50 protein-coding genes (1 of these 50 cut by a window edge) are annotated in these 57,671 nt (G+C 44.1%); 19 read left to right on the forward strand and 31 right to left on the reverse strand.

Features of this window, described 5'->3' with window-relative positions; translation table 11 throughout:
- Window positions 1–45: 45 nt before the first annotated feature.
- From IP485_RS08735 to ispH, 9 genes are all read right to left on the reverse strand, one after another.
- Window positions 46–399: a hypothetical protein gene (locus tag IP485_RS08735; protein WP_413787026.1), complete on the reverse strand. Its 354-nt coding sequence runs from the start codon at window positions 397–399 to the stop codon at window positions 46–48.
- 137 nt (window positions 400–536) lie between these two features.
- Entirely contained in the window at window positions 537–1,229 is a 693-nt protein-coding gene (gene rpe / locus IP485_RS08740; protein WP_198326899.1) for a ribulose-phosphate 3-epimerase, read from the reverse strand.
- Between the two features lie 113 nt (window positions 1,230–1,342).
- The gene (locus IP485_RS13915) at window positions 1,343–1,591 is read right to left on the reverse strand and encodes a TIGR03643 family protein (RefSeq protein WP_320154199.1); all 249 of its coding nucleotides are present in this window, start codon (window positions 1,589–1,591) and stop codon (window positions 1,343–1,345) included.
- A 270-nt stretch (window positions 1,592–1,861) separates the two neighbouring features.
- Window positions 1,862–2,752 carry an S-formylglutathione hydrolase gene (gene fghA / locus IP485_RS08750; RefSeq protein WP_198326900.1) on the reverse strand — a complete coding sequence of 297 codons (891 nt, stop codon included), beginning with the start codon at window positions 2,750–2,752 and terminating at the stop codon, window positions 1,862–1,864.
- Between the two features lie 109 nt (window positions 2,753–2,861).
- On the reverse strand, window positions 2,862–4,340 hold the full coding sequence (locus IP485_RS08755; RefSeq protein ID WP_198326901.1) for a C13 family peptidase: 1,479 nt from the start codon (window positions 4,338–4,340) through the stop codon (window positions 2,862–2,864).
- Window positions 4,341–4,651: 311 nt separating this feature from the next.
- The gene (gene htpG, locus IP485_RS08760; RefSeq protein WP_198326902.1) at window positions 4,652–6,619 is read right to left on the reverse strand and encodes a molecular chaperone HtpG; all 1,968 of its coding nucleotides are present in this window, start codon (window positions 6,617–6,619) and stop codon (window positions 4,652–4,654) included.
- A 614-nt stretch (window positions 6,620–7,233) separates the two neighbouring features.
- The gene (locus tag IP485_RS08765; protein WP_198326903.1) at window positions 7,234–8,049 is read right to left on the reverse strand and encodes a thioesterase family protein; all 816 of its coding nucleotides are present in this window, start codon (window positions 8,047–8,049) and stop codon (window positions 7,234–7,236) included.
- A gap of 27 nt (window positions 8,050–8,076) precedes the next feature.
- Window positions 8,077–8,322: a hypothetical protein gene (locus IP485_RS08770; RefSeq protein ID WP_194364732.1), complete on the reverse strand. Its 246-nt coding sequence runs from the start codon at window positions 8,320–8,322 to the stop codon at window positions 8,077–8,079.
- A gap of 25 nt (window positions 8,323–8,347) precedes the next feature.
- Complete coding sequence (gene ispH / locus IP485_RS08775; RefSeq protein ID WP_198326904.1) at window positions 8,348–9,304, reverse strand: 4-hydroxy-3-methylbut-2-enyl diphosphate reductase; 957 nt, start codon at window positions 9,302–9,304, stop codon at window positions 8,348–8,350.
- Window positions 9,305–9,700: 396 nt separating this feature from the next.
- On the opposite strand from ispH, the gene gmk reads away from it, so the two are divergent.
- The 8 genes from gmk to IP485_RS08815 all read left to right on the forward strand — a co-directional run bounded on the left by gmk (window position 9,701) and on the right by IP485_RS08815 (window position 20,490).
- Entirely contained in the window at window positions 9,701–10,327 is a 627-nt protein-coding gene (gene gmk / locus IP485_RS08780) for a guanylate kinase (RefSeq protein ID WP_198326905.1), read from the forward strand.
- Between the two features lie 163 nt (window positions 10,328–10,490).
- A complete protein-coding gene (gene rpoZ / locus IP485_RS08785; RefSeq protein WP_057761396.1) occupies window positions 10,491–10,751 on the forward strand; it encodes a DNA-directed RNA polymerase subunit omega in 261 nt (86 codons plus the stop codon).
- Between the two features lie 350 nt (window positions 10,752–11,101).
- Window positions 11,102–13,300 carry a RelA/SpoT family protein gene (locus tag IP485_RS08790; protein WP_198326906.1) on the forward strand — a complete coding sequence of 733 codons (2,199 nt, stop codon included), beginning with the start codon at window positions 11,102–11,104 and terminating at the stop codon, window positions 13,298–13,300.
- Window positions 13,301–13,452: 152 nt separating this feature from the next.
- Window positions 13,453–13,833: a RidA family protein gene (locus IP485_RS08795; protein WP_010201437.1), complete on the forward strand. Its 381-nt coding sequence runs from the start codon at window positions 13,453–13,455 to the stop codon at window positions 13,831–13,833.
- A 122-nt stretch (window positions 13,834–13,955) separates the two neighbouring features.
- Window positions 13,956–16,244, forward strand: a complete 2,289-nt coding sequence (locus IP485_RS08800; protein ID WP_198326907.1) for a primosomal protein N' — start codon at window positions 13,956–13,958, stop codon at window positions 16,242–16,244.
- 271 nt (window positions 16,245–16,515) lie between these two features.
- On the forward strand, window positions 16,516–17,637 hold the full coding sequence (locus tag IP485_RS08805) for a cation diffusion facilitator family transporter (RefSeq protein ID WP_413787027.1): 1,122 nt from the start codon (window positions 16,516–16,518) through the stop codon (window positions 17,635–17,637).
- A gap of 163 nt (window positions 17,638–17,800) precedes the next feature.
- Window positions 17,801–18,514: a hypothetical protein gene (locus IP485_RS08810; protein WP_198326909.1), complete on the forward strand. Its 714-nt coding sequence runs from the start codon at window positions 17,801–17,803 to the stop codon at window positions 18,512–18,514.
- Between the two features lie 89 nt (window positions 18,515–18,603).
- Window positions 18,604–20,490 carry a monovalent cation:proton antiporter-2 (CPA2) family protein gene (locus IP485_RS08815; protein WP_198326910.1) on the forward strand — a complete coding sequence of 629 codons (1,887 nt, stop codon included), beginning with the start codon at window positions 18,604–18,606 and terminating at the stop codon, window positions 20,488–20,490.
- A gap of 23 nt (window positions 20,491–20,513) precedes the next feature.
- Here IP485_RS08815 and IP485_RS08820 read toward each other — a convergent pair whose 3' ends face one another.
- Entirely contained in the window at window positions 20,514–21,443 is a 930-nt protein-coding gene (locus IP485_RS08820; protein WP_198326911.1) for a DUF2628 domain-containing protein, read from the reverse strand.
- 196 nt (window positions 21,444–21,639) lie between these two features.
- Between IP485_RS08820 and trmB the strand changes: the two genes are divergently transcribed.
- The 3 genes from trmB (at window position 21,640) to IP485_RS08835 (ending at window position 25,791) form a co-directional block, all read left to right on the forward strand.
- A complete protein-coding gene (gene trmB / locus IP485_RS08825) occupies window positions 21,640–22,479 on the forward strand; it encodes a tRNA (guanosine(46)-N7)-methyltransferase TrmB (RefSeq protein WP_198326912.1) in 840 nt (279 codons plus the stop codon).
- A gap of 1,044 nt (window positions 22,480–23,523) precedes the next feature.
- Window positions 23,524–24,582 (forward strand): recombinase RecA, encoded by a 1,059-nt coding sequence (gene recA / locus IP485_RS08830; RefSeq protein ID WP_198326913.1) that lies wholly within the window; start codon window positions 23,524–23,526, stop codon window positions 24,580–24,582.
- 36 nt (window positions 24,583–24,618) lie between these two features.
- The gene (locus IP485_RS08835) at window positions 24,619–25,791 is read left to right on the forward strand and encodes a regulatory protein RecX (protein WP_198326914.1); all 1,173 of its coding nucleotides are present in this window, start codon (window positions 24,619–24,621) and stop codon (window positions 25,789–25,791) included.
- Between the two features lie 16 nt (window positions 25,792–25,807).
- Here the strand turns inward: IP485_RS08835 and IP485_RS08840 are convergent, their stop codons facing one another.
- The 7 genes from IP485_RS08840 to IP485_RS08870 all read right to left on the reverse strand — a co-directional run bounded on the left by IP485_RS08840 (window position 25,808) and on the right by IP485_RS08870 (window position 33,421).
- Window positions 25,808–27,265, reverse strand: coding sequence for an anion permease (locus IP485_RS08840; RefSeq protein WP_198326915.1), 1,458 nt, complete (start codon window positions 27,263–27,265; stop codon window positions 25,808–25,810).
- A gap of 313 nt (window positions 27,266–27,578) precedes the next feature.
- Window positions 27,579–28,292, reverse strand: coding sequence for a YidB family protein (locus IP485_RS08845; RefSeq protein ID WP_198326916.1), 714 nt, complete (start codon window positions 28,290–28,292; stop codon window positions 27,579–27,581).
- 221 nt (window positions 28,293–28,513) lie between these two features.
- On the reverse strand, window positions 28,514–28,963 hold the full coding sequence (locus IP485_RS08850; protein ID WP_198326917.1) for a hypothetical protein: 450 nt from the start codon (window positions 28,961–28,963) through the stop codon (window positions 28,514–28,516).
- Between the two features lie 28 nt (window positions 28,964–28,991).
- The gene (locus IP485_RS08855) at window positions 28,992–29,267 is read right to left on the reverse strand and encodes a succinate dehydrogenase assembly factor 2 (protein WP_194364706.1); all 276 of its coding nucleotides are present in this window, start codon (window positions 29,265–29,267) and stop codon (window positions 28,992–28,994) included.
- A 164-nt stretch (window positions 29,268–29,431) separates the two neighbouring features.
- Window positions 29,432–30,328 carry a dihydropteroate synthase gene (gene folP / locus IP485_RS08860; protein WP_198326918.1) on the reverse strand — a complete coding sequence of 299 codons (897 nt, stop codon included), beginning with the start codon at window positions 30,326–30,328 and terminating at the stop codon, window positions 29,432–29,434.
- A gap of 164 nt (window positions 30,329–30,492) precedes the next feature.
- Complete coding sequence (gene ftsH, locus IP485_RS08865; RefSeq protein ID WP_320154196.1) at window positions 30,493–32,388, reverse strand: ATP-dependent zinc metalloprotease FtsH; 1,896 nt, start codon at window positions 32,386–32,388, stop codon at window positions 30,493–30,495.
- A 400-nt stretch (window positions 32,389–32,788) separates the two neighbouring features.
- Window positions 32,789–33,421: an RlmE family RNA methyltransferase gene (locus IP485_RS08870; protein ID WP_198326919.1), complete on the reverse strand. Its 633-nt coding sequence runs from the start codon at window positions 33,419–33,421 to the stop codon at window positions 32,789–32,791.
- Window positions 33,422–33,752: 331 nt separating this feature from the next.
- Between IP485_RS08870 and IP485_RS08875 the strand changes: the two genes are divergently transcribed.
- Window positions 33,753–34,064, forward strand: coding sequence for a YhbY family RNA-binding protein (locus tag IP485_RS08875; RefSeq protein ID WP_194364699.1), 312 nt, complete (start codon window positions 33,753–33,755; stop codon window positions 34,062–34,064).
- Between the two features lie 221 nt (window positions 34,065–34,285).
- Window positions 34,286–35,014 (forward strand): hypothetical protein, encoded by a 729-nt coding sequence (locus IP485_RS08880; protein WP_198326920.1) that lies wholly within the window; start codon window positions 34,286–34,288, stop codon window positions 35,012–35,014.
- A gap of 139 nt (window positions 35,015–35,153) precedes the next feature.
- Here the strand turns inward: IP485_RS08880 and IP485_RS08885 are convergent, their stop codons facing one another.
- Window positions 35,154–35,882 (reverse strand): CHAP domain-containing protein, encoded by a 729-nt coding sequence (locus IP485_RS08885; protein ID WP_194364695.1) that lies wholly within the window; start codon window positions 35,880–35,882, stop codon window positions 35,154–35,156.
- 249 nt (window positions 35,883–36,131) lie between these two features.
- Between IP485_RS08885 and IP485_RS08890 the strand changes: the two genes are divergently transcribed.
- Complete coding sequence (locus tag IP485_RS08890; RefSeq protein WP_198326921.1) at window positions 36,132–36,638, forward strand: hypothetical protein; 507 nt, start codon at window positions 36,132–36,134, stop codon at window positions 36,636–36,638.
- 298 nt (window positions 36,639–36,936) lie between these two features.
- Here the strand turns inward: IP485_RS08890 and lpxC are convergent, their stop codons facing one another.
- From lpxC to IP485_RS08950, 12 genes are all read right to left on the reverse strand, one after another.
- The gene (gene lpxC / locus IP485_RS08895; RefSeq protein ID WP_198326922.1) at window positions 36,937–37,854 is read right to left on the reverse strand and encodes a UDP-3-O-acyl-N-acetylglucosamine deacetylase; all 918 of its coding nucleotides are present in this window, start codon (window positions 37,852–37,854) and stop codon (window positions 36,937–36,939) included.
- 325 nt (window positions 37,855–38,179) lie between these two features.
- Window positions 38,180–39,379, reverse strand: a complete 1,200-nt coding sequence (gene ftsZ / locus IP485_RS08900) for a cell division protein FtsZ (RefSeq protein ID WP_194364690.1) — start codon at window positions 39,377–39,379, stop codon at window positions 38,180–38,182.
- Between the two features lie 268 nt (window positions 39,380–39,647).
- On the reverse strand, window positions 39,648–40,940 hold the full coding sequence (gene ftsA / locus IP485_RS08905; RefSeq protein ID WP_198326923.1) for a cell division protein FtsA: 1,293 nt from the start codon (window positions 40,938–40,940) through the stop codon (window positions 39,648–39,650).
- Between the two features lie 103 nt (window positions 40,941–41,043).
- Complete coding sequence (locus IP485_RS08910) at window positions 41,044–41,835, reverse strand: cell division protein FtsQ/DivIB (RefSeq protein WP_198326924.1); 792 nt, start codon at window positions 41,833–41,835, stop codon at window positions 41,044–41,046.
- Window positions 41,836–42,193: 358 nt separating this feature from the next.
- The gene (locus IP485_RS08915; RefSeq protein ID WP_197176618.1) at window positions 42,194–43,120 is read right to left on the reverse strand and encodes a D-alanine--D-alanine ligase; all 927 of its coding nucleotides are present in this window, start codon (window positions 43,118–43,120) and stop codon (window positions 42,194–42,196) included.
- 116 nt (window positions 43,121–43,236) lie between these two features.
- The gene (gene murC / locus IP485_RS08920) at window positions 43,237–44,676 is read right to left on the reverse strand and encodes a UDP-N-acetylmuramate--L-alanine ligase (protein ID WP_197176346.1); all 1,440 of its coding nucleotides are present in this window, start codon (window positions 44,674–44,676) and stop codon (window positions 43,237–43,239) included.
- Window positions 44,677–44,760: 84 nt separating this feature from the next.
- A complete protein-coding gene (gene murG / locus IP485_RS08925) occupies window positions 44,761–45,846 on the reverse strand; it encodes an undecaprenyldiphospho-muramoylpentapeptide beta-N-acetylglucosaminyltransferase (protein ID WP_198326925.1) in 1,086 nt (361 codons plus the stop codon).
- Window positions 45,847–46,137: 291 nt separating this feature from the next.
- The gene (gene gshB / locus IP485_RS08930) at window positions 46,138–47,100 is read right to left on the reverse strand and encodes a glutathione synthase (RefSeq protein WP_198326926.1); all 963 of its coding nucleotides are present in this window, start codon (window positions 47,098–47,100) and stop codon (window positions 46,138–46,140) included.
- Window positions 47,101–47,169: 69 nt separating this feature from the next.
- Window positions 47,170–47,874 carry an orotate phosphoribosyltransferase gene (gene pyrE, locus IP485_RS08935; protein ID WP_198326927.1) on the reverse strand — a complete coding sequence of 235 codons (705 nt, stop codon included), beginning with the start codon at window positions 47,872–47,874 and terminating at the stop codon, window positions 47,170–47,172.
- Window positions 47,875–47,951: 77 nt separating this feature from the next.
- A complete protein-coding gene (locus IP485_RS08940) occupies window positions 47,952–48,974 on the reverse strand; it encodes a hypothetical protein (protein WP_198326928.1) in 1,023 nt (340 codons plus the stop codon).
- Window positions 48,975–49,076: 102 nt separating this feature from the next.
- The gene (locus tag IP485_RS08945; RefSeq protein WP_198326929.1) at window positions 49,077–49,940 is read right to left on the reverse strand and encodes an SDR family oxidoreductase; all 864 of its coding nucleotides are present in this window, start codon (window positions 49,938–49,940) and stop codon (window positions 49,077–49,079) included.
- A 66-nt stretch (window positions 49,941–50,006) separates the two neighbouring features.
- Window positions 50,007–52,196, reverse strand: a complete 2,190-nt coding sequence (locus tag IP485_RS08950; RefSeq protein WP_227686490.1) for a DUF4105 domain-containing protein — start codon at window positions 52,194–52,196, stop codon at window positions 50,007–50,009.
- Window positions 52,197–52,369: 173 nt separating this feature from the next.
- On the opposite strand from IP485_RS08950, the gene ampD reads away from it, so the two are divergent.
- The 4 genes from ampD to IP485_RS08970 all read left to right on the forward strand — a co-directional run bounded on the left by ampD (window position 52,370) and on the right by IP485_RS08970 (window position 56,000).
- Window positions 52,370–52,990: a 1,6-anhydro-N-acetylmuramyl-L-alanine amidase AmpD gene (gene ampD / locus IP485_RS08955; RefSeq protein WP_227686491.1), complete on the forward strand. Its 621-nt coding sequence runs from the start codon at window positions 52,370–52,372 to the stop codon at window positions 52,988–52,990.
- 36 nt (window positions 52,991–53,026) lie between these two features.
- A complete protein-coding gene (locus tag IP485_RS08960; RefSeq protein WP_198326930.1) occupies window positions 53,027–53,545 on the forward strand; it encodes a hypothetical protein in 519 nt (172 codons plus the stop codon).
- 168 nt (window positions 53,546–53,713) lie between these two features.
- Window positions 53,714–55,264 carry a murein biosynthesis integral membrane protein MurJ gene (murJ, locus tag IP485_RS08965; RefSeq protein WP_198326931.1) on the forward strand — a complete coding sequence of 517 codons (1,551 nt, stop codon included), beginning with the start codon at window positions 53,714–53,716 and terminating at the stop codon, window positions 55,262–55,264.
- Window positions 55,265–55,388: 124 nt separating this feature from the next.
- A complete protein-coding gene (locus IP485_RS08970; RefSeq protein ID WP_198326932.1) occupies window positions 55,389–56,000 on the forward strand; it encodes a hypothetical protein in 612 nt (203 codons plus the stop codon).
- Window positions 56,001–56,071: 71 nt separating this feature from the next.
- Here IP485_RS08970 and IP485_RS08975 read toward each other — a convergent pair whose 3' ends face one another.
- The gene (locus tag IP485_RS08975) at window positions 56,072–56,698 is read right to left on the reverse strand and encodes a GNAT family N-acetyltransferase (protein ID WP_198326933.1); all 627 of its coding nucleotides are present in this window, start codon (window positions 56,696–56,698) and stop codon (window positions 56,072–56,074) included.
- A 203-nt stretch (window positions 56,699–56,901) separates the two neighbouring features.
- Between IP485_RS08975 and ribF the strand changes: the two genes are divergently transcribed.
- Window positions 56,902–57,671, forward strand: partial view of a riboflavin biosynthesis protein RibF gene (gene ribF / locus IP485_RS08980; protein WP_198326934.1) — the 5' portion only. The gene runs 313 nt beyond the window's last position; 770 of the gene's 1,083 nt are visible here — the first part of the coding sequence; the start codon lies at window positions 56,902–56,904; its stop codon lies beyond the right edge, outside the window.

The raw sequence follows: 57,671 nt of genomic DNA on the forward strand, positions 1-57,671 counted from the left end.
CAACGCTATATGTATGAAGGAACACTCTATTTGCAGCAAAAGCATTTAACTATAAGTGCCCATCAACCATAGCATCGATATACAAGACGTTAAATAGCCCAAGCTGATGGCATTCCAACTCTCGATATGCAAGCCTTTAACTTTATTGAGTATGCGAGAACCCACCCAAAAAAACAGGGGAATACCTAACATAAAGGCAGGCACGATAACCGCAGCATGCCGCAGTACCATGCCCACATCATCACCCACCATTAGGCGAAAGCCATAACCTGCCAAACTAAGTACAAGTGCAAACACCGCTAGGCCAATGGTGATACCCTTTGGTACCAAACTGCGATGTTTTTCTTCACCGTTGGCTGATGACTGCTGCTCGTGACCTATCACAGGGTCAGACGGCATTGATGATTTGACTGATTTTTGCGTGTCCATATTCTACCTACCTTTACGTAACTTGCTGTTAGGCATCATTATAAGTTATACAGCACATCTTAATACTACTCTTATATAGCTAATACCGTTCATCAACCATACACTGCTCACTCGCTACCATTAGCTAATGATAACTCTGCACGCATGGCATCAATGGCCGCTTTATAATCTGGTTGGTTAAATATCGCAGAACCAGCAACGAACATATCAGCACCCGCTTCAGCAATGGCGCGGATGTTGCTCGCTTTGATACCACCATCCACTTCTAATCTAATGTCGCGGCCACTGGTAATGATGCGCTGACGGACTTGGCGAACTTTATCTAAAGTACCCTCTATGAATGACTGGCCACCGTAGCCTGGGTTGACACTCATGAGTAGAATTTGATCCACTTTATCCATGACGTAGTCTAGATAATGTAACGGCGTCGCTGGGTTCAGTACTAGACCGCATTCTGCACCACCATCTTTGATCAGTTGCAGTGAGCGATCGATATGAGCGCTGGCCTCTGGATGAAAGGTAATGATACTCGCACCCGCTTCCAAAAACTGCTCAATCATACTATCAACAGGTGAGACCATCAAATGTACATCGATTGGCGCGTCAACCCCATAATCACGCAGCGCCTTACAAATCATGCTACCAAACGTCAAATTGGGTACGTAATGGTTGTCCATCACATCAAAATGAATCACATCGGCACCCGACTCTAATACCTTCTCCACTTCTTCGCCCAACCGTGCGAAATCAGCTGAAAGGATTGATGGTGCAATAAGATAAGGCTTAGCAGAACTGATCATAATTGAGCTACCTAATTCATGTTTATATAAAATATTGATAAATTAAAAAGAAAATTTTAACTGGATTACTTACTGAGTACTCGAAAGCTTTCAAGTACTTAATACTCAACCAATCAACGCTGCTTGTACTGAGTCTTACAATAGGCGCGGCCTACCTCAAATGAGCGTTTTGCTTCGTGCTTGGTCGCACGATTGCTGACTCGCTGACGCCATAAGCGAAAAGACGATGGCTTGAGCTCCTGACGCATGAGTTTAATAACACCCGTCTCATCGAGACCGTAGCTATGCTCTATCGCACCAAATGGCGTTCTGTCTTCCCATGCCATCTCTATCACACGCGATATTTGTGTCTCATCAAGCACTCTATCACCCGCGTCGTCGAACGTTTTTGCAATAAACTCGTCTGACTTAGGCTGAGGGATTTGGTCGCTGCTGCTAGCAGAATTATTACGCTGCTTGTCTTTTAGCGCTGCATCCATATCGGCTTGCATAGTCGCTTTTGTAGAACTAGTATCTGCTGACTTATTCTTTGAATTAGAAGCGGTCAAATCTTGATAACTTGCCATAAAAATCACCTTTTGAGCATGAAATGGGATAGCGAAAACACGTATTACGGTTGTCTACTTAGCAATCTAGCTCAGTTGAGCCATGTGCCAATGATGTTCGATATGATCGTTAATCACTGTTTGAATAAAGTAATAGCTGTGATCATGACCCGCCTGATAACGTAATGTTAGGGGCTGATTGGCTTTTGTACAAGCCTCTTGTAGTTTGGATGTCTGCAGCTGACCTTCTGCTAAGAAGTTATCAGCGCCGCCTTGATCCACCAATATACTTGAGTACTGCTGGCCGACTTTCTCAATCATCTTTGAGGCGTCTGCTTGCGCCCATAGTGACTCATCATCACCGAAATACTCGGTATAAGCGGCTTGACCCCATGCCGACTCACTGGCCGCACACACAGGCGATAACGCGGATACGCTAACAAACTTACTAGGGAACTTAAATCCAAGTAATAACGCACCATGACCACCCATCGAGTGCCCTGTGACACCGATGCTGTGGATAGGAAACTCCGAGCGCAATAAGTCATATAGCTCATCAACGATGTAGCTTTGCATATTAAAGTTGTCTGACCAAGGCGCTTGGGTCGCATCGACGTAGTAGCTGGCACCTTGACCAACAAAATAGCGATCGTCGTTTGGCAGATCGTTGTCTTCACTGCTGCGAGGCGAGGTATCAGGTGCGATCAATATCATGCCAAGCTCGCTACATTTTTGCTGGAAATGCGCCTTGTGAGTGACGTTGTCAGCGTTACAGGTCAAACCCGAAAGATACAATATCGCAGGACAGCGTCGCCCAGCCAATGCTTCATCCGGCAGATAAATACTGAATGTCATTGATGTCTTGGTCGATGTCGACTCATGGCTATAATAATGCTGCTCACCGTTAAAGCAGCGATTCACGCTTTTTTGTGTGAGCTGCTTATTGGTGAGCAAGCTATGACTATAAGATGTATGCATGATGTCCTCTTTATCCAAAATAAAATCAGCGGTTATTGTCAGCTTTTACTGATAGTGTTTATTGATAGCTTTGTTACCTAAAGCACTGCTCGTAAGACCTACATACATCCTATGGAGCAACTACCTCTATACTGCTCATTGATACATCAGCCCTATTGCTAGATGACGCATTGGTCGTAGAGATGCTATTACTTGTGATACTGGCAACCGATGGACGGGCTTTGTCAAACAATACTTGCTCAAATGCAGGTAACGCTGTCTCCATTAGACTGCCTACTGCCATTTGCGGCTCTGATGGCTCAAAGCCCATATACAGCTCACGCTCTTGTACTCGATATGATGCATCCTTAAATGCGGCCTCAAAGCTGGTGTTTTCACGTAGGCTTTCGGCAAAAAATGCTTGACCAAAATACGTCATCTCAGCGCTGTTGGTACAGCCAAATGAGGCCTTGTCGGCAGCAGATGCGGTAATCACCACGGTGGTCGGTGATGCCAGATCATCAATGAACGAGCCTGAATAGCAGGCAGAAACAACGATGACACGCCAGCGAATCCCCGAAGCATCAAGTGCTTCACGCAACCATGACGCCTCGATATTGTCCATCGCAAGCGGTGGATTCTCTAGCTGTACGATGTCTTCATTGCCGTGCGAAGACAGTGTCAAAAACAATACGTCTTCATCAGCGTTCATCTGCTGACCAATCTTCTTTAGGCCGCGCAGAATGCTGGTCTTGGTCGCAATCGGCTCATCTAGCCAGCTATAGGTATTGTTAATCAATGACAGTGAATGCCCACTGGTGCCAAAGCGCACATCGAACAGCTCACGTACTTTATTAATCTCAGAACGAAAGACGTTTTGATCAGAAAACCCGGCTACTCCCATGAAGTACCAGTCGGTCTTGCCATCGATACTTGGGTCTATACTGTTCAGTGCTTGCTGCAATAGACGCGGCTGCTCGTATAGTGCAGCTTCCTCTAAGACAGGCTCTACTGGAATTTGCTTAAATATCGGTTGGTCAGCGACATTGCGTTGCCAGATAGTCAATAGCGCCACAGCACCAACCAATATAATAACGCGCTCCCACCATGGTATCCGTAGGCGGCGCGAAAAAATCCATAATAGCGCCAGCGTTTGCCACAAGAACAATACCAAAAACAGTACCGGCAAAAACGAGTAACTCCATTCCGGTAACCATCCATAGCTACCAAAGAACTGCACCAAGCTCTGTAGTAGCGCTGATAATGTATCAGCTACTAGCCACAGCACAACAGGTACAAACACCAATGTTTGATTGCTGGCTCGCCGAGCCAAAATGATACCGCTCAATAAAATAATCATCGGCCAAATCAGATAACTGACCAGACCCTGCTCATTAAACATACTGCCCGTTTCAGCAGCCAACCAAGAAAACAAGACATTGCTACCGAGAGCCAATAGCGCAAATACGGCAAACTGTATAAAAGTAGGTTTGATCCAAGAAAAGGCACGTGTGGAGCCAACCAGCATCCATAAGGTTGCAATAATATTGGCAGCGAAATTTAGCGAAAAGCGCTGAAGTGACACGGTTTTTAACGACGTAAGTGACAAAGACTTAGACCTCTAGCCAGTCGAGAAAAATAAAATAACCCAATGATAACTGTCCTAATATAACCACCGTTTGCAGCAATCGACTTGTAATATTGTGCACGGCTTTATAGACATCTATTTATATTGAATTCACGATGGAATATTTATAGAAGACGACTAGCTACCCTTAATATTTTAGCGCGCTAATCTATCGCGATTGTAACGGATTGTCGGTTAAGAGGATAAGGCTGATTTGTAAAATTCGCTCAAAAATTCGAATAAAAAAAGGAGGTCTTGCGTACAAGACCTCCTCTTACATCAATTACCAAACATTATCTCATCAATAGCTCATTGACGCGTTTTAGGTAAGCGGCTGGATCTTCTAATTGACCGCCGTCTGCCAATAATGCTTGATCAAAGATTACTTGTGCCAAATCATCAAATTGCTCGCTAGTCTCAAGCTTTTTGATGAGCGGATGATCAGGATTCACCTCTAACGTTGGCTTACTCGCTGGTACATCCTGACCCATTTGCTGTAGCATCTGAATCATTTGCGGTGACAACTCACCTTCACCAACGACCAAGCAAGCTGGACTATCTACCAAGCGCGTCGATACTTTGACATCTTTAGCACGCTCGCCAAGTGCAGCTTTTAGCTTATCGACTATCGGCTTTAGCGTTTCTTGTGCTTTCTCTGCTTCCGCTTTTTCTGTTTCATCCTGCAAGTCGCCTAAATCTACAGCGCCTTTTGCGATGTTTTGTAGTGGCGTCTCATCAAATGAAGTTAAGAAGTTCATCGCCCACTCATCAACACGACCAGTCATCAAAATAACTTCGATGCCTTTTTTCTTGAATAGCTCAAGTTGCGGGCTATTTTTTGCTGCTGCTAGATTATCAGCAGTGAGATAATAGATGGCTTTTTGGCCTTCCTTCATACGGGCTTTGTAGTCTTCAAAGCTGGTAACCAGTCCGTCTTGTGTGCTGGTTGCATAGCGTAATAGCTTGGCAATACGCTCTTTGTTGCCCGCATCTTCGCCCACACCTTCTTTGATAACGTCACCAAACTCTGCATAGAACTGAGCAAATTTTTCTTGCTTGTCAGCATCTTCACTGTTGGCAAGACTAGCCAGCAACGTCAAGATACGGCGTGCGTTACCATCACGGATAGATTTTACATCACGTGATTCTTGTAATAGCTCACGGCTGACGTTTAGTGGCAAGTCAGCTGAGTCAATCACCCCTTTCACAAAACGCAGATACATCGGTAGCAACTGCTCCGCTTCGTCCATGATAAAGACGCGCTTCACATACAGCTTTAGACCGTGCTGCTGGTCGCGAGTGTATAAGTCTACTGGTGCTTTTTTAGGGATATATAGCAGCTGCGTGTACTGTACACGTCCCTCAACACGGTTATGCGTCCAAGTCAGCGGCGCATCCATGTCATAGGAGATGTTTTTATAAAAATCGACATACTCATCATCTTCAATCTCAGAGCCTGAGCGTGTCCACAAAGCACTGGCTTTATTGATGGTTTCCCACTCATCAGTCAGCACCATTTCGCCGCCTGTTGGCGCTTGTTCATCAGTGCTGTCGTCTTCGGCTATGTCTTCTGGCCAGATTTCTTTACGCATCTGAATTGGCAGACTGATATGATCTGAGTACTTATTGACCAATTGCTTGATTTTAGCGCGATCTAGATAGCTGTCTTCGCCTTCAGAATACTCTTCTTTTAGATGCAAAGTGATGGCCGTGCCGCGCGTGGCTTTGGTGATAGGCTCAACGGTAAAGCTGCCTGTGCCATCCGATACCCAGCGTACGCCTGTATCCGCAGGTTCACCTGCTTTGCGTGATTCGACACTGATGGTGTCAGCCACGATAAAGCCTGAGTAAAAACCAACCCCAAACTGACCAATTAATTGGCCTTCTTGCTTTTGTGATTCAGACAATTTGTCCAAAAATGCTTTGGTGCCAGACTTAGCAATCGTTCCTAAGTTTTCGATGGCATCCGCTTCATTCATACCAATACCATTATCGGTAAAGGTAATGGTCTTAGCGTCTTCATCGACGGCGATGCGAATTTTTAGCTCACCATCATCTTCATAAAGACTGTCATCATTGGTGCCTTCAAAACGCAATTTATCACAGGCATCGGAGGCGTTAGATACTAGCTCACGGACAAAAATATCAGCATTAGAATATAGCGAATGCGTGACTAAATGCAGTAACTGCGCCACTTCCGCTTCAAACGTATGTTTTTTTAGTTCTGGATTCAGACCTTCAGCTTGAGTTGCTTCACTCATAAAAACTCCTTTAAATTCTATGAAAGACCTATTATCAGATAACGATACATTTGCCAAGACAGCCCTCGTAATATGAGAAAACTTGCCGGATGCAATATCGTTAAACTGTCTATACTAATAGGGGCAGCAAAGAAAATTTCAAGCGTAAAAGGGTTAATCAATAAAAAACACCGCCCTAGTTCGCTAAGGCGGTGTTTTTTGTGAGCCATATACTCACATAATCATTTAAAAAGGCATATAGTCAAGTCTATATAAATCCGCTACATCGTCATCCTCGCTAAGCATACTAATGTATAACTTGCACTCGGTTTCCTTGTATCGAAATTATATTAAACTTTATCCTGAGTAAGCTTCTATCAATAAATCCCAAATGGCCGTCAGCTTACTTGAAAAATGGCTCTCGGTTTTCATAGTAACTTTTGATTTCATAGTATTCTCCAATACATCAGCAAACTTCTAAATCAATCTACTTTATCTTATTGATTACTATTAAACCCCATTACCAATCATTCGCATAATTAATTGATTTAACCATATTGTTTTGTTTTGCAAAACTATATGTTGTGCTCTGATTCGTAGACTGCTTAACACTTATTGGTTAGTACAATTAATGGTTAGCGCGGCATCGGGCGAATGGTGAGGATTTGCTCACTACGTCCAAAAGGCCCATACACATCGTGCAATACGGCACTGGTCAACCCTATGCCATCATCGCCGTATTGCTGTACTGCTTCGAGACCCAGCCAACGACCTTTTGGCGCGCGGTGCATGTGAATCTGCAAGTCCGTATTAGGGAACATCCACTCTAGTTTGGATAATCCTAGACCCAATCTTGGTACGACACCATTAGCAGTATCCACCATGCCCAGTAGATGCACGACGTCACCTGTTGGTACGCCTTCTATCATGTCGACATCATTGGTGATCCATACCATACCGCAGCCAGGGCGACGATCGGGTTCAGCCACCAGACGCACGCTTTTAATAAAACCACCCGGCCAACCTTTCATATCATCCCAAACAGGTAAGTCTTCAGGCTTATGCTGTGCGGTTTGGTCTTCAAGACCTGCAATCTCACTCGTGTCTTGGGTCATCAGACGCCACGCCCTCGCAATGATCGCATCACGGCCACGGCTGCTCATGACTGACTCAATCAGCTCGATGGTTTTGCCCGGACGAATACAGCGCGTGGTAATCGTAAAATCACCAAGCGGTATGAGACCCAAAATATCCAAACTCACTCGTGCAATACGCATATTGGCTTGCGGGGCAAAACCACTTAGCTCAGCAGTCAGCAAACCGGTGGCTGGTGCCATGTGCTGCTCATGCTCATTCCAAGCACCTTGTGCATGAAAGGTTGGCTGGTAGTGCGCCACAATGACGCCCTCTAATGGCTGTTCGCGTTTGATAAACTTGTAATAAGCGGTCATGACTATCCTATACATTTCACGGTTTATTTATTGAGTCAGCTCGTGTTTTCTTAGCATAAGAATGGCGCGAGTTTTTCTGATAAAAAATAATAACACAATCATGACCATGGTCAGTACAGCATACAAAGCCGTTTTGTCTGCCATAAACTTCATGATATTCATAATAAGTACAAATACCACGGCCACCGTCGCAAACATATTGAGCTTTAGCTGTGTATTAACCTCAGCGAGCGTGGCACTTGCCAATACAAATTTACTGTTTTGCTTTTTCATCCTAACCTGCTCATATAAATAGGTGTTATCTGCCCACTTGGGTCACTGGAATTCGCAATGCTTTGGGCAGGCTAAATGTCACGTTTTCCTCAATACCTGACAGCTCACTTGGCAAATCCCCACCCCAGTCTTGCAGCTGTTGCAATACTTCTTGGATAAGTACTTCGGGGGCTGACGCGCCCGCCGTCACTCCAATACTCTGCACACCCTCAAACCAGCTACTGTTCATCTCACCGGCATTGTCAATCAAATAGGCACGGCAGTCCATGCGCTCTGCCAGCTCACGCAAGCGGTTAGAGTTTGATGAGTTTGGCGAGCCAACGACTAGTACGACCTCACAGCGACTGGCCAAGTCTTTGACCGCATCTTGGCGGTTTTGGGTGGCATAGCAAATGTCGTCTTTTCTAGGGCCTTGGATACTAGGGAACTTTTCACGTAGCGCATCGATGACACGAGCGGTGTCATCCATCGATAAAGTCGTTTGGGTCACAAACGCCAAACGCTCAGCATCCTGCACTGTCAATGCTGCCACATCACTCTCATCTTCGACCAGATGAATCTGCCCACCGTGACGACGATTAAAGCGCCCCATGGTGCCTTCTACTTCTGGATGTCCTGCGTGTCCAATCAACACCGCATCCATGCCATCTTGTGCAAACTTAGCCACTTCGATATGAACTTTGGTCACCAAAGGGCACGTAGCATCAAACACGGTCAAATCACGACGCTCAGCCTCATCTTCGACGGCTTTTGAGACGCCATGCGCGGAGAAGATAACAATAGAACCATCAGGTACTTCATGCAGCTCCTCAACAAATACCGCACCGCGATTGGCTAAGTCTGACACCACAAACTTGTTATGTACGACTTCGTGACGGACATAAATAGGTGGCTCAAAACGTATTAATGCTTCGTTAACAATCGCAATCGCGCGGTCTACACCAGCACAAAAACCGCGTGGATTGGCAAGATAAATTTGCATAAGAAGGCCTATCATTGGATAATTTATAGTTAACGCTTATTTTAAAAGCGTCAATTCAAATATTGAGATGAATTCATTCTGCTACTTTAGCATAATTTGCTTTTATTGCCCTTGAAAATAGCGACACGCTCAGCACAATTTTTAATAATTTTGCTACGAGCGCGTGGCCTCATTTCACAGACATTTATTTGAAAGCATCAATAAAAATAAGCTAAATTGTCGTACAAAACCTGCTTCAACGTACATAGCAGTTTATAATGAGGCATCAATTATGATTTCTATCGCCATACATGATGGCATTTTTTCTTTTTTCCAGTTTTAGACAATCAAGACCACCCCTTTTGGTGTTTTATTCGGACATATTTTACTAGCACATATCTTACTAGGACAGACTGTATGACAGGTTCATTATTTATTATCACTGCCGCCTCAGGTACGGGCAAAACCTCACTGGTGAAGCAACTGCTTGCCACCACCAATGACTTAACGGTCAGTGTGTCTCATACCACACGCACTCCGCGCCCTGGTGAGCTCGATGGTCATCATTATCATTTCACCGATGTGGATAGCTTCACTAAAGCCATCGGCGAAAGCAAGTTCCTAGAACATGCAGAAGTATTTGGTAACTATTACGGCACATCAGAGCAAAGTGTGCGTACGCAGTTAGAGGCAGGCGTTGATGTCATTTTAGAGATTGATTGGCAAGGCGCGTTGCAAGTGAAAAAAATCTTTACTGAAGCGACGATGGTTTTTATCTTGCCGCCCAGTCTCGCCACCTTACGTCAGCGCTTATCGACTCGTGCACAAGACAGCTTAGAAGTGATCGAGCAGCGTCTAGCAGGGTCAGTGAATGAGATGTCACAGTATGTGCATGCTGACTTTGTTATTATTAATGACAACTTTGAAGTGGCATTGACTGAGCTTAAGGCGATTATCGTGGCAGATAGACAGACACTCGCACGCCAGCAGCAGCGTTATCGTCGTACGATTAGTAACTTGCTAAATGATCAAGTAGAGGAGTAAACTGGACAATATCTCTTATCTGATAAGTAGATATAAAAAGCAACTACGCGAGTTGGCAAAAAATGCTATAATATTTCGCTATCCCCCTTTATATTTTTGATATTATTTTTATTGAGTGGCGGGCAAAGTCCATCACTAATAAAAACAACCGAGGTAGCTGTTTATGGCACGAGTGACGATTGAAGATTGTTTGGATAATGTTGATAATCGCTTTGAGCTAATTTTGGTCGCAAGCAAGCGCGCGCGTCAATTAGCAAAAGGCATTGCTGAGCCGTTGGTTGATGTTGATAACGACAAGCCTACTGTATTAGCACTACGTGAAATTGCCGCTGGCAAAATCACACGCGATATCCTAAATCAGCCAGAGCATAATTTTGCTACCAGCTCATTAGATTTAGCATTGTCAGGCGATCACAGCTTCTAAAAAGCTGTTTTGATAAGGTAGATTTTGTACAAGCTATAGAGTGAACAATGGCTCTATAAAATGGACACAAGCCTTGATCGACCATAGAGACCACAGCATAAGCTGTGGTTTTTTGGTTGTGTCTGTATTGCATTGGCTATTACGGCAACCAATTACCCTGCAATATAGACCATTGAGTTAGAATTTTTATAGCGCACGCTCGCTTATCAGTTGACATTGACAACAATTTGCGATTAATTAGAGAATAGCCTATTTGTTTTTAGGTTTTGTCTGGTAGGCCAGCAGTCCGTCATCATTTACGTTGATAAATGATTAAGCTAAGTAGGTAGTGGAAACAGGATCATCACTTTATGAGTCAAACCTTACCCAAACTCAGTCATCACCTTGTCGATGATGCTCAATATAATTTGCTACGCTCGGTGGGCTATCTGACTGCTGCTGAACGCCGTGATATTGTTGATGCCTGTGAGTTCGGCGATATTGCGCATATCAAAGACAAGCGTAAGTCAGGGGAACCTTATATCACGCATCCGATTGCAGTTGCTGAGATATTGGCTGGCTTTCGCTTGGATCGAAACACGATTATCGCTGCCATTTTGCATGACACGGTCGAAGACACTGATGTTAGTGACGAGCAGATCGAGCAGCGCTATGGCAAGATTGTTGCAAGACTGGTCGATGGTGTGACCAAATTAAAATCTTCTGCACACAATAAGCAGCAAAACAAAGCTGCGACCTTTCATAAGATTCTGACCGCCACACTGGCTGATCCGCGTGTCTTGATTATCAAACTGGCTGATCGCCTGCATAATATGTCGACGCTTGATGCGGTACGTCCTGAAAAACAGCGTACAACTGCTCAGGAGACTTTGGACTTTTATGTGCCATTTGCCCGTCTTATGGGTTTAAACGATATCGCTGATTATATTGAGGTGCTTTGTTATCGCAACCTTGATTCTGAGATGTATAGCAAGCTATCTGATAAGTTGCTACAGCATGGACTTGGGCGCAACTTTCAAAGAGAGTCTATCCATCGTTATTTGAGCATTGTCCTTAATAATTTGGATCTCAATGGACTGGTCAAGGTCTTAGACAATCAGGTTGTTATCTATCGCCAGTTCTTTCGAAACCGCGGTGAAATAAACACCTTACTACGCCATTATGCGTTTGAGATTGTCCTGGATAATATTGAGTCGTGTGACAAGCTTGCGTATTACCTAATTAAAAAATATCAAATTGCTGATACGCATATCGCGGATAATATCCGCAGGCCACTGCCAGGTGGCAATCAATCACTGACGCTGATTTATGAGCGTGACAATGATGTTGTCAAAGTGACTATCTTGACCAAGCAAATGCAGAGTGCTGCGAGACTGGGTGTCATTGGTGCAGAACATGCCTCTGATGTCAGTCAATCCGTTATCCAAGCATCGCTACGTAATATGAAAGACTTGGTCGATGAAGACAATTTAAATCAGAATAACCCCGATTTTTCGGCAGCGGTTTCTACTATCAATGAGCTGATGGATTATCTGCACTCTAGCAAAATTATTTGTTATAGCCCAAAAGGCCGCGCTTATGAGCTACCACAAGGTGCCACAGCGTTAGACTTCGCTTATGCCGTTGGGCCTATGGTCGGCAATGTCGCCGTCGGTGCCAATATCGATGACAAGCCTGCAAAGCTCGGTACAGTAGTCCAAAATGGCCAAACGATCGAGATTGAGGTCAATAGCCATTCAGAACCAAAAGCGGAATGGTTAGGGTTTGTGGTCACTAATAAAGCGCGGGAAGAGATTTTGCGTTGGTTCAAAGACCTATCTGCTGCTGACAAACAGCATCATGGACGTCAAGCATTGGATCGGGCACTCAAAACCTATCAAAAAAGTCTCGATGTCTTAACAGACAGAGATTGGAAAGACCTGACCGAATGGCGCGGATTGACTGAAAAAGATGCGTTGTTTGAACAGATAAGCTCGGGCACACTCTTGCCGCAACTGGTCGTCACCCGATTATTTAATGATGAAGTCAGTGATCTAAATGCAAAAGTATATAGCGATGACATGACACAGCCGCAGCAGTTGATTGCTAATGCCTCTGGGGTTGAACTTGATTTTGCCAATTGCTGTCATCCAATTTATGGTGATCCGATCGTTGGACATTTATCACGCCATGGTCTGGTCGTCCATCGACACAAATGCTTCTCGCTAGATGACATTCGTAAAGACAACCCTTATCAAGTTATCCAACTCCGCTGGCGTAGCGACAATGCTGTGAAGCAAGGTGATATCAATGAGCTCGATATAAAGAACAGTGGTAAAATTCGCTTTCCAGCTTATCTTAAGCTGTCTATCGCGCTTAGCGACGAGCAAATCAGTGAGGTTATCTATCATTTACGCCAGTTGAATATGGGGGTAGAAACCGTCGATGTGCGCAGCACGGATACCATCCTGCATATCATTGTCCGTAGTCGCAATCATTTGGCGCAAGGTATTCGTGAACTACGTTCATTGTTAGGGTTCCCTAACATCATACGTCTATATCAATTATAATATTGTCTGTCTAGCGAGATTCACTACAAATTACTTACTTCGTCAGACCAAAATATATACTGTCGAGATATTGATATTCTCGACAGTACTGATACCTATCATTGCTATCTTTCAGTAGCAAACCAACCAATAAAATACCAAAAGGAAATCATATGACTCGTCAAACCATCCAAACGGATAAAGCCCCTGCAGCAGTCGGTACTTACTCTCAAGCCGTTAAAGTCGGTAATACTGTTTATATTTCAGGTCAGCTAGGTTTTGATCCTGAGACCATGGAGTTGAGAGAAGGGTTTAAAGCACAGGCTGAGCAAGTGTTTGAAAACATCAAAGCAATCTGTGAAGCCGCTGGTGGCAGCTTAAATGATGTGGTTAAATTCAATGTGTCTTTGACTGACTTAAGTGATTTTGCGGTATTAAACGAAGTATTCGTTGCCAATTTGAGCGAGCCATACCCTGCCCGCGCTGCTGTACAAGTAGCTGCTCTACCTAAAGGCGGTGTGGTCGAAATCGAGTCTATCCTATATATTGAATAAGACCGATAGTCAGTACTATTCTATAAGTCGATCCATCATAAGCTTAGCATCATGCTAAGCTTATTGGTCTCTACCCTTTTATTTTAAAACAAGATTACTCTAATAAACCTGTGAAGCCGTTTATGTTGGTACAAGTTGCCCTGCCTGTTCCCCTTTATCGAGTATTTGACTATAGCCTACCGGCCAATATGGAGGGTTTGCCAAATGCCTCGCTACCACAGATTGGTAGCCGTGTTGAGGTTTCATTTGGTCGTCAGACACTGATTGGCATCGTAATCGCTCATGTCGATCAAAAAGACAGCAGCGTACCCATCAATAAAATAAAACCCATTAATACCTGTCTAGATGCTGAGCCTATACTAGAGCCTAGTATGCTAAAGCTTGCCTATTGGCTGGCGCGTTACTATCACTATCCGCTTGGTGATGTCTTATCCGTTATTCTGCCGAGCCTTGTTCGTCAAGGCAAACCCTTAGACTTGCTGATTACGCATTGGCGAATCCTGCCGCATATCACTGATGATGATTTTCGTGCTAATGCAAAAAAGCAAAAGCAGCAGTTCGATATGCTAAAGCTACATGGTCAGCATGGCGCGAGTGAAGATGTCTTGCTACTAGAAGGTATGCAGCGAACCTTCCTAAAGACGCTCGAAGACAAAGGTCTTATTGAGCGCTATATCGAGCACAAACAAGCACCTGCTCCCGTTAAACTGGCAAAAATGCCACTTGATCTCAATGATGAGCAAAAGCTTGCCGTCGATGCGATTATTGCTGCACATGAGTCCGAGAACTATACTGGTTTTCTGCTAAATGGTATTACTGGCAGCGGCAAAACTGAGGTCTATCTGCAAGCGATGCAAGCGGTGCTAGAAGCTGGCAAACAGGTGCTGATTTTGGTACCAGAGATTGGGCTGACACCGCAAACGCGTGCACGGTTCGCCAGTCGCTTCGCCGCCCATATTGTCTTATTACATTCTGGGATGACCAATACCCATCGCTTGCAAGGTTGGCAGGACTGCCGTACAGGACATGCTCAAATCGTTATTGGTACGCGCTCAGCAGTGCTATATCCATTTGCTAATCTGGGACTCATCGTTGTGGATGAAGCCCATGATGGCTCGTATAAGCAGCAAGACACACTGCGTTACCATGCCGCTGATGTTGCGCTCTATCGCGGCCTACAGTACAAAATCCCAGTCGTGCTCGGTACGGCCACGCCCTCTCTTGAGCATCTAAAACTGGTCGATGATGGCAAGCTGGTAGAATGTCAGCTGCTGACTCGCCCCGGTAATGCCAGACCTGCAACCATGCAGCTAATCGATGCGCGTTTGCAAAGCACTCATCAGCAAGCACAAGATGATGGTGCACGCTACGACACGGGGCTGACAGACGCCTTGATTGGGGCAATCAAACAAACACTAGAAGCAGGCGATCAGGTATTAATATTTTTGAATCGTCGTGGCTATGCGCCTGTCTTATTGTGCGAAGCGTGCGGCTGGCAGGCGGACTGCCCGCGCTGTGACGCTCATCTAACCGTTCACTATAACAGCGGATCTCAGCACAGCAACTATTCAGCTAATTCTTATTTGAAATGCCATCACTGCGATTGGCAAGCCTACATTCCTACTGTCTGCCCTGATTGCGGCAGTCAAAATCTAGATGCCAAAGGTATGGGAACCACAAGGCTCAGCGAAAACCTGCATGCCATCTTTGCCAATCCCCAAACCAGCAAAGAGCTCTATCCGATTATTCAAATCGACCGTGATACCACAAGGCGCAAAGACAGCTGGGAGAATATCTATCAGCAAATTAATCGAGGCAATCCTGCCATATTGGTCGGCACGCAAATGGTCGCTAAAGGTCATCATTTTCCCAATGTCACACTGGTTTGCTTGCCTAATGCCGATCGAGGCTTCTTATCAGCAGACTTTCGCTCACCAGAGCATACCGCGCAGCTCATGATTCAGGTAGCAGGCCGTGCAGGGCGCGGTGACAAATCTGGGCGCGTCTTAATCCAGACCTTGCAACCTGATAACGAGCTGCTGTTAAAACTGGTCAAAGACGGTTATTTGTCATTTGCTCGCGAGCTGCTGCAAGAGCGCAAAATGATGGGCTTACCGCCTCATAGCCATGCTGCATTGATACGCTGTGAAGGCAAAACATTAGCAGCCACCACTCAAGCACTCAAAGATGCCATTGCTCATTTGCCACATGCTCATAATCTCGCTGTCCTCGGACCTATTGATGCACCAATGAGCAAAAAGAACAGCCGCTATCATGCACAGCTGTTGCTCTTAGCCAAAGACCGGCGGCAGCTGCACCATGTATTGAATCAATGGTGGCAACCCGTTCTAGCCTTGCCAAGTGCTAAGTATCTCAAACTTACCTTGGACATCGACCCTGTCGGCTGGTAGCTCTGATATATAAATCGAATACATACATCAAATAGCCGATATCACTGTCTCTTTCCTCTATCACCTGCATATTTACTTCGTTGTTACAGCGTCTGATACTTGGCTATGTTAAATTTATAGCTATAGTCAAATATTATGCGATAAAGCCCCTACACTTTTTTTGAGTATTGGTTAATTAGCACATCAATCAGCAGACTTGAGTGTCGTTATGAATCGAAAAAACTCAAACGCCAAAGCGCATTCTCATACTCATCAGAATAAGGGCACTGATATGCCTGAGCATCTAAAAGATAATACTGAGCATCATTACACCCATAATGCTCAAGACAACCACGATCATGATGGGCATTTAGAGCAGACGATAGCATCGCAAGATACCAGAGGTTATCAGCGCACCTTACTATTTAGCTTTGTCATTATCACAGGTTATATGTTTATTGAGGCGATTGGTGGCTGGCTAACAGGAAGCTTGGCACTGCTGTCTGATGCAGGGCATATGCTCAGCGATGCGATAGCGCTAGGTGCAACCCTCATGGCATTCAAAATTGGTGAAAAAGCGGCCACTCATCAAAAAACCTTTGGCTACAAGCGCTTTGAGATACTCGTCGCTATGCTCAATGGCGCGACACTTGTCATTATCGCTCTGATGATTTTTTATGAAGCGATTAAACGCTTTAACTCACCGCCAGAAATTGCGACCCAAGGCATGCTGATTGTTGCCACTGTCGGCATGTTGGTTAATATCTTGGTCGCTTGGCTAATGCACCGAGGTAGTCAAAGTGGCGAATCACACGGCCATAGTCATGGTACGGATGATGCCAAGGTCGCAGAGCAGAAACCTAGTAATACAGAACCCGTTAACCTTAATATGCAAAGTGCTTATTTGCATGTATTGAGCGACTTATTAGGTTCTGTTGCTGCCATTATTGCCGCTTTGCTGATGATAGGGTTTGGTTGGATATGGGCAGATGCGGCGGCGTCTGTCATCGTTGCCTTGCTTATTTTAGTCAGTGGCTACCGTGTCGTACGTGATTCTGTGCATATATTAATGGAAGGCACGCCTGCCAATATATCGCTAGTCGATGTGGCGCAAAAACTACTCGAAGACTCTCAAGTACGAAAAGTACATGACCTCCATGTCTGGAGCATTACTAGTGGCCTCAATGCCCTCTCTTGTCACGTGGTAGTGGATGGTGAAATGAGTATTCATGAGTCAAGTATTCTGATTGCCAGTCTTGAACAAAGCCTATTAACATTAGGCATTCATCATGCCACCATCCAAGTTGAAAGCTCATCGCATCCACAAAACCGTCCGCATAGCGACACTCTCGTTTGTGACATATCAGAGCGCCCAACAAAAACAGCAGGTGGCCATATCGGGCACTCACATTAAATAGATATTGCAGTGCCTATTTGTGAATTATCAAACACGCCCTAAACACGAACGCTGTTCTAGCATGTTAAAATATCGAAAAAGTCAGCGCGACTGGCATATTGTCACGATAATTGCTGTATATTTAAATAACTTATTAACGTTTACTTAATGAATTCCTACTATGTCTAGACGCTCAGCTCCCTTTGTTGCCCCCAGCCATATTAATGGCAACGATGACCCTACGTCGACAGCTGGCAAAAAATATGCCAAAGCGTTGCTATCAACCTTGCAAGAAGACATTGCCAATTTTCGTAATGAGCAATTCCCGCCTGATATTCTACGGCAGGTTCGCGATATGCCAATCTATGAGGGCAATCTGGCTGAAGTGCAGACCTATCAGCAGCAGTGGAGTAGCCTGCTTGAGCGTGCAAACACCTTTTACCCAGCGGCCAATCTGCCACCTGACTATCTACCACTACCAGCCAGCCTTGAGATACCACAGTTTATCTATCATGTGCAGCGTTTGCATCTGACCAAGACTCACGCCAAAGAATCCAAAAGCTTTGGCTCAGTAGGTGCATTAACTGATAAGTGTGGTCACTATACTGATGATGAGATTGCGCGCATGACAGCGGTACTCGATAACGATGATGAGGTGCGTTTGGTGGCTCATCGTGAGTTTATCGATCTGCGTGCTTACGTTTTTTGCCGTGATATTAAGGGTGAGATGTTAGAGCCTGAGCGCGTACGTTTCTATCGTACTGGACTCATCGTACATGCACTGCCTGACTTTAAGATTGTCGATAGCAGGCAAACACCGCGCAAACGTCGTAACGATGCCTATAACAATCCACTTGCGGACAATGGGGTGTGGAAAATTTATCGCAAAAAATAATAAGTATTAGCGCGATGTTTTTCAGACCTACTGTGTTTAGTCATCTCTATTTTATATTGTTTACTTTATTCCAATTTTAAGGAGCCCAAATGTTTGCTGCTGCCGCTGGCTCACCAAATCTCATGTTGCAAGCCACTATCTTTTTGGGAGCAGCACTGCTCTTTGTCCCCCTTGGCAAACGCTTTGGTATTGCAACCGTCTTGGGCTATCTCATCACCGGACTCATATTGGGTCCAAGCGGATTGGATGTGGCAGGCGACGCAGAAAGCCTATTGCACTTTTCAGAGTTTGGCGTGGTCATGCTGCTGTTCATTATCGGGCTTGAGCTGCAACCTTCACGGCTTTGGGCGCTGCGCCGCTCTATATTTGTATTGGGGGGTTTGCAAGTTGGTCTGACTGGTACGCTACTCATGTGGCTGTTGCATCAGTTTTTCTCCTTACAGATGGATACCGCCTTTATCGTGGGTTTTGGTTTGGCGCTCTCCTCTACTGCGTTTGTGCTACAGATACTGACTGAAAAACAGCAGCTGTCCAGCACACATGGTCGAGAAGCATTTACTATCCTATTGTTCCAAGATATCGCCGTCATTCCGTTACTGGCCGTCATTCCGTTCTTGTCAGGGGTGCGTGAACAAAGCTACGATTTGATTTATTTTGGTAAAGTATTTGCCGTTTTTGCTGGGCTTATTTTTGCCAGCCGTTATGTGGTTCGACCCTTCTTTAAATTTGTGGCTTCCAGTGGTGCATCAGAGTTGCTGACTGCCGTGGCACTATTTATTGTGATGGGCGTGTCTATCTTGATGGGTCAAATCGGTCTATCAATGGCGTTAGGTGCATTTTTGACAGGTGTATTGTTAGCAGATTCCGAATATCGCCACGAGTTAGAAGCCAGTATCGAGCCGTTTAAAGGCTTACTATTAGGTCTATTCTTTATGTCGGTCGGTATGCTCACTGACGTCAAACTCATTTTGGCAGAGCCCATCTTTATTATTGGCTGTGCGCTCGCCTTAATGTTTATCAAGTTTGCAGTGATTGCAGGTATCGCAAAAGTATCGGGCAATCGCTGGCCGACCAGTATCAGATTGGGCGTGACCTTGGCTCAAGGCGGTGAGTTTGCTTTTGTCCTATTCAGTGTCGCCACTGCCCAAAATGTCTTACGTCCTGAGCTTGCCAATACCCTGAACCTTGTGGTTACCATCTCAATGGCGCTTACACCACTGGCATTTTTATTGTTAGAAAAAGTGGGTGAGCCATTATTTGCAAAGAGCAAACCGAGCCGCGAATACGATACGATTCCCGATCATGAACATCAGGTTATTATCGCGGGCTTCGGCCGTGTCGGTCAGATTATCGGCCGTGTACTGCGCATGCATAATATCGAATTTACCGCCATCGAACGCTCTGCAAACCGAGTGGATTTTGTACGTAAATTTGGTAACCAAGTCTACTATGGTGACCCAAAAAACCCTGAAATTCTACGAGCGGCAGGCATTCAAAAAGCACGTGTGTTTATTCTCGCTATCGATGATTTAGAGCGCTCCATCACTACTGCTCAGTACTTACGTAAAAACTATCCTGAACTAATTGTATTGGCAAGAGCACGGGATCGTCAGCATTACTATCGTCTGCGCGAAGTTGGGGTGCGACATATTTGGCGTGAGACGTATTTGTCGTCTTTAGATATGTCACGTGAGTCGCTACAACTGCTCGGTATCTCTCCTGAAAAAGCACGCGAAACGGTGCAAACTTTCCGTGATTATGATGATGATTTGATCGAGCGTCAGCAAGCTATTTATGATGATGAAGCCAGTATGATTGAGTCCGCACAATCAGCGATGGCAGAGCTTGAAAGCTTGTTTGACGAGGATATCGGTAAGGCACGTAAAATGGATTTGACCGATTTTTATGAAGCGTTGAAGAGTCAGGCAACACCAGTGGATGAGCCTGATAGCACCGCAAAAGATGCTAAACATTAGCAAAAAATAGGTAGCTGCAGCCCTTAATCAGCGATACAGTTTGGGGGTGCTTGTTTCTTGTTCAGCGAGCTTGTACAGCGCCAGTCATCACTGTCTGGGATGTGATAAAAAACCAGCGTCTGATCGTTTAGATAGCGTATGGGGAACGTCACATTTTGAATCGTTGCCACCACCGCACAGTCGGTGTTGACCACCCCAGCGGCTTGGGTATCGACATACATACGTAGCTGCTGCTGTTCCGTACTAAGCGGTAGATTTACTGGGCACTGCCCTGTCTGCTGATAAATCAACGCCACTCGGTTTTGTGCAGTTTTGGCAATGTCATAAGTATCGAACAGCACTGCATTTTCTTTTGGTTTAGCGATGATAGGTAAAAACTGCACCTTGATGACCAATAGCGAAAAAGCAAAGAGTCCAAACCCTAACGCCAATCCAAACAAGCTGACGCCGCCCTCTTTTTTTAGATGTGCCTTCTGTTTTGCCTCGTCTCGCGGATGGTCATTGATAGCATCAGCGATCTCACGTCGCGCCATTCGATAATAATACGCATCCGTCCAGCGCGCCACCATAGCAGACCAAAACAGCCAAATCACAGCCGCAATACCGATACGGGTGGCCGTCTGGTAAGCATCTGGCACATAGGACATCGCGACGAACTCAAAAGCCACGAGCACGATGGCCACATTTAGCTGGATGAATGACCATCCTGCTACACTGTAGACAATGGCATCCATGTAGCGCTTACGGTATAACAACCAAGGAAAAGTGATAAAAAATGCTGCCCAGTGCCATTTCGGTGATAGGTATCCCTGCCGATCAAACTGCTCAAAGCGTTTAAGATAATAATGTTGGGTACGATTACCAATGAACCATTTATCCAACTGCTGACGCTTGGCAGGCGTTAATGATTCTTGATAAAAAGGTGGTGGTGAGTCCGTCTCAATAAATAGCATGGCAATACGCTCTACTGATTCTTAGAAAAATGTCTAGAAACTGTCATTATATGATAACGCTAAAACTCATGTGTAGTATAAAGAAACCATCACACTAACTAGCAAACACGCTAAAAGCGGATTGTTCGTTCACAGTTGTAAGGATTTAACTTATAATGAGCAAACATCACTTACCTAATTAAGCCTTACAAATCCTATGAGTCAATCTACTGATATCAATGACAGCATCAATAGTACTGATACTACTGATGAACACACTCTCAATAGCACTAATGAGCCTATCGATACGGATACCAGCGAGAGCGGAGAGATGGAGCCTAACTCTGACAAGCACATTCGCATCGTCAATACGTTTATGAAGCGCCGCACGCACATGAACAAGAACGCTGAGCTGGCACTGACCGCTCCAGAATTTTCTGAGTATCTGGTCAATAACAGTTTCGGTGATGGCGACCTTAGTGGTATTGACGATCTGCGCGTACTGTTCGCTGATAGCCCGAACGGCTCTGATGCCCCGCTTACTTTAGAGATTGGTTTTGGCTTAGGCGTTTCATTTATTGAGATGGCAGCCGCTGAACCTAGTCGTAACTTTGTTGGGGTCGAAGTCCATGAACCTGGTATTGGCAAATGTGCTTATATGGCGGGCACTCAAGAATTAAGCAATGTCAAAATCATCAATGGTGATGCCATTCAATTGCTCAAACAATTGCCAGAAAACCATATTGACCGTATTCAGCTTTATTTTCCTGATCCATGGCAGAAAAAACGTCATTACAAACGTCGTTTTGTCAGTCCTGAACGTATGACTATCTTAACGCGTAGTCTAAAACAAGGCGGTTGGTTCCATGCGGCGACTGACTGGGAGCATTATGCATTTTGGATGGTTGAAGTATTGGATGGTTTTGCTGGATTGACCAACAAAGCGGGCGCTGGCAATTTTACTGACCGTCCTGACTTTCGTCCAATGACTAAGTTTGAGCGTCGCGGTCTTGACCGTGGTCATGGCGTTTGGGACTTAATCTATATTAAAGACTGATAGAGACTCTTTAACTCTCGATAATTTTGATAAAGCGGCTATCTGATGTAGCCGCTTTTTTGTGCCTATTTTTTATGTCTATATATAGTCTTGCTATTGCACCTATTAATATGCTTAACGAGATTTTAATCGTCATTCTGTGGTCACACCCCTGACTTCAAAGGCCTATAGTATGATATACGTGAAAAAATCTAAATTATCATTATGTGAAACATCGGTCTCACAGCAGCGTTTATTGCTTAAATATTGTCTTTATCAGTATCAAATGCATAGTATGAGAGGCTTCTGGTATAGCGCTTGTCCGCGCAAACATAGGTACTATAAGGGCTTGGAGAGTTCTCCCCATAAGCTGTGGATAACCCTGTGTATAAGTCGCCACTTGACAACTATATGGCTAGGTAACTTAAAGGTTAAGGTAAAATCGTTCATTTTTTGTACAATTTAAAAAAACTTTAAAATCAAATACTTACATTAAATACATAACCATAAGAAATTATTTTAAATATTTTTTTAAATATTTAAGGTATCGATGATGTTTCACAAACCCTCAAATTAAGCAGAATATTTATTGTGGACAACTCCTGAATCTATTGACAAACGAAGTCATTATCATGTTCTAAATCATATCCACATTAGTTGCCATCTCTGTAAATTTCAGCGGTATACCATACGACATCTAGTGTCGCTTAGCATCACTATCACCCCAATTTAGCGCTTAGATTTTGTTATAATGACTCTATCAAATCAGCCATCTTAATAAGCCATGCTAAATAACTAGCATCCATAGTATGACCTGAGAAACCTATCACTATAGCTAATAACGAACTTATTTTTACTGCTCTCGCTATTTAATTTTACTGTATAGTAAAGCGATATCTTCGATACTACTACCGATAGCCTTTATGTGACAACCTATTTTTAAACAAAATAGTCAAACAAGAATTACCTGCTTAATAACAGTCAATATGCGTTTGCCAAAAACTCCAACGTTATCAATATTGTACTTGTAGCATCAATTTAATCATCATAATCAAGGAATCCAATATGGACGACAACAAAGCCAAAGCCCTCAAAGCGGCACTAGGCCAAATCGAAAAGCAGTTTGGTAAAAATACCATCATGCATCTAGGCGATGACTCGGCCATTATGGATGTCGATGTGGTCTCTACAGGCTCTCTTGGGTTGGACATTGCGCTTGGTATTGGCGGTCTCCCAAAGGGCCGTATCGTTGAAATTTATGGCCCGGAGAGTTCAGGTAAAACGACGATGACGTTGCAAGCCATTGCAGAATGCCAAAAGCAAGGCGGCACCTGTGCTTTTATCGATGCTGAGCATGCGCTTGATCCAGTCTATGCACGCAAACTGGGTGTAAACACTGATGAGCTACTACTCTCACAGCCTGACAATGGTGAACAAGCGCTAGAAATCACCGATATGTTGGTACGCTCTGGTGCTATCGATATGATCGTCATTGACTCAGTCGCCGCTTTGACACCGCGCGCAGAGATTGAGGGTGAGATGGGTGACTCTCATATGGGTCTACAAGCACGTCTGATGAGCCAAGCATTGCGTAAAATCACAGGTAATGCCAAGCGTTCTAACTGTATGGTGGTCTTTATTAACCAAATCCGCATGAAAATCGGCGTTATGTTCGGTAGCCCTGAAACCACAACTGGTGGTAACGCCTTGAAGTTCTATGCCTCAGTACGTATGGATATTCGCCGTATCGGTGCGGTCAAAAACGGTGATGAAATCATCGGTAACCAAACCCGTGTTAAAGTCATCAAAAACAAAATGGCACCACCATTCCGTCAAGCTGAGTTTGAAATTACTTACGGGGAAGGTACCAACCATCTAGCCGAAGTCATTGATTTAGGCGTTGAGATTGGAGCCGTTGGCAAAGCAGGCTCATGGTACAGCTATGGCGACGAAAAAATCGGTCAGGGTAAGGCCAATTCGGTGCTGTTCTTAAAAGAAAACCCTGCAATTGCTCAAGAAATCGAAGATAAGATTCGTGACGAAAAGCTCGGGTCCAAAAAAGAGGCCAAAGCTGAAGAAAAAGAAGTGGCTAATAAAGGCTCAGCACCTGAACCAGTACAATAATGGGTTTATCATTCATATTTGCAATCATGACTTATAATGGAAATTAAAACGTTGGCTGAAATACTGGCTGAGTCGGCATCCGACTCAGCCAGTAATGCTGATGCCAAATCAAAAAAAATCTATAAACACACATCAAAACAGACCAGAAAAACTGGCAAGCGCTTTATACCTTCAGGTAAAAGTCACTCAGAAATTAGTAGATCAGAAACTACTACACTAAAAATCAGTTCATCAGTACATAATAAACCAGCAAATAGTCATTCTCTACACAGCGACTCAGCTATTAGTGAGTCTATATCTGATATAGAGGCGATTGACTCACTCTCCTCTGCTAACCCAAAAATAGCCAGGCCCAAAAAGCGTCAGAAACGTGAAAAACGTTTTCATCCGGCGGCCAACTTCATACCTGAACCTAGCGATGTACCTGCTTATGAACAACCAAAAGCGCAAAGCATTAAAGAGATGCTCGCAGAGGTTAAGCACAACGTTCATCGTGATGAAGACAGTAGCAGCACTGCTGCTGACGATGATACTGAGCATTATACTGCCGTTTCAGAGCTAACATCTGCGCCAATGATGTCCAATGATCATGAGCAAAACAACCAAACCGACAACATTCCTGCTGCGCTCAAGGCTTATCTACGCACGCCTGAACAAAGACAAGCAGAGGTAGATGCTATCAAGGCCGAAAGCCGATTACGGTGGCTCGCATTCTATTACTTATCACGCCGCGAATATGGCAAAGCTGAGCTCAAGCAAAAGCTTATTGATAAAGAACAAGACCTAGATAAAGTTGATGCGCTGCTCGATGAGTTTGAAGAAAAAGGCTATCAAAGTGATTATCGAACGACTTTGATGCTCATACGTGAAAACATCCGCAAAGGCCGTGGACGCGGACGTATCAAGCAAGAGTTCTATCGCAAGAAGATTGCCATGCCCAGTAACGTTGATGAGCTGATTGATATGGCAAATGCAGAGTCTGATGAATTTAGCGAGTTTGTAGATGATAGTGCAGACAATCTGGTCGATGGCGTAGACTGGCTAAAACTTGCTGTGGTAGCACGCACTAGGAAGTATGGTGATGACATACCTGTTGAACAAAAAGACAAAGCACGCCAGTTACGGTTTTTACAATATAGAGGGTTTAATACGGACATCTGTTTTGCCGCACTTAACTACACATCAGAGACGTTAGATGAGCGATTTTAGCGAATGCTTTTTAAAGTTAGTAATAACCGAGTACTTTCCACCAAATGAGACCGGCGCCTATCCAAATAACTAAATTAACCACGCTCATAATCGCCCCAATGCCCCACCACTCTTTCAACGTCACATAACCAGAGTTAAAAATCACAGGTGCCGTACCAGTCGCATAGTGCGTAAGCGTCATCATGATATTGCCCGCTGCGGCCAAGATTAGCGCATATAACATCGGCGGCGCCCCTAGTGTCAGTCCTACTGCATAAAATGCGGCAAATAGCGCTGTGATATGTGCTGTTGTACTCGCAAAAAAGTAATGAATATATAAGTAGACTAAGGTCAAAATAGTCACTGCACCTACCCAACCTACTCCAGTTGTGCCAATTAGAAACTCAATATTGTCTGAGAACCAGCTTATTAGACCAAGCTTACTAAGATAAGCCGCCATCATAATAAGTGCACCAAACCAAACAATGGTATCCCATGCAGATTTCTCTTTTAGGATATCATCCCAAGTCAGGACACCAGTCAGGATTAATGCTGTTAAGCCTATAAAAGCAGTAGTGGTGGCGTCGACGCTATACTGCTCACCCAAGATAAGCGCAGGGATATTCGCCCACAATAGCAGCATCAAACCAAATACCCCGAGCATAATTTTCTCTTGAGCACTTATTTGACCCATTTCTGCCAGATTATCCTTTGCAAAATCTTTCGCATTAGGCGTCACTTTGACATCAGGCGGATAGATCATATAGATAACCAGTGGCATCACTACTAAACAGAGCATTCCGGGGACAAACATCGCAACCGCCCATGTTGTCCACGACAGATGAAGATCACCGCCTGTGGCTTTATTTACCAGTTCTACGACTAATGGATTGGGGGCAGTAGCGGTAATGAACATACCAGAAGTAATCGGGTTGGCATGATAATTAACCATAGCCAAATAGCGACCAATCTTGTTTTGAGTGCCTTCCTCGGGAGTTGAATGAAAGCTCTGTGCAATGGATTTCATAATAGGATGAATAATACCGCCGCCTCGCGCCGTATTAGAGGGTGTAATAGGTGCTATTATCAGTTCAGCGGCTGTCAGAGAATAAGCCACTCCGATGGTTTTTTTACCAAAGATAGAAATAAAATAATAAGCAATACGCCGACCCAAACCAGTTTTTATCAAGCCACGCGATATCATGACTGCAATACCAATGAGCCAAATTAAAGGACTTGAATAGCTTGATAATGCATCGCTAATAGCTTGTTTTGGACTATCACTTGTTACGCCTGTCAGTGCCACTAGGGTCACAGCAATAATAGCAATCGCCCCAATGGGTAATACCTTGCCTATAATAGCCACAATGGTAGCGATAAACAGTGCCAGCATATGCCATGCTTCCGGCGTGACACCAGTCGGTACTGGAATGACAAACCAAATGATCAGACCAACTAAGATAGCAATAGCGGCTTGGATAGGCTTAAATGGCATTAGTCAGTATCCTTATAAAATCATTGGATTGTTAGATCAGCGCACCTCTACCTCTGATGGCATATTCTTAAGATAACCGATGCTATAAATCAAGAATTAAGTAATCTCCTTAGCTATCTTATAAGATTTATATGACCCTTGTGTTATTGTTTAACTATTTTAATATATTTATTTAGATTCAAAGATAAATAGACAATGACGGTGATACTAACTAACATACGAGCATCTAAATAATAAAAAAAGAGCACATCTGATGATGTGCTCTTTTTTTATTATATTTTTAATCGATATTAATATATCTAAAAATAGAAAACTATTTTAAGGCACCTAATCGACTAGACAGCTGATTAATAATGTCATCAATCTCTGTATTGGCCTCATTCTCATCATCTAGATTGCCATGAGGAGTTAATTGATTCATCACCTCAGGTAAAAGCTCAGCAAGTCCTTGACGTACTTCCGTCTCATTAGCACCAGTATGCGCTGCCACTTGCTGAATTTCGCTTTCGTCAAATAGACGGCTTATCTCGTTTGGATCTAAATTGTCGTTGGCCTCATCGCTACTCATCCAAGAGCGTGCTTTGTCGCCATGACCCATGCCAGTAATTTTCGATAATGCACTGCTTAGGCCGCCATTGCGTTTGATCCAGCTCAGTACCATCGGCATCAATGCAGCGATTAGCATGCCTTTACCACCGAAACTACTACCAGCACGCTGACCACCTAATACACTGCCTAAGATGTCTCCCAGGCCGCCAGTGCCTGAGCTCACGCCCCCACGTTGATTGCCACCCGTGAGACCACCGAGGATATCATCCAAGCCAAACCCATTATCTGCTTGATGGTTCTGTTGCTGTGGATTATAACCACCTGCCTGACCATTGCCGCCCAATACGCTACCTAATATATCCCCTAGTCCACCCGTCTGCCGTGTATCGGTACGTTGATTGACTGGATTACGCTGAGCGTCCTCTGGATTCATTGCGCTACGTGCGACTTGACTGATTAAATTCCCTAATAAGCTCATAGTCTATTCCTATTGTTGTCATCTTATTTATTATGAATAACGACTGTCTTATCCTGAAAATATCCATCTAAACAACAAACTTGCAGAATAAGACCTCGTAATAGCATCCATTAATATAGCAAATTTTTGTCATCATCAAGATACCTATTTTGTTGAGACATGTAGGTATTCGTAAGCCTTTTTACAAAGGCAAAACCAAGAACCGTACTTGTCTCTTACACCTAATGATTCATCACATTGGCCAAAATACTCAACTCTCGCCATTGCTCAGCGCTCACTTGATCGCGAAAGACCGTCGCTGATAAGGAACGATGATAAGGCTCAATCACATTGAACTCAAAATGTATGGCCCATTGGTATCGGTGGACAGCCTTCAAATGAGCTTGCCACAATTGCTCACCGCGACCCAGCCGCATCAACAATTGCCACTGTTTATCCACGCGTTGGTTAAGTGGTGGTTGGCTCAGATGCAATAGACTCGGTCGTGACATCGCTACATAAATAGCAGTGGCCACCAAGACGACTAAGATCAGTCCATACTGCCACAAAGCTAAAGAGGCAAAATATGCCAATATCAGCATAGTACTCATCACACTAATATATAGCAACACGCGTATATAGCTCATAGACTGAATGGCCGTATCAATACGCAAAGAAGTTAATAGTGTCATACATGAGTACCAAAATAAGCGTTAGAGATTAGGCCAAATCTTTGGTATGACGCCATGTCTTTATCTTATTGACCAACGCCCATATAGCCTCTGATTCTGGACGATTTTGATTGGTAAAATAATCCAATAAGTCAGGATCCTCATGAGTGAGCATTTCTGCAAAGGCCGCTTGCTCTTCAGCACTTGCTGTCAGATAAAGCTCTTTAATATAAGGATCAATATAAAAATCTAACTCTTTTAGTCCGCGACGTGCTTGATAAATAATACGGCGCTGCTCATTGGTTGGTTCTGGCTGAATGGTCATAATGCTACCTTTATTGATTAAGAGGGTTTTTCATATTATAGGTATAGTCAAAGAAATCTAAAATGAGTACCAGGCAGCCGGCTGAAGATTGTACAAATAGTACATCTAGGGAGAGTAACGCTGTAGCCGTTTAGTAATTCTCTGACTATAGTGTGTGCGCTCATCTAACACTGGCTATACTCAGACAGCTGATGCCATAACGCTACTGCTTGCTGCATCATCGCTACATTATGCGTGCGTATGATACTGGCGCCCTGCTGTAGTGCAAACAACCCAGCAGCAGTACCTACAGCATCTCGCTCTACTGCTTGCGTTGTCTTCACCGTTTGTACGCCACTATTGGTCAATACTTCTGCTAAAAAACGCTTGCGCGAAATACCAAACATCAATGGTAAATCCAATGCCTGCAACTTATCGAACTGACTTAACAAGGCACAATGATGCTTATGGTTTTTTGCAAAACCAAAGCCTGGGTCTAGAATGATTTTATCTCGTCTAACACCAAGCTGCGTGACTTCCTCAATACGCGTCGTCAACTCTGTGATCACGTCATTAACCACATCCTCATACTGAGCCAGATTGCTCATCGTGGTTGGCTCACCGCGCATGTGCATCAGCATGACTGGTATGTCCAACCTAGCGGCCAATTCTGCTGCACCAGTACGTTTTAGTGCTCGAACATCATTCCAAATGTCAGCACCTGCTTCAAACGCTGCTTGTATGACCTCTGAATTACTAGTGTCAATAGATAGCCAGATATTATCACCGCAATGTTGACGAATAGCTTGCACGACTGGTACAACACGCTGTAATTCTTCGCCTGTCACCACAGTATCAGCGTTCGGACGAGTAGATTCACCGCCAATATCAATAATAGTAGCGCCTTCATTTATCATTTGCTGACAATGAGCGACCGCTTTATCCACTTCGCTAAATTGCCCACCATCTGAAAACGAGTCTGGTGTCACATTGAGAATGCCCATGATATGCGGCTGCGATAAATCCAAGGTTTTATCACGGCTAGATATTTTATAATTGGGTAAAGGTTGAAATAATGACATGAGCAATCCATCATAATTAAAATTTGTAATATAGCGTTTATTCTTATTGTCTATGCTCATGATACCAGTAAATCTTAGGCTATCCTAAGCCCTGTATAAAATGATGACAATAAAAAAGCCCTTTATCATAAAGGGCTTCTTATTAAACATGGATCAGTTAGAGCCTACATCGCTGGTAATGGTGGCGGCGTAGTACCCGTTGTTTTGATGTCGTTTTTTGACAAATTGACTTCGTTGTGCTGATACACTCTTGGTGGACGTGGAGCCTCACCTGCTAGGATATCTTGCAATTGATCACGGTCAATGGTTTCCCATTTCATAAGAGCGTCAACCATGGCATGCATTTTCTCTTGATTACCTTCAATCAATTCACGAGCAATATCATACTGCTCCTCTAGCATGCGACGTACTTCTTCATCGACCTTTTGCTGAGTGGCTTCAGAGATGGTACGACCACCACCGCCGAAATATCCTTGCGAGTTGTCATCATCTTCGTACACCATGATACCAAGTGCATCAGACATACCGTATTTCGTTACCATCGCCCGTGCCATTTTGGTTGCACGTTCAAAGTCGTTCGAAGCACCCGTCGACATTTGATTGATAAAGACTTCTTCGGCAATACGACCACCGAACAAAATAGCAATATCGCTCAGCATTTTCGACTTATACATACTGGTTTGATCGTGTTCTGGCAGCTGCCAAGTCACACCAAGGGCAAAACCACGAGGCATAATAGTGACTTTATGCACAGGATCGGTACCTGGTAATAGCTCAGCTACTAGCGCATGGCCTGCTTCATGATACGCAGTCGCACGGCGCTCTTCTTCGCGTATCACCATAGATTTGCGTTCAGGGCCCATATACAGCTTGTCTTTGGCATCTTCAAAGTCATTCATATCGACGCTGGTCTTGTTACGACGTGCTGCAAATAATGCAGCTTCGTTTACAAGGTTGGCAAGCTGTGCACCACTGAAACCTGGTGTACCACGAGCAAGAGAACTTGCGTCTACACTGATCGTGTTTGGCAGTTTCTTCAAATGCACTTTCAAAATTTGCTCACGGCCTTTGATATCCGGCAAGCCTACTTGTACCTGACGGTCAAAACGGCCTGGACGCAATAACGCTTTATCCAGCACGTCAGCACGGTTGGTTGCAGCAATAACGATAACGCCTTCATTGCCCTCAAACCCATCCATCTCAACCAATAACTGGTTCAGTGTCTGCTCGCGCTCATCATTACCGCCGCCCATACCGGAGCCACGATGACGACCGACTGCATCAATCTCATCAATAAAGATGATACAAGGCGCGCTTTTCTTGGCCTGTTCGAACATATCACGTACACGAGATGCACCAACACCGACGAACATTTCAACGAAATCAGACCCTGAGATAGAGAAGAACGGTACTTTAGCTTCACCAGCAATGGCTCTTGCTAGTAGCGTCTTACCCGTACCCGGAGGACCTACCATCAAAATACCACGAGGAATCGTCGCACCAAGTTTGGTAAATTTATCAGGATCACGTAAGAACTCAACCACTTCAACGACTTCTTCTTTGGCTTCTTCACAACCAGCCACATCTTCAAAGTTTACGTTGATTTGGTCTTCGGTCAGCATTTTGGCTTTAGATTTACCAAAGCTCATAGGACCGCCGCCTTTGCCGCCAGCACCGCCTTGCATATTACGCATAAAGAATAAGAATAAACCAATAATCAGTAAGATTGGGAAACTGGCTATTAGTAATTGCATCAATACGCTTTGGCGCTTTGGTGCCGTTCCTTGAACTTCGACTTGGTTCTCACGTAGCATTGGCATTAACTGGTCATCGGACACAGCTGGTCTAATAGTCTCAAAAGATGAGCCATTTTTCTTTTCGCCGGTGATCTGTTCGCCGTCGATTTCGACACTGGCTACCTGACTCTCTGACACGGCGGTCACAAACTCAGAGTAGTTAAGGTTATCCGGCTCAGATGATTGATCAAAGCCGCTAAACACCAGCACCAAAACGCCGATTACCACCAGCCACAATAAGGTATTTTTTACCATGTCGCTCACTAGTTATTCCCATCCCTTACTTATTGGTGTGTTTACTAAACACGTGACGTCTATAAATGTATTGCTCATTTTTGGTGGATTTCCTAATATCAAAAACTTCTCGCTCAGACTTCTATGATCTACAAATAGCATAAAGGCTGTTTTTATAAGCAATCAGTATCAGATAAACACAAATCCATTGTCATTAAGCTGATAAAACATTTATTCCCAGACGACTTTGCCTAAAACATATGCTAAAAACAAAGGTAATATACCATGATATGTGGTGCTAACCCGCATAATTCAAGCAGGTTTCACGATTATTCAGTTAACGATTGTAGTGGGTTTTATATTTTGATAATGACAGTTTATGGTGACTCATTATCTTACTTGCAATACCAACAACCCATTGATATTAAAACTATTTAATCGCTATCCAAAACATCTCTTTTGAGCGTGGTCGTGATGCACCTGGCTTAATACTACGAATCTTACTAAAATCCTGCTGCATCTGCTTGCGTAATTCTTGTGTACCCTCGCCTTGAAACACTTTCATAATAAGTGCGCCACCTTCTGGTAAGGTTGCGAGTGCAAATTCCACTGCCAACTCGCACAAGTACATCATACGCGGCTGATCGATGGCACTATTACCCGCAGTATTGGGTGCCATATCAGACAATACGACGTCGACTTGCCTATCACCTACTTCTGCCATGATGGCGTCAAACACTTCAGCTTCCCGAAAATCACCTTGGATAAAGGTGACATCAGGTAAGGTATCCATCGGCAAAATATCAGAGGCAATCAAGATACCGTTTTCGCCGACCAGTTTACCTGCCACTTGTGACCAACTACCGGGTGCACTACCCAAATCGACAACCGTCATACCTTTTTTGATAAGGCTGGTTTTTTCGTTAATTTCTAATAACTTATAAGCAGCACGGGCACGATAGCCATCTTGTTGAGCCTTTTTCACATAATGATCGTCAATGTGCTCTTTCATCCAAGCACTACTACTTTTTGACAGTTTGTTGTTTTCAATACGTGTGGCCAAAATACCTGCTCCTATTACTTTACAAAAACTACATACAATCTCTTCGATTACTTACGAATTGAACTCAATTATGTGGCGTTTACTGGAGAGCGCCTTTAATCAGGCTATTTATTCGTGATTGATCATCAACTGACCAAATTCTCTTGGTTAAAACACTGTTTTATAAGGCAGTAGCGTTTATAATGTGACCAAACATTTAGTTTAACATTTTCGTCACGTAAAATCGTGCAAAATCCTGCTGATCTCATGCAAGATAGTCACAGATTATCTATAATGATCAATAACTGTTTTGACAGCACTCTTTTTATTTTTACCAACACCTAGGAATTCTATGCAACTCGATAACGCTACCATCAAACGCCTAAGAGGCATCGGTCACGAGCTAAAGCCTATCGTTATGATTGGCAACAAAGGTATCACCCCGACTATTAGCGAAGAGATTGATCGCGCTCTATCAGATCATGAGCTTATTAAAGTAAAACTGCCTGCTGGCACAAAAGAAGAACGTGATGTTATTGGAGAGCAGCTTGCTAAAGCGGCTAAGGCATCTTTGGTTCATTCAATTGGCCGCATGGCATTGTTATTGCGTAAAAACCCAAATGCTAACCCCAAGCTTTCTAACCTATCTCGTCACGCACAGTAAACTGTGAGGACAAGCTTGGTTTTAGCAAAAATATGCCGTATCCATTGATACAATAACCAAGTGTCGACGGTAGAATATAAAAGCCGCGATGCATCTTGCTCGCGGCTTTTATGCTATTTATAGTATGTTATTTGTCTAAAATAGTGATTTAGCGAGACGTGTAATGCATTGCCTTTTATCTATTACGACTTTTTTATCATGATTGTGGAGCTGGCTAAACCATGAAGCAAACCTTTGAGCTCTGTCTTTCCACAGACAATATCGCAAACGATGCAAAACAACTGGGCGTCAGCCTAGACGACTTAAAACATATTGGTATTAAAGTCAGTGCTCAGGTTATCCAGCAGCCTGCATTGTGCTTACAACTGACCTATCAAATTACTGTGCCCAACCAAATATTAGCGCATAAGCTACATTGGCCAACATGGCAGTCAACGCGAGTAAGGTTTTCTGATTACTTGTGGGAAGAGACTTGTCTAGAATGTTTCATTGCTGGTGATTCGCTGATTGATAGACACACGACAGATATTCAGCAAACAGCCCCTTATATAGAAATCAACGCCAGCCCTGATGGTCGTTACGCGCTTTACAATTTTAAAGGCTATCGTAACCCTGCCACCTTACCACCAGTCCCTTTATACAAAGACAATGGATGCACACGTGTATCTATTGATTGGGTTGATAATATAGAGCCATTAATAATGCCATTCAAAGAGGTCTCACATAACGCGTCGACCGTCATGGACGAGCATTGTGATTATGAGCAAATTTTTACTGTACCATTGAAGCAACTGTCCAATCAGCAATACGCCATCCAAAACCTGCCAATCGAACAGATACATCCTTGTGTCATCTTACGATTTGGCGAGACTGCTTTGTATTTTGCCTCAAGTCATGCGTCTCCAGCTGATTTTCATAATCGCCAACACTGGTCTACATTTAGCCTTTAGCCTTTAGCCTTTAGCCTTTAGCCTTTAGCCTTTAGCCTTTAGCCTGCGATATTTTAATTGAAAAAACCAGTAATGTTATAAATAACATTACTGGTTTTGGAGAACACTTATTATCGCTCAAGCAATATCTAACTGATGTTTATTTATCAGCCATCGCAAGGTAAATACCACGGTCTGATGCATCGTCAACATACTGCGAATCGCGCCATGTCGTATAGCTATAATTGCCGCTATATGGGCTGATGCTGTTTTGACGGAAATCAGATACCCAGTCATTGCCATCAAAGATCTGAATGTGACCATGTGGACGACTTGAGGTGCGATTGTAGACCACGACATCACCGACTTGTGGCGACATGTCGTTACTGATCTTAGTAAAGCCTGCTTGAGCCAGCGTGCCACGAGAGGCGTACTGATAAGCTGAAGCATTAGGCGTAAATTCGTAACCTGCTGATTGTAGTGCTTTACGCACATAACGAGCACAGTATCCAGAGCTTCTAGATAAGGCCACGCGTGACGCATTTGCTGCTGCAATCGCAGGAGCGGAGTTGCGATCAGGGACACGGCTGGCTTGCTGTTGACGCTGCTCGTATGACAAACGGCTGGTCAATGAAGCGAGCTTGTATTCTTTTTGCTGAGCATGAGCGCTTAGGTTGTCAATCGCTTGACTAATTTCATCGTTACTATACACATGAGCACCACTGCTGGTGCTATAGATATTACGACTAGAACCGTAGTTCGCAGAAGTAGAGATATTTGTGATGGTATGACTCAAGGTATTATTTGGTTGAAAGGTTGTTTCAGCAGCACCACTCGTCTGTGCGATACCCATTCCCAAGACTGACAAAATTAATAAAGCTTGTTTCATAAATTTACTACCTATTGTTAATACAAGTCTGATCGTCATCCGTGACGAAGCATCAATTAATTTAGAGGATATAATCAGCAAATAGACGTGATAAAATCCCTATTAGAACAGTTCGCTTTTTTTAAGTAGTGACCAATGCAAGTTTTACGGCCAGTCCAGTCAACTACTTCATGAATCAATTGCTATATATTGCGTTGAGCATATCTGCTGTGAGTATCGAGTTTGTCACCTACTAGATGAGTCATTACGATGTCAAAAAAACAGCCTAATCGGCTTGCCCAGCTTATAGACCATCAAGCTTTTGCTGGTAGCGCACTACCACAAACGCTTGCAACCAATATGCGGCTATATATAGAAGTAACCAATGAGATAAAAGAGCTATTAATAGACTGTCTACCTGAGGAAATCCTAGATACCTGCTGGGTTGTCGGCCTAACCTCTGAGCAACTAGTACTCAGTGTCAGCTCGATGACCGCTGCAAATCACATTCGCTATTTACAGAGTGCTTATCTACAGGTATTAACAGAGCAGTCGATTACATTTAAACAACTCAAACAAATCCGCGTCATTGTGGCCAAAACATCTGCTGATCGTAAGCTATCTCAGTCATCATCAGCAACTTCATCAAAGTCTTATAAAGCCAATGAAAATCAGACGCTTAGCCAAAACACAAAAAGGACTATATCACAGGCCGCAGAGCATGTCACCACTGATAAAAACCTCAAAAATGCGCTTTTGCGACTGATAAATGACTAAAAATCTTATCCCTTAAATGTAAAGTTGTGTAAGCATAGAAGTAAAATAACGGTGTCGACGCTGTATTTTTGTAATACCGCAAACAAAAAAAATCATTCAATGGTTATATTCATAATCAGAATACGACCATTAAATGATATAAAAAACACTCTCAGCTTTTGTACACTCTATCCTACAGAAAAACCAACTATTAAATATCGAAAGTATATTCAAAATACCAAATATTATATAAATGTAATTATGACCATTCTATGTAATATTGCGTAAATGTTTCGATACTTCGTGTGTGTTCCTGTATTTATCCTTCAACGACCATGCCATTGAGTGGCAAATATTCGATAGGACACGTTACATTGTCATCAAAAGTTACAATTTCAAAGTTATCATCATCAGATAATATCTCACGCACCAGTAAATTGTTTAATGCATGACCAGACTTATAGGCATTAAAACGACCCAAAATCGGATAACCTATCAAATATAAATCCCCTAGAGCATCCAAAATCTTATGGCGGACGAACTCATCATTAAAACGTAATCCTTCTACATTTAAGATATTAAGGTCGTCAATCACGATAGCATTATCCATACTGCCACCCAACGCCAGATTGTTTTGACGTAATGCTTCTATGTCACGTAAAAACCCAAAAGTACGCGCAGTACTCAATTGCTCAATGAAGTTTTGAGTAGAAAACTGCAGCTGTGCATGTTGAAAGTTTTTGTCGATAGCAGGATGGTCAAAATCGATTTCAAAGTTTAATTCATATCCGTCGTAAGGACGCAGTTCTGCCCACTTATCTTCTATTTTTACTCGTACTGGACGTATAATTTTGATGAATTTTTTGGCGGCTTCTTGCTCACAAAATCCTGCATCAAGTAACAGCGCCACAAAAGGAGCTGCACTACCATCCATAATAGGTATCTCTGATGCAGAGACTCGAACCAAAAGATTATCTACCCCAAGTCCAGCAATGGCGCTGAGTAAATGCTCAACCGTACCGACTCTCGTACCACCAAATACTAAGTTTGATGACATCATCGTATCTTGCACTAAAAAAGCACTCGCTGGGATTGGCTTACTACCTACAATATCAGAGCGCTCAAAAACAATACCTGTGTCAATTGGCTGCGGGTGAAACTCTAAATCCACAGGCTGACCACTATGGAGACCAGTACCCGTAACGGCTATTGCTGTTTTTATGGTTCTTTGGTTCATGGCTGTCTTCTCACATATTTTGTTACAATTGACACAGTGTACCATTACCTAGCCCTTATTCGCTATAGATAAAAATGGCTAATTTCCTTATCTCCTTGATTGATAACACTTATCGTACCTGACTCATCGGTTACTCTTGAGCTTATATGGCATGTGTGACTACTACTATCAGACTGAGTTGACCCATCATTTGTAACATTTTCATTCACACTTCTTTTACCTGAGTGCTCTTACATCGACAGAATACTTCACTGTCAAACACAAAAAAGCCAGCGATGGTCGCTGGCTTTTCTAAGAAGTATCTAAGCTCAAATCATATCGAAAATTATTTGTTTTGTTGACGCTTCAGGTAATCTTGAATACTGTTTGTTTTGGTCTGTGGCTTCTCTTGAGAAGCACTTGGACGTACCACATTGTCTTGCTGCATTTTCGCTTGTGACTGCTTTTGGCTGTTTAATGCACTGGTATGTACATTAGGATCAACAGGCTGTGTGCTATTGACAGAAGGTACTGGCTGCTCTACCACTTCTGGCTCTTGTCCTGCATTTTCGTCTAACGTTAGACCCGTTGCAATAACGGTCACGTGCAAGTCTTCACCCATTTTTTCATCGATGACAGAACCATAGAAAATATGAGCGTCGTCGATGTCGGTGATTTCTTCGACAATGGCGCTGATTTTGCTCATCTCGTCCAATGATAGTGACTCAGAAGAGATGACGTTGACCAATAGACCTTTGGCATTCTCTAGACGCAGGTCATCGAGTAGTGGTGATCTAATGGCTTTTTCAGTAGCTTGACGCGCACGATCATCACCGCTGGCGCGACCAATACCCATCATCGCATGACCTTTCGCAGTCATAGCAGTACGGATATCGTTGAAATCGATATTGATCATACCTTCGCTAGCGATGGTCTCAGCAATACCTTGCACAGCATGCAATAGCACATCATCTGCCTTTTTAAAGGCATCTTGCATAGAGATATTGCCGTATACACTCATCAATTTATCATTTGGAATAGTGATAATTGAATCAACAAAGTTAGTCAGCTGCTCAATACCTGCTTTAGCCGCTTTGATACGCTTGCCGCCTTCGAATTTAAATGGTGTGGTCACAACAGCAACAGTCAGCACTTCCATCTCTTTAGCAATACGTGCTACGACAGGTGCGGCGCCCGTGCCTGTACCGCCGCCCATACCCGCGGTAATAAATACCATGTCTGCATGTTCGAGTAAGGCACGGATGGCTTCTTCTTCGCTTTCTGCTGCTTCACGGCCCACTTCTGGATTAGCACCTGCACCAAGGCCACGGTTCGTCTTTGCGCCAAGTTGCAGTTTATGAGGGGCAGTTAGGCGATCAAGCGCTTGCTTATCTGTATTGGCACAGACGAACGTTACACCTCTAATACCTTGTTGTACCATATGTTCAACTGCATTACCGCCGCCGCCGCCAACACCGAATACAGTGAAGCTCGCTTGGCCGTTATTTTGAAGCTGATTATCATCTGGCATGGTGTATTTTGACATAAAAAAGATTCTCCAGTTGCAGATAGCGTGTAGGTCGATACGAAGTACGCACTCATATGGCGCGCTATCGACATACTATATATAAATGTATTTAAATAAGACAGAGTATGGTGTAAATAGTCTAGCTAGACAGTAATTTATGTCTATCGCTTAGAGTATTGCTATTATTACTTAAAATATTATTTTTAACATCGCTCATTTTATATCCTTGAATAATTCGAAAATTATATGGGCAAATGGCATGTTTTGATTTTTTCAGCAAACAGCGCTACAGTATTTTTTTCAGTACATTAGCAAAACGCTGTCCTGCACTTTGAAAAACACCCGTCATTCGATTTTTTTGAATCGCTTCAGGTTCACTTTTTTCGCTACGGCGAAACTGCTCGCTCTGACTATATAATAGTGTGCCAAAAGCCGTTTGATAATGACGACTATTTACTTGGCTATTGAGCTGCTTAAATGACTCATCGTTATCAAAATGGTTATAAGCACTAATGGCTGGATGCGTGTTTGTCATTACCACTGGCATTTTGAGCAGTTTTTTAGCAAAAGGTACCATACCTTTAATGGTACTACCGCCGCCCGTCAACACGATACCTTTGTCAATATAACCGATCAAACCTGCTTCGTGTAATTGACGAGCCACTTCGGTGAATATTTGCACATAACGAGCCTCGACAATACGGGCTAAGTTATAAATACCAATATTCATCTCATCGCCTGTTCCTTGGGGCTTAAACAAGAAAAACGAGCTTGGATCTACACTATTGACATCAGCGGTACCATGACTCTTTTTGAGCTTTTCGGCTTCAATCATGGATATACCAAAATCAGCTGAAATATCCATCGTTACTTCATGGCTGCCAGTGGCAATACAATGGGTAAAGATGAGTTTATTTTCTTTATACACACAAATGCTAGTGGTACTGGCACCAATGTCTACCAAGCAAACGCCTTGCTGACGCTCATCACTCATCAAGCTGTATTCGGCACTGGTGACCGCATCAAACACGATATGATCGATACCAACATCACAACTTTGTAGTAGTTTTTGAATATTTTGGCGACTGGCCACGGGCATCATCATCATGTGATACATGACCGTAATGTTGTGCGCCATCATCTCAATAACATCGTCAACCATATGCTCTTGGTCATCGACATAGATACCTTGCTGACAGCAATGCATCAAATAATAATCTGATGATAAATCTCGCGATTTGGCGTTGGCCAATGCTTGCACCATGTCTTTGGCACGAACGACGTCATCTTCTACCTTGACGTCCCCAGCGCTGTTTTTACTAGAAAGCTCAGGGGTTGCTAAGGTCAGCCAAACACTGTGTACACGGCAGTTAGCCATGTCTTCTGCTTCTTGGATGGCTTGTTTGATCGCACCTTGCAGACGTTCACGATGCTTTATTCGGCCTTGATAAAAATCGCTGTTCTTTGCTTGTCCCACACCCAAAATGCGAATGTCTCTTGCAGAGACGACATTGCCAATGACGACGTAAACCGCCGTGGCACTTAAATGGACAACAACCAGATTTTCATTATTTTTCATGGTACCAGACAAATTATCGCGAAACAGGAGAGATCGTAACACTCCCCTATTAAATCATTAAAAAAAGCGTTATCAAAACGCTATGATGTTTTACATATATTCTTTATTTTGACTCATCAGTGGGTGCTGATACGTTCCAAGCGATCGTGAAACCATTCTTGTAGCGTAAGTCTACAGACTGCATCTCATCTCGGCGTGTACTTAACTGATGACCAAGCAACTGACTGAGGTTCAATAGTTTTTGTGCCGTGTTCTCATTATCGACAATCACACGCAGCCCATTATCAAACCGTATCAACCATGTCATTCTAGGTGATAGGATAATATCATCAACCTGCATGCCAAGAGGTGCGTACCAGTCATTGACTTGCTGCATTTGCTGCATAATAACGGGTGCTTGATTCATCTCACCTTGTAAGGTCGCAAAGCGCTGCTGCGTCAGATCTTGACTATCAACAGGAACAAATACTGAACCTTTTGCATCAACCAAACGCTCTGTACCAAAATTGGCAACGGCTTGTTTGGGCAATGCCGTCACAACGATACCTCGTTGCCAATCACGAGAGATGCTCACTTGGTCGACCCAAGCTAGACCCATCGTAATATCTCTTAGTGCCTGCAAATCAGAGGTAAAAAAGCTGCTTACCTGCTGCTGATCCATCACGTCTTGTAGGGCATGATATTGACCAACGGACAAATCTTTATTACTAACATGGATCTCAGCAGGCGGTGCATCACGTAATGCTTTACCGCCCATCACCAATATCAGCACCAATAATCCTAATACCAACACCATAAAGAGGTACTTGACCAAAGGCGGTAATTGAATTTTAGATTTTGGGCGACCAGCTGTATCACTCATCAAGTCAGTTACCTCGTTGACAGTTTGAGCCATAACGACCTGTGTCCCTATATTTGCATAAAACTGATCATGCTATTTATTGATATCTCTCTGCATATGTTTTGCAGATACTTGGTAATTCGCTATATTATCAAAGTCTGTCAAGAAAACTATGTATATGCAGCGATTCGTCTCATTTAAACGTAACATTTTTCTTAATTTATGAATCACTTATCGTCAATATTCATAAAAAAACATAAATATTACTGAAACAGACTTATTATTACAATATTAACGTATTTTATGATTAAACAATAGCCTAACACCTACTAGGAGCAAGGAATTTACACAAGTTTACATGAAGTTGTGCTATAGCAGCTCTAGTGATACATTAAATGGTCTCAACAGCGGGCTACAACGTCTGTGCTAGTATGTGCCAGCACAATGAATCAAAGTCCATGCCTTTCGCTTTTGCGGCCATCGGTACCAAACTGTGACTGGTCATACCTGGTACGGTATTGATTTCAAGCAACCAAAAATTGCCTGCTTCATCTTGCATGGCATCGATACGTCCCCAGCCTTTTGCATCAACGGCACGGAATGCAGCAAGACTCAATTCTTGTAGATGCGTCTCTTCAGCAGCACTCAATCCACAAGGGATATAGTAGCTGGTATCGTTACGATTATACTTGGCCTCAAAATCATAGAAGTTGGTAATATCAGCAGGCTCAAGACGAATGATAGGATAGGCTTCATCGTCAATGATGACAATCGTAAATTCGCGGCCAGTAATCCAGCGCTCAGCCATCACTGCATCACCGCACTCTACAGCAGTAGCATAGGCTGCTGGCAATTCATCAAGCGTATTGACCTTGGTCATACCAATACTTGAGCCTTCATGAACGGGCTTAATAATCAGCGGCAATCCTAACGTATTCACGACTTGCTGCCAATCGGTCTCAGCGGTCAATAATGAAAATGGTGCAGTGGCCAAGCCGCAACCTTGCCATAGCTGCTTGGTGCGTACTTTATCCATACCCAGCGCCGATGCCAAAATACCTGAGCCTGTTTGCGGGATATCAAACCACTGCAGCACACCTTGTAATAAACCATCTTCGCCGCCGCGACCATGCAAGACATTAAACACGCGATCATACTCACGTAGCTCAGTAATGTCTTGGTGCTTTGGGTCAAAATGAGTAGCATCAACGCCTTGATTTTGTAGCGCTTGCAACACAGCAGCGCCGCTGTCTAGCGAGACACTACGCTCATTGCTAGTACCGCCATAGATAACCGCTACTTTGCCAAACTGACTGGCATCCTTTGTGTGAGTGGTCATGGTGTCTACAGATACATCACTAATAGCGGCGTCCTGAGTGCTTATATTGTCTTTATTATTGGTCGTCATGAAGGTAGTCCCTGAGTTTTAGCTTTAGCCCATTTAGTATTGTTATTTTACTTAATATAAAGGTTATTGGCAGCCAAATCGACCGCAATCTGTCCCACATTACCAGCACCTTGGGTAATCAACATATCATTGGCTTTCAATAAACGCTGCATGACAGGTGCAAGATTGTCTTTGTCAATGATGGTCGGCTCCACTTCACCGCGTAAACGAATACTGCGTGCTAGCGACTTGGTATCAGCCCCTGTAATTGGACTCTCACCTGCTGAATACACATCCAATAATAGTAGCTCATCAACACTTGATAGCACCTCGACAAAATCATCGTAGCAATCACGGGTACGGCTATAACGATGCGGCTGGAATAACATTACTAAGCGGCGATCTGGAAAGCTCTGACGAGCAGCTTTGATGGTCGCATCGACTTCTTTTGGATGATGACCATAATCGTCAATCAATAAGACGTTGCCATCATCGATATCGACCGAGGCATGTTGCTCAAAACGACGACCCACGCCCTCAAATTTTTGTAGGGCACGTACAATCGCGGCATCATCTACGCCTTCATCGGTCGCCATCGTAATAGCAGCAAGTGCGTTATAGACATTATGCGTACCAGGAATGTTCAATGTCAGACGTAATGGCTCACGGTCACGGCGCAATACCGTAAAGTGGGTTTTAGTGCCTTCGGTGACCAAATCGATGGCTTGTACGTCATTAAAAGGCTCAAGACCAAAGGTCAAGACTGGGCGACCGATATCATCAATCATTGCATACAATTCTGGATCATCACCGCATACCACTGCTAGACCATAAAATGGCATATTTTGCAGAAACTGAATGTAGGCAGCTTTTAATTTATCAAAGCTATTCTCATACGTTTCCATATGGTCTTGATCGATATTGGTCACAATCGCGGCCATCGGATGCAATGACAAGAAAGACGCATCAGACTCATCGGCTTCTGCTACCAAGAAACGGCTGCTGCCGAGTGCCGCGTTTTTACCCGACGCATTTAGCTTACCGCCGATCACGTACGTTGGATCTAGCTGTCCTTCTGCCATCATCGTGGTGAGCAAACTGGTCGTGGTCGTCTTGCCATGCGCGCCCGCAACTGCAATACCATGACGATAGCGCATCAATTCACCAAGCATATCCGCACGGCGTACTACTGGCAAGCGAGCTTCAAGCGCCGCTTTAACTTCAGGGTTGCTGCGATCAATCGCTGAGGATACAACGATAACGTCAGCATTGGCGATGTTTTTAGAGTCATGACCGATCGATATTTCGATGCCAATCTGCTGTAGACGCTTAGTCACCAGACTTTCTGCGATGTCAGAACCACTGACTTGATAGCCTTGATTGTTCATCACTTCCGCAATACCGCACATGCCTGAACCGCCAATACCAACAAAATGCAAATGCTGAATACGGCGCATCTCTGGTATTTCAATTAAACGCTTAGGTAGAGCTTTTGCAGAATTAGGCATAAGAATTTCTCTTTATTAGAGGTCAATAAAATTAAAAGACAGTAAAATTTGATGAATAAAAACGAGCGGTAGTAACAGTACAGACTACAGCGCCTGCCAAATAATATCAGCAACTTGCTTACTCGCACTGCGGTTGGCAAGGGCGTGGCCTTTTTTAGCCATCGCTAGGCACTTTTCTCGATCAAGTACCTTGAGCTCATCACTTAATCGCTGGGCAGTTAGTTCTGACTGCGGTAACAATATGGCGGCATCATGTGACGTCAATGTACGTGCATTAGCCGTTTGATGGTCATCAACCGCATGCGGTAGCGGTACAAAAATAGCAGCAATGCCGACATTTTGAATTTCAGTAACCGTCAATGCACCTGCGCGGCAAACGATGATATCTGCCCAATTATAAGCTGCCGCCATATCATTAATAAACGGCTGTACGGTGAACTGATGCTTATCTAATGTCTGTTCGCCATAAGCCGCTTGGGTCGCGGCCTCATTATTGCGGCCACACTGATGCATGACTTCAAATGGCTGATCGAGTAAGGCCAATGCTTTTGGCACAGTGTCATTCAACACTTGAGCACCAAGTGAGCCGCCCACTACCAACAGTTTAAGCGGTGAGCGATCATTCACATCGTAACGCACCGTTGGCGCCGCAACACCAGTGATAGCGTTACGCACAGGATTACCCACGGTCTCAAGCTTGGCATCTTGCGCGCTATTGGCAAAGGTGTTTTCAAATGCTTGTAGTGTCTTGGTAGAGAGCTTGGACAAATAGCGGTTGCTCATACCAGCGATGGCGTTTTGTTCATGAATAATCAATGGTGTATTGGACAGACGGGCGGCGATACCACCAGGCGCCGACACATAGCCACCGAACCCGACGACCACATCAATCTGATTGCTACGAATCACCTTTACGGCAGCCATCGTCGCTGATAGCAAAGTCACAGGCAGCTTCAATAATCGCCCTACCCCTTTACCGCGCAGCCCCTGCATATTAATAGCATGAAAAGAATAGCCAGTCGGCTCAACCAGACCGTTCTCCATACCATTTGGCGTTCCTAACCAATGGATGACCGCACCGCGTTGGGTCAGCTCGTCGCTCACGGCAAGCGCTGGAAAAACATGCCCGCCCGTACCAGCTGCCATCATCAATATATGCGGTGTTTTCATGAACGCCTGCCTATCTTTTATTTTATTGGTATGAAAGGTTTATCGTACCGCTATGATGCCACTGATGAAAAATAATGACACGGCAAAAGTCCGCATAGTATAGAGTAAATCATTGTCTTATATACAGTACTTTATGCAGCGAAAGGCACAAATTTCCAAGCCGTACTTGATCTCAAATTGGTTACGACTTGGTCTTGTGCGGCACTGATGGTGCATAAAACAGTGCAATGGTTAACGATATCTTAAAACAGCTGGTTCACCCCGTCAAAATGCGGACAAACATAGCCATCTTTATGCCGAAAACTTAGACTCAATCGCGATGATAAAATCTGTCGCGATATCTGTACCACATTGATCATCAATCTCACGTACACAAGTCGGACTGGTCACGTTGATCTCAGTGATGCGGCCACCGATTAAATCTAGACCTACGAACATGAGGCCTTTTTCTTTGACAATCGGTGCCACTACTTCTGCTACTTGACGCTCAATATCAGTCAATGCCATGGCGACGCCGCTACCGCCAGCTGCTAGATTACCACGGGTCTCACCTTTAGTTGGAATGCGGGCCAAGCTATAATCTACCACGACACCATCAACGATTAATACACGCTTATCGCCTTCTTTAATCTCTGGTAAGTAACGCTGCGCCATGATTGGCAAAGTCTCAAGCTCAGTCAATACTTCTAGTGTCACCCCAATATTTGGGCTGTCAGCAGTCAAACGAAAAATACCCGTACCGCCCATACCGTCTAATGGCTTGACGATTACGTCTTGTTGTTCAGCGATAAACTGACGGATATGTGCCTGTTTACTGGTGACAATCGTCGGGCTCATATACTCGCTAAACCATGTCGCAAATAGCTTCTCATTACAGTCACGGATCGCTTGTGGGTCATTGACCACTAGTACGCCTGCCGCCTTTGCATGGTCAAGCATATAAGTGGCATAAATAAAGCGCATATCAAAAGGAGGATCTTTACGCATTAAAATCACGTCATAGTCGCTGGCTGGACCAGTGACTTTATCACCCAAGGTATAAAAATCTACTGGATCACGCTGAACCGTGAGCGGCTGAGTATCAATCATCAACTGACCACGGTTTAACCATAAGTCATGAATCTGACAATAGCCAAGCTGATGCCCACGATCTTGAGCGGCCCACATCATGGCAAGGCTAGTGTCTTTTTTATAATTGACGCGCTCGATAGGGTCCATGATAACGAGTATTTTTAACGATTTTTCTTGGCTCATAATGAAGCTCACTTATGTTATTTTATTAATATAAAACAGATTCAAGCGGTATGACAATTTAGTGCGTAACTATACGCCATATTGTTCACGGTAATGCTGCATCTTGGCTAGCTGAGTCGCATCTTTATACTGGCTATCTTGCTCTGCCAAATAGCTGATCAAATCATCGATATCGACTAAAGCACGTACAGGTACTTGTAATGTCGACGCAAGCTCTTGAATAGCAGAGTGCTCTGCTTGGCCTTTTTCTTTGCGATCAAGCGCCACGATAATACCTGCCACACTGGCACCTGCTTGCTCTAAAATCTCCACCACTTCACGCATGGCTGTACCAGCGGTAATGACATCATCTAGCACCCACACTGCCTTGCCACTCACATCAGCGCCGACCAAATTGCCGCCTTCACCATGGGTTTTGGCTTCTTTGCGGTTATAGCCCCATTGAGCATTGATACCGTGGTGATGCCATAACGCCTGCGCCGTCGCTGCCACAAACGGAATACCTTTATAAGCGGCACCAAATATAACCAGCTCTTGCTGATCAGCACCATCATTTGCGGCTGCCATCTGTTCAGCTAAGGCATCTGCATAACCGCGCGCGAGCAACGATAGCATTTCACCTGTCGCAAGCAGCCCTGCATTAAAAAAGTACGGACTGATTCGACCAGATTTTAGGACGAATTCGCCAAATTTAAGCACTTGATTGTCTAAGGCCAGTTGAATGAACTGATGAGATGAAAATGATGAATCTTGAGCGCGTTGTACTTGAGACATGATGGCATTCCTATCGGCAAAAAGAGGGGCAGAAAATTTGCGTTATTGTACGTATTATTGATCCACTTGACCAATCATTAACTCAACCAGCCATTGATATCGTACTCTTGCATATTGGCATAGCGAGTCAATAAACCACTGCGTGATGAGACGTTAAAATAGCTCTGACCATCAGCTCGCTGCTGAATTTGCCAGCCCAAATGATACGCCGCCACAATAACGTGGCCGCTAAAGATACGCATTTGACGATAGGCATGGCGCTGACTAGGCTCACGAACAATCTGACTGAGCAAATAACTACGGATATGTTGACAGATTTGGGTGGCACTATAACTATGATTGATACTTTTGCGAGTGCTGCATTGTTTTAGCGCATGGACAGCCACACTACAAGCCAGAATATCTGTCGCCAAACTGCCCTCACCGGTTTCAAACTGCTGCGGTTGTAATGTCACTTGCCAGTCATCAGCGTAGACACTACTGAGTAGTTCGTCAGGATTATAACGCTTGGTCAATACTTGCAAAGACGCTGCCGATTCATTCGTACTTTTATGCGCAGCCTTATCATTGTTAGGCAGGATAGCAGCTGGATGATCAATCGCCTCAAATCCATAACGGCTCAGTTGTGGATAGGCACGAATGGCCTGCTGAATGTCCGACATATCTAACAATATCATATCCGCTAAAGGAGACAGTAAGGGCGGCTCACTATGCGTCTGATAAAAGCTATCGGGTAATTCAATCAACTGTGCAGCGCTCAGAAGTGACAAGTGCTCACCCAAAGCATCCGATGCCATCAGTGACCATTTAGACGAGCTGACTTCAGTAGGCTGATAAAAGCGCGAGGAGTGACCATAAAGTCGCTGTAATTGGCCATTTAAGCGCCGAGCAGGCTCTGGAATATCACTCAATGACCGTGCAGGATCAAGGGGTGACTGCATTGGATCAAAATTAGGATGTACAATCGCAGGCTGTTGACTGACGGGCAAGACAGAGGATTTTTCAGTCTTATCTCTGCCCTGACCTTCCGCATTGTCATCACCTTCTACTACCTGCTTGGTATTAGATAAGTGGTCATCAAAAGTTGAAGGCTGAGTCATGAAATCTCCAGAAGCGGTTACTATAAAACATAAAACGAATGAGAGCGATCAAACCAAACAGCCATCTTGCTGTCAATGATTTGAAGCTTGAGAAGCCACGGCTTAATGATCCGGACTTTGATGACTCAAAGTCTGATAATCCAAAATATCGCGATACCCCGTTTGCCAATCAGCATAATCAAGCCAAGCTAACGGAATATTGCTGTGTAAGCGTTTTCCTGTCACTGGGGTTTTTTTATCATCAATAGCGGGTGGCACTTCACCTACTTGCTCACTGAGCCAAACACCAAGCTCAAGCGTGGTAACCGGTCTATAATCTGTCGCAATATAAAGAGACTTGGGTGTCTCTTTGGTCAGAACATTGGCAATAATCGTCACCAAGTCACGATCCATAATTCGATTACTCCAATGGCTAGCTGCCACTGGTTCTTTTTGTGGCGCGCGGGCTTTGCGTAACTGCATCAGACGTTCGCGCCCATAAATGCCGCTCGGACGAACAATAATCGCTTTTTTGCCAAAGCCTTGTTGCAATGCTTGTTCTGCTTGTAATATGACCTTTGACGCAGCGCGTGCAGGTGTCACAGGTGCAGTATTTTCATCGATCCATTCTCCGTTGTCTTGCCCATAGACACCCGTGGATGAGATAAAAATTATACGCTCAAGATTGGCAAGTACTGGCGCGAGCGTGGCCAAGTGCTGATTAATCGCCAAATAACTGTCATGATAACCTGCGGTCGAATACTCATCAGGGGTGACGATAATGGCAATATGAGTAAACAGTTGCAGCTGCTCTGCTGTCAAAGTTAACGCATCCGCTTGTAAGAAGTTAGCGTCGTTTACTAAGTCATACTGATGGCGCTCACTACGAGCAAGTCCCGTCACATCATAACCTTCAGAGGCCAGCTTATTAGTGAGTGGCAGGCCAATATCCCCTTGGCCAATAATCAGTAAATTTTGCATACTCATAAATCACTCTTCCTTTAATACCGTTACTGCAGCGCCGAAAAACACCCAAATCTACCAGTGATGAGATTAAAAATAGCGTCTATAGGACAGCTGTACATCCTCATTGCTATCAACGCGATCCTGCCACTCATAGTTGGTATTGATACGTAATGCTTGTTTTTTATCAATATCGTATTGCAGGCCTAAGGTCGATATCGGTTGCCAATAGTGACCACGGACGTTGGACGCATCGCTGCTGCCATGATACCAATATGGCAGTTGCAATTCAGCCTGTGCGCGTAACTGATTGTTAATCTGATAACGACAACCTGCATTCACGCCTGCGCCGACACGAAAGCCTTTATTGATGCCGCGCCCTGCTTGCGCCGTGCCTGCCAAAAAGGTATAGCACAGTTGTGGCGGCATCTCACCTGTACCTTGACTGGGGTTACCAAATGTCCATGACCAACCCGTCTCATAACCTACGCTACCGACCAAATGGTCTGTGCCGTCTTTCTGCGACCCGTCATTGACGCGCGTCGCTTCGATACTTGCGCCCCACGTTTTGCCTTTTTTGGCAGAGTTGACAGGGTTGAAAGAGCGACCACGAATCACAGTGAGGTTCTGTAATACTACGCTGTCTGGTTGATTGGGCTTATTATCATCTGTGTCATACAGACGAAGGGTCGCAGCCAAACCTTCTAAGTTGAAAAACTGCGGATACCCTGAAGAATGGTCAAGCGTATCATGAAACCCTGCTCTTACCCCAATATCTATATAGTCATTATCACCGCGCTGCCCTATACCTATAGTCCCTAGCTGTAGTGGGTGCCTGTCTGTTGGATTATTATCCGATACGATTATTTGACGCTTAAGTAACCTCTGGCTATCGGCTGACAGGCTAGATACAGGATTGAGCTGTGCAGACTTTATCTCGCTAACGGTCTGCTTGGCGCTATTGTGATAACCCAACTGTTGACGCTGTTGCTTAATCTCATTTAGTTGAGCTTGACGCAACGTGTTATCGGCAGGGGTATAAGCAGTACTTGCCAAAAGGTTTTTACTGCTTAATAGCTGAATAACATCAGAGGGGATGACGGCATAAGGTAGTTTGCTTAATAGACTTTGCTGCGGACGGACAACATCGATAAGTCGTAGAATCTCAGAGGCACAATTGTCCGTGGTAAAGTAATACGGCATTTTGAGCGACTTAGTCTCCCAAACATGTCGCATAATCTGCTGCACCTCACTTGGAGTCAGATTCAATCGATATGTCCACGTATCACGCTCATCATCTTGTAGATATTTTGCCAGCTTTTCTGGATAAGGATCAATCTCAATAAGACTGCCATAAGCACCAATCATTGATTTGACGGAGTATATCGGAAAGCTATCGGCTGGATCGCCGTCTACCGTATAATTAAGTGCATGAGCGTGCTGGATTTGGCTAGGATCAGCCACACTTTCTTTTGAATCGATACGCAGCAGAGTATGAGCAAAAGCGGAGAGCGGATTGTCCAAATACTCTTGAGCAAATATAATAGATAGCTGCTCAGGTGCCAATGTCGACATCCATTCGTCGAGCTTTGGGCACTCAGTTGATAGACTTACATCACCGATGTTTAACTGCTGGGTTAACCATGCAACGCGCGCTGGAAAACGGCATAGTACAGAGTCGTTATTGTTCGGGTGGCCATCAAGCTGTTGGTTGTTGGTAGTCGGCGGTAGTGTCAGCTCTTTTGCGAGCGCTACTAGCATAGAATTGAGCTCTGCATGTGAATCGTACTGGCCGTTCTCACTCAAAAAGAAGCGTGAATCATCGACCAAACTCTCTGTTTTCTTTTTACCAAATGCATTATTTTTATCATCGTAAAAATATAATAAGCGTCGCCATGTTGTATGCTCTGCTAGATTGTCGGTTTTTACTTGCTTGCGCCATGTCGATAGCAGCTGCTCTGTAGTCACGTCTGATGCCGATACCACGTTATCTTGAGTATGTTGTTCCGTGCTATGACTATTATTTGACTCAGATAACGTAACTGAATCAAAATCAGCAGGTGATAGGTCGATTGATGATTCAGACGGCAGTGATTCCGAAAGCGATGCAGATGTAACTGATGACAAGGTGTCAGGCTCAATGACTGCGAGTGGCGTTGGTAAAAATGCCTGAACGGGTACGGATAATAGCAATCCAGCAACAGCCACTGATAAACGTGCTCGTGGGCCGATTTTTGCTAAGGTAGCACCTATAGATATAGACGTCGGTTTCATAGACATGAGGTAAAATCTCGCACGTTATTATTCATACGCTATCAGCGCTATCAAGGTCTGCTGAACCAAAAAATCAAACACTATAAAAAGTGCATTATCATATAACTACTTTGATAGAGTCTCTATCACTACTACTATAATCATTACTCGTATCACCGCTATCATAAAAAGAGAGCACTATGCCCACATCTTCATCAAGCTCGTTGCCCCTATCGTCCTCTATGTCATCAATGACTATCAAAGACGGCTTACTCTCAGCAGCCACGTGGCTTGCTTCACCCAATTATAATATACGACCGAATCATGTGAGTATTGATGCGATTATCATTCACAATATTAGTCTACCACCGAATGAATTTGGTGCATGCGGAGCTGATGGCCTACCTTATGTAAAAGCGTTATTCACCAATCAACTAGACTGGGATGCTCATCCGTATTTTCAGACCATCAAAGGTGCAGAGGTGTCAGCACATTTATTTATCGAGCGTGATGGCACTATCACTCAGTTTGTCAATTTCAATGAGCGCGCATGGCATGCAGGTCGGTCAAGCTATTTGGGACGGCCTGAGTGTAATGATTATAGCATTGGCATCGAACTTGAAGGGTCAGATTTTGTGTCCTTTACCGCCCCTCAATATGAGACACTTGCAAAAGTTGTCGCTGCTATATACGTGGCCTATCCCAAAACGCGGCGGCATTTGACCGGTCATAGTGATATCGCACCAGGACGCAAGACCGACCCTGGTGATTATTTTGAGTGGTCAAGGCTGCGTGAAAAAATTTCGGATTTTTCAAAGTAAGAAGTCATCTAATAGTAATTACTGTTTGGAGAATTTATGACTTGGATTGAAGTGGTCGATTCAGCAGTGAAGATTGGTTTAGGTGCGCTTATAACAGGCATTATTGCTTTTGTACTGTCTACAACTCAGCATCGTAATGATCGAAAAAAAGCCAAAGTTACGCGCGAGTTTGAAATGCTAAAAGAAGTCGCAGAAAAAGTAGAGTCTTTCAATCACATAACCTTAAAGTATTGGGCATTTGCTACTGACTGGCGACGTCGCTTGTTGTTAGATAGCTCTGCCCTTAAACCTCAAGCATTGTTAGATGCGCAACGCGATATATTCAACTGCTTTAGTAAGTTGACCGAAGCAGAATCATTGTTGTTACTATTTGGCTATGAAGCAGCCTCAATCTCATTGAGATCATATGGTGAAACAGTCATAGCTTTTAAAAAGAGAGTAGATTCTACAGATATTCGTTTCGATGCCGATGATGCAGTCAGATATAGAGAATCCATGATTGATGAGCGTGCTGAATTATTTAAGATACTAAACGGAATTTATAAAAATATTTAGCCAATTTAACTCTAAGTCAAAATCAGGATGCGAAGTCTAAGTTTTCAATATCTCATATTCCACACCCAATCCATTTATCTCGATGGTGAAAGTGCTATAATTCGTCAGTTTTTTTACGCCAACCATTCATTAAACAACTCAGTATATTACTCAGCAAGATAGGTTCTCATGGCAAAAAGTCGGTTATTTCGTTCAACCATGGTCGTCAGCAGTATGACCATGTTGTCGCGTATTTTAGGTCTGGTACGTGATGTTGTATTGTTAGGGGTTTTTGGGGCCGGTGGGTTGATGGATGCCTTTTTGGTCGCCTTCAAAATCCCAAACTTTTTGCGACGACTATTTGCCGAAGGGGCTTTTAGCCAAGCATTCGTTCCGGTACTGTCAGAGTACAAAGAAAAATACAGCTTACAGCAAGTGCAAATTCTAGTCAGCCGTACTTCAGGCGCACTATTACTGGTTTTGTCGATGCTGACGGTGGTTGTCATTTTAATCGCGCCTTGGGTGGTCACGCTATTTGCCCCTGGATTTGCCGATCAGCCTGACAAGTTTGCCATTACCGCTGAGCTGCTACGCCTGACCTTTCCCTATTTGCTGTTCATTTCCATGACCGCTTTTGCCAGTGGCATTCTGCAAAGCTATGGTCGGTTTGCGGCACCTGCCTTTGCGCCAGTATTATTAAACCTATGTATGATCGGTGGGGCGCTGATATTTGCACCGATGTTTGACACCCCTATCATGGCGCTTGGCTATGCGGTTGCTATCGCAGGTCTACTACAGTTTTTGATACAACTGCCGCAGCTATGGCAACAAAAACTGTTGGTCGCGCCCAAAATTGACTTTCAGCACGAAGGCGTTCGTCGTATTTTAAAGCTCATGCTCCCTGCTATTTTTGGTGTCTCTGTCACGCAGATTAATTTATTGTTGAATACGATATTTGCCTCATTGATGATTGGCGGTTCGGTGTCTTGGCTCTATGCGGCCGAACGTATGAGCGAGCTGCCATTGGGTCTGATTGGTGTGGCGATTGGTACAGTTATCTTACCGAGTCTATCAAAAAGTGATGCGCAAAAAGACGATGTCAGTTTTAGAAAGACCATTGACTGGGCGGCACGTCTGATTATTTTGGTGGGTGTCCCTGCCTCAGCCGCGCTATTTGTATTGGCCGATGTACTGATGCAAGCGCTGTTTTTACGTGGTGAGTTTACCTTACGTGATGCACAGATGAGCTCGCTGGCACTACGCAGTATGGCAGGTGGTATCCTAGGGTTCATGCTCATTAAGATTTTTGCGCCCGCTTTCTTTGCCCGTCAAGACATGAGAACACCCGTAAAAATTGGTATTATCTCCGTCATTGCCAATATGGTCTTTAGTTTGATATTTATTGGTATATTTTATTTCTTAGAGATACCGCTACACGGTGGTTTGGCGTTGGCAACGACAGGGGCATCTTTCGTCAATGCAGGTTTGTTATATTACTTCTTGCACAAGCGCGATATCTTCCGTTTTGACACTCATTGGAAAAAACTGTTCATACAATTTGCGATAGCAACTGGCTCAATGATAGGCATACTTTATGCCATGCTACCTTATTTCCCTACCGATGATGCCCAGTGGCAACGTATCATCGCACTCGTTATCATGTGTGCCGTAGGCGCCATTGTGTATGGTGTGGTATTACTCGCGACAGGATTCCGTCCTCGCCAGCTCAAGCATGGATAGACTGAAATACCGGCAGATATAGGCTTACGAAACCAAAACAAGCCTGTTATGAGAATTGACAATGCTCGCCCCTGATAGTTGTCATAATGAACCACTAATGAATACATGAAATTTGAGGTTTGATATGACAACGAAGCAGCCAATTTTACAGCGCCTACCACTTCTGCTAGCAACGGGTATCCTAAGTACCGGACTACTGCTTAGCGGTTGCAGCAATAATGAATCTGCGGACACTCAATCTACTGCCGATAGTGAAAATACCTCAGAAGACGTCACATTAAACAATGATATGGCCGATCAAGAAGAGACCACTGATAGTAGTAGCGAAACAGGCGAAGTCACAGACGGTGCTGAAGATAAGACAACGATTGATAGTGATAACATCAACCCAGTGACCCCTGCGACCAAACAAAAGAGCCTAGTGACCAATCCAACGCAAGCTGGCACGCCAGAGGATACGGTAAAACAAGCTCTAAACAGTTTGTATTACGGCGATGTAAAAGACGCGGTAGCTTACTATCAAGTAGATATGGCAAATTTTGAAAAAGAGCTTGCCAACACTCAGTCGGCATTTCAGCAGACTGTCGAAGGCGTTACTATTACCGATACCACCTATAATGATGACAAAACCCGTGCCACCATTACCGGCGAGTTGATGCTCAAAGGACAGAGTGAACCTGCACCATTGACCTACCAGCTACAGAAAATAAAAGGTCAATGGAAGATTCTGGGTTAAGGCTTGTTAGGTAGAAGTTTCTTAGGCTAACACTTCTTAGATTAAGAGTTCTTAGTTTAAGATGTCTTGGGTTAACGCGCCTTAGTCTCTTTATCTGAGGTATTGTCTGAGGTCACGGCTTTACCGAGCATCACGACATCAGCGATGAATCCATCCATATCGCATACCTCTGGCATATATCCCCACTGCTCAAAGTCAAGCTTGCGGAACAGTCCTAAGCTTGGCTGATTGTGAGCAAATACTAGCGCGATGACATTGCGTATTCCTAAGCGTGGCGCTTGAGACAGCATCCAGCGTGTCAATGAGCTACCAAGTCCTTGCCCATGGCAGTCTTGACTTAGATAAACGCTGATCTCTGTACTGATATGATAGGCGGTGCGCGCGTACAAATCGCTAAAGCTGCCCCATGCCACTACCTGCGATACTGTCTGCTCTGTGCTGTCGTTATGCGCTAGTGCTTTTTTGACCACATAAATGGGGCGCGTGGTACTGTTTATATGCTCTTCAAACCAAGCCATACGCTCATCTACGGTGACCAATGCCAGATTGGCAGTTGCTTGTTTACCAGGTATGCTTTGGTTATAAACGTCTAAAACGCCTGCTAAATCTTCTTTACTCGCACGCTGCACAAAGAACTGATCGCTGAGCTGATATGTTGATAGTTCGGTTGGGTTGGTATTTAAGGCAGCATCGGTCATAAGATCTCCATCGTTATTGGGATTGTGATTAGCATCGTTGATAATAAAGAATAATCATCCTATGGGTCATGCCATCATTGCACACAGACTATAGGGTGTTAGTGTGGCTATTTTACTTTATAATGGCTGATTTGAGACACATCAATGTTAAGTATAGATGTGTTTTTTCGTTTTTTTATTTGGTCTTGTCATAGCTGAAATTTATGAAAACCTATTTTCTTGAGCAACTGATCGCATCACCAAGCACACTGTCTGAAACTACCAGTCCAGTAGCGCTATCGCCCTGCGTGCTGACGATTGGCAACTTTGATGGTGTTCACTTGGGCCATCAAGCAATGCTCGCTCAAGTCCGTGACATTGCATGCGCCCAAAACCTTGAGGCTGCTGTCATGATATTTGAGCCACAGCCGCGTGAGTTTTTTGCCCCTGATAAAGCACCTGCCCGTTTGACCAACTTGGCAGAAAAACAAGCGTTACTCGCAGAGTATGGGGTTGAGACCTTAATCGTGGCAGGGTTTGATAGCGATTTTCGCTCACTATCTGCACAGGCGTTTGCAGATATTTTGGCCAAGCGCTTGAATGTAAAAGCACTGGTGCTGGGTGATGACTTTCGCTTTGGTCATGACCGCACTGGTGACAGCCAGTTTTTGCGTCACTATGGCTTGGATGTGACCAATCTGCATACGGTCACTGATGGCAATACTAATAGCGATAGTATTGGTAGCGGCAGTATTGATACTATCGATAACGACGCTACACGTATCAGCTCTACTCGCGTTCGTGATTTATTATTAGTAGGTGATATTCAAGCTGCCAATGCCTTGCTTGGTCGTCACTATGCCATCACAGGAACCGTCGTTCGTGGCGATCAGATTGGTCGCACTATGAACTTCCCTACCGCCAATATCGATTTGCAGCGAATAAAACCAGCTTTGCATGGTATTTTTGCAGTCGATGTGGTCAGCCTAGACGA

Source organism: Psychrobacter sp. NG27 (assembly GCF_016106655.1).
In the GTDB taxonomy this organism is placed as follows: Bacteria; Pseudomonadota; Gammaproteobacteria; order Pseudomonadales; family Moraxellaceae; genus Psychrobacter.

Coding starts and splice junctions, on each gene's coding strand:
- pyrE (WP_198326927.1), bottom strand. CDS start 47,874: ATGTCTCAAGTACAACGCGCTCAAGATTCATCATTTTCATCTCATCAG.
- IP485_RS08875 (WP_194364699.1), top strand. CDS start 33,753: ATGCAACTCGATAACGCTACCATCAAACGCCTAAGAGGCATCGGTCAC.
- ampD (WP_227686491.1), top strand. CDS start 52,370: ATGCCCACATCTTCATCAAGCTCGTTGCCCCTATCGTCCTCTATGTCA.
- IP485_RS08805 (WP_413787027.1), top strand. CDS start 16,516: ATGCCTGAGCATCTAAAAGATAATACTGAGCATCATTACACCCATAAT.
- lpxC (WP_198326922.1), bottom strand. CDS start 37,854: ATGAACCAAAGAACCATAAAAACAGCAATAGCCGTTACGGGTACTGGT.
- IP485_RS08845 (WP_198326916.1), bottom strand. CDS start 28,292: ATGAGCTTATTAGGGAATTTAATCAGTCAAGTCGCACGTAGCGCAATG.
- IP485_RS08815 (WP_198326910.1), top strand. CDS start 18,604: ATGTTTGCTGCTGCCGCTGGCTCACCAAATCTCATGTTGCAAGCCACT.
- IP485_RS08850 (WP_198326917.1), bottom strand. CDS start 28,963: ATGACACTATTAACTTCTTTGCGTATTGATACGGCCATTCAGTCTATG.
- IP485_RS08970 (WP_198326932.1), top strand. CDS start 55,389: ATGACAACGAAGCAGCCAATTTTACAGCGCCTACCACTTCTGCTAGCA.
- IP485_RS08940 (WP_198326928.1), bottom strand. CDS start 48,974: ATGACTCAGCCTTCAACTTTTGATGACCACTTATCTAATACCAAGCAG.
- IP485_RS08885 (WP_194364695.1), bottom strand. CDS start 35,882: ATGAAACAAGCTTTATTAATTTTGTCAGTCTTGGGAATGGGTATCGCA.
- IP485_RS08840 (WP_198326915.1), bottom strand. CDS start 27,265: ATGCCATTTAAGCCTATCCAAGCCGCTATTGCTATCTTAGTTGGTCTG.
- IP485_RS08765 (WP_198326903.1), bottom strand. CDS start 8,049: ATGACCGCTTATTACAAGTTTATCAAACGCGAACAGCCATTAGAGGGC.
- IP485_RS08790 (WP_198326906.1), top strand. CDS start 11,102: ATGAGTCAAACCTTACCCAAACTCAGTCATCACCTTGTCGATGATGCT.
- gmk (WP_198326905.1), top strand. CDS start 9,701: ATGACAGGTTCATTATTTATTATCACTGCCGCCTCAGGTACGGGCAAA.
- htpG (WP_198326902.1), bottom strand. CDS start 6,619: ATGAGTGAAGCAACTCAAGCTGAAGGTCTGAATCCAGAACTAAAAAAA.
- fghA (WP_198326900.1), bottom strand. CDS start 2,752: ATGCATACATCTTATAGTCATAGCTTGCTCACCAATAAGCAGCTCACA.
- IP485_RS08855 (WP_194364706.1), bottom strand. CDS start 29,267: ATGACCATTCAGCCAGAACCAACCAATGAGCAGCGCCGTATTATTTAT.
- IP485_RS08910 (WP_198326924.1), bottom strand. CDS start 41,835: ATGGCTCAAACTGTCAACGAGGTAACTGACTTGATGAGTGATACAGCT.
- murJ (WP_198326931.1), top strand. CDS start 53,714: ATGGCAAAAAGTCGGTTATTTCGTTCAACCATGGTCGTCAGCAGTATG.
- folP (WP_198326918.1), bottom strand. CDS start 30,328: ATGTCATTATTTCAACCTTTACCCAATTATAAAATATCTAGCCGTGAT.
- IP485_RS08770 (WP_194364732.1), bottom strand. CDS start 8,322: ATGAAAAAGCAAAACAGTAAATTTGTATTGGCAAGTGCCACGCTCGCT.
- IP485_RS08835 (WP_198326914.1), top strand. CDS start 24,619: ATGGAAATTAAAACGTTGGCTGAAATACTGGCTGAGTCGGCATCCGAC.
- IP485_RS08735 (WP_413787026.1), bottom strand. CDS start 399: ATGCCGTCTGACCCTGTGATAGGTCACGAGCAGCAGTCATCAGCCAAC.
- ispH (WP_198326904.1), bottom strand. CDS start 9,304: ATGCAAATTTATCTTGCCAATCCACGCGGTTTTTGTGCTGGTGTAGAC.
- murG (WP_198326925.1), bottom strand. CDS start 45,846: ATGAAAACACCGCATATATTGATGATGGCAGCTGGTACGGGCGGGCAT.
- ftsA (WP_198326923.1), bottom strand. CDS start 40,940: ATGAAAAATAATGAAAATCTGGTTGTTGTCCATTTAAGTGCCACGGCG.
- IP485_RS08975 (WP_198326933.1), bottom strand. CDS start 56,698: ATGACCGATGCTGCCTTAAATACCAACCCAACCGAACTATCAACATAT.
- rpoZ (WP_057761396.1), top strand. CDS start 10,491: ATGGCACGAGTGACGATTGAAGATTGTTTGGATAATGTTGATAATCGC.
- trmB (WP_198326912.1), top strand. CDS start 21,640: ATGAGTCAATCTACTGATATCAATGACAGCATCAATAGTACTGATACT.
- IP485_RS08890 (WP_198326921.1), top strand. CDS start 36,132: ATGTCAAAAAAACAGCCTAATCGGCTTGCCCAGCTTATAGACCATCAA.
- IP485_RS08945 (WP_198326929.1), bottom strand. CDS start 49,940: ATGAGTATGCAAAATTTACTGATTATTGGCCAAGGGGATATTGGCCTG.
- IP485_RS08810 (WP_198326909.1), top strand. CDS start 17,801: ATGTCTAGACGCTCAGCTCCCTTTGTTGCCCCCAGCCATATTAATGGC.
- IP485_RS08915 (WP_197176618.1), bottom strand. CDS start 43,120: ATGACCACTCACACAAAGGATGCCAGTCAGTTTGGCAAAGTAGCGGTT.
- IP485_RS08880 (WP_198326920.1), top strand. CDS start 34,286: ATGAAGCAAACCTTTGAGCTCTGTCTTTCCACAGACAATATCGCAAAC.
- rpe (WP_198326899.1), bottom strand. CDS start 1,229: ATGATCAGTTCTGCTAAGCCTTATCTTATTGCACCATCAATCCTTTCA.
- IP485_RS08820 (WP_198326911.1), bottom strand. CDS start 21,443: ATGCTATTTATTGAGACGGACTCACCACCACCTTTTTATCAAGAATCA.
- IP485_RS08795 (WP_010201437.1), top strand. CDS start 13,453: ATGACTCGTCAAACCATCCAAACGGATAAAGCCCCTGCAGCAGTCGGT.
- gshB (WP_198326926.1), bottom strand. CDS start 47,100: ATGAGCCAAGAAAAATCGTTAAAAATACTCGTTATCATGGACCCTATC.
- IP485_RS08960 (WP_198326930.1), top strand. CDS start 53,027: ATGACTTGGATTGAAGTGGTCGATTCAGCAGTGAAGATTGGTTTAGGT.
- murC (WP_197176346.1), bottom strand. CDS start 44,676: ATGCCTAATTCTGCAAAAGCTCTACCTAAGCGTTTAATTGAAATACCA.
- ftsZ (WP_194364690.1), bottom strand. CDS start 39,379: ATGTCAAAATACACCATGCCAGATGATAATCAGCTTCAAAATAACGGC.
- recA (WP_198326913.1), top strand. CDS start 23,524: ATGGACGACAACAAAGCCAAAGCCCTCAAAGCGGCACTAGGCCAAATC.
- IP485_RS08800 (WP_198326907.1), top strand. CDS start 13,956: ATGTTGGTACAAGTTGCCCTGCCTGTTCCCCTTTATCGAGTATTTGAC.
- IP485_RS08950 (WP_227686490.1), bottom strand. CDS start 52,196: ATGTCTATGAAACCGACGTCTATATCTATAGGTGCTACCTTAGCAAAA.